The organism is Gemmatimonadetes bacterium SCN 70-22 (assembly GCA_001724275.1).
Classification (GTDB): domain Bacteria; phylum Gemmatimonadota; class Gemmatimonadetes; order Gemmatimonadales; family Gemmatimonadaceae; genus SCN-70-22.
On sequence record MEDZ01000007.1, the window covers coordinates 57672 to 102158 of the forward strand.

A 44487-nucleotide genomic window follows, 5' to 3' on the forward strand; every position below is an offset into this window, starting at 1 on the left:
GTGGGGGCCGGCGCGGCGGGGACCGTCTGGCTGGTCGCCCTCGCCATCACCGGCCTCCCGGTCCTCGCGCGGACCGCGGTCGCCGTGGTCCGCGGCAACTTCGCCACCGACGTGGTGGCGGCGCTCGCCATCGGCGCGTCGCTCGCCCTGCGCGAGCCCCTCGCCGGCCTCGTGGTCGTGCTGATGCAGACCGGGGGCGAGGCGCTGGAGCGGTACGCCGCCGGGCGCGCCTCGGCCGCGGTGCGCGCCCTCGAGGACCTGGCGCCGCGCGTCGCGCACCGCGTGACGGTGGGCGGCGAGGTCGACATCACGGTCGACGAGATCGTCGTGGGAGACCCGCTCCTGGTGCGGCCGGGCGAGATGGTCCCGTGCGATGGCGACATCGTCGACGGGCACTCGGAGCTCGATACGTCGCGCCTGACCGGGGAGTCGCTGCCGCGGGTGGTGGCGCCGGGCGCCAGGGTGATGAGCGGGATGCTCAACGGCAGCGGGGCGTTCGTCATGCGGGCGAGCGCCGTGGCGAGCCAGAGCCAGTACGCCCGCATCGTCGAGCTCGTGCGTTCGGCCGAGGCGTCCAAGTCGCCGCTGCAGCGCCTGGCCGATCGCTATGCAGGGTGGTTCACCCCGTTCACGCTCGTGGCGTGCGCCGTGACCTGGCTCGTGACCGGCGACGCGACGCGCGTGCTGGCCGTCCTCGTCGTCGCGACGCCCTGTCCGCTGATCCTCGCCACCCCGATCGCCATCATCGGCGGGATCAACCGCGCCGCCCGGCGACACATCATCGTCCGCAGCGGCTCGGCGCTCGAGCGGCTCTCGGACGCGCAGGTCGCCGTCTTCGACAAGACGGGGACGATCACCGAAGGACGCGCGCGGGTGAGCCGGGTGACCGTGGTCGACGGCGTGTCGGAGCGCGAGCTGTTGCGGCTGGCGGGAGCGGTCGAGCAGCGGTCCGGTCACCTGCTCGCCCGATCGCTGGTCGATGTGGCGCGCGCGGCGGCCGGCCCGCTCCCGACACCCGCGCACGTGCGCGAGTCCCCGGGACGCGGGGTCGCCGGCGACGTCGAGGGCCGCCGGGTCGTGGTGGGCTCCCGCGCCTACGTGCTCGAGGCCCTCGGACTCCCGCCGGACACCGCGACCCCGCTCGACGACGGCTCGGCGACGGTGCGCGCCCTGGTGGGAGTCGACGGCGCGCTGCGCGGAGCGGTGGACTACGACGACCAGGTCCGCCCGTCGGCCGCCCCCCTGCTGGCCGAGCTGCCATCGTTAGGCGTGCGGCGGACGCTCCTCCTCTCGGGCGACAATGCGCGCAACACACGCGCCGTGGCCGATCAGGTCGGGATCGCCGAGGCGCTCGGCGACCTCCTCCCGGGCGACAAGGTGGAGCGCGTCGCCGAGCTGTCGCAGGTGGAGGGACGCGTCCTCATGGTGGGCGATGGCACCAACGACGCGCCGGCGCTCTCGCGCGCCGACGTCGGGATCGCCATGGCGAGCGCCGGCGGCGGCATCACCGCCGAAGCCGCCGATGTCGTGATCCTCGTCGACGACCTCGCCCGCGTGGGCGAGGCCATACGCATCGCCCAGCGGACGATGCGCATCGCGAGGCAGAGCATCCTGGTCGGGCTCGGGTTGAGTGCGGTCGGGATGCTCGCGGCGGCCCTCGGCTACCTCCCGCCGGTGGCCGGTGCGCTGGTGCAGGAGGGGATCGACGTGGCGGTCATCCTCAATGCCGTGCGCGCCAGCCAGGTCCCGGCCGCGACGCGATAGCCCCCGCCAGCGCCGCTCTCCTGTGCGGCATCGCCCGACAGCGCCCGTCGGCGTCCCTCACGATCTCTCAGCGGCAGGCGGACAGACGCTTCCCTCCAGCGGCCGCAATATCGGGTTGAGCTGCGCAGCGTCCGCGCCCGGCGGACCCGCAGCGGTCGCATCGGAGGATCCGACCATGTCAACCGCACTCGCAACCCCTCGGGCGGGAGTGGCTACCGTGACGAGCGACCTGAACCTGACCGGCCCCATCATCGTTGCCACCGACGGAACGGCGTCGGCGAGCGCGGCCATCAAGGCGGCGGCGCTGATGGCCGACCGCACCGGTGCCCACGTGACGGTGCTGGCCGTCCTCGAGCCGCTCCCGCTGGTGGCGGCCGATTACGGACTCCTGCTCCCCCCCGCCGAGACGGACGAGGCGCGCCGGCAGGCGCTCGCCCAGCGTGTCCGCGATCAGCTGTCGGAAACCGTCGGCGCACGCCCCAACTGGGATGTGCAGGTGCGCGACGGCGATCCGGCCGCCGTCATCGCCCGCATGGGGCGTGAGGCCAAGGCCCGCATGATCATCGCCGGCATCGGCCATCACGACCTGCTCGACCGGATGTTCGGGGGCGAGACGGCCCTGCACACGTTGCGGCTGTCGCGGGTCCCGGTCCTGGCCGTTCCCCCGGGATTCACCGCACTCCCGCAGCGCCTGGCCATCGCGATCGACTTCAGCGAACCGTCCGTCATCGCCGCGCGCGCGGCCCTCGCCCTCCTGCCGTCGGTCACCATGGCATACCTGGTCCATGTCGCCCCCCGGCTCGAGCTGCAGCCCGAGGCGTACGCGGCGTGGATGTCCGACTACAGCGAAGGTGTGGAGCCCGCGTTCGCCCGCGTGCGCCAGCAGCTGGAGTTCCCGGCCGGCGTGACGGTGGAAACCATCACCCTGACCGGAAAGCCCACCAAGGCGCTCCTGGACTTCGTGAAGTCGGCGCACGTCGACGCCATCGTCACCGGGAGCCGCGGGGCGGGGCTCGTCGATCGCATCCTCGTGGGGAGCACGGCGACGGGGCTCATTCGCGGCGCGCACTGCGCCGTCTTCGCCGTGCCGACTCCCCTGGGCACCGAGCCTCGCCGAGCGGCCGGCTCGCCCGACGAGATCCCGGAGCACGAGTGGGCCGATGCCCTCGAGGCGTTCACCCGGCGCAACGCGGGACGCATCGCGACCCTCGAGGTCGACGATCCGGAGATCGGCGCGCAGGCGCAGCAGCACGACTACCCCTTCCTCGGCGCGGCCTACGATCACAACGACCGCCGCATCGAGCTCATGCTGGGTGACATGGAGAACACCACCCGGCACCTCACGCGCGGCATTGGCGACGTACGGCAGCTGGACCTCCTCAAGGATGCCGCCGGACGAGACCGGGTGCTTCGAATTGCGCATGGCTCGGGACAAACCATCCTGACGCTCGCTCGCTGAGGGGGCGCGCGAGTCCGAGGAGGGGGCAACCCCAAGTCGGCATGCGCAAGCGGCGCCGTTCCGGGTCCCCCGGACGGCGCCGCTTGACGTTCCGGATGGCGCGCCGGTCCCGTGGCGCGCCGGTCCCGTGGCGCGCCGGTCCCGTGGCGCGCCGGTCCCGTGGCGCGCCCGCACCCGCTGCCCGCACCCGCTGCCCGCACCCGCCGCCCGCACCCGCCGCCCCCTCGCCGCCCCCTCGCCGCCGGCAGGCGCCCCCGGCCGCCGGGTGCCTAACGATTGATGAGGACGATCGCGCCGATCCCCAGCGCCAGCAGGATCCCCAGCCCGGTGACGGCCCGGACGCGATACGCCGGGCCACCGAGCGCCAGGGCGATCACCATCTTGACCAGCGCATTGGCACTGACCCCCACCGCAATCGCCTCCGCCGCGAGGGCAACCGCCCCGGTGGAGCGCCCCAGCCGGTTCATGGAGAGCGTGAGGGCGTCGGTATCCGACAAGCCGAGGAGTGCGGCCGAGACGAGCACGCCGTTCGAGCCAAACTGCGCGCGCACGAACTCGATCAGCATCAGCGTCGCCTGGAAGGCGAGCGCCATCTTGATGGATGTCGTCAGCCCCAACGGGTTGCGTTCCACGAACTCGTCCACACCGTCGTGATGGCTTGCCTCCGATCGCACCAGGAGCACGGTGACCATCGTGGCGCCGGCGAGGAATGCCGGCCCCAGGTACGGCAGGAGGGCGACGGCTACCTCGTGGTTCAGCAGGTACGAGAGGATGAGGATGCGCGGGACCAGGACGGTCGTCGCGGCCACGGTGCCGACGGCGAGCGGCGTGGACAGGGCGGCCCGTTCGCGGCTGAGCCGTGAGAACTGCAGCGCCACCGCGGTCGACGACACGAGTCCGCCCAACGCACCGGTGACGCCGTAGCCGCGGGAGTCTCCCACCAGCTTCCGGGCGATGAACCCGACGAAGGAGAGCCCCGAGAAGATCAGGACGACCCCCCACAGGGTGCGTGGATTGATCCCCCCGAGCGGACCGTACGCCTTGTCCGGCAGCACCGGGAGGACCACGAGGGAGAGCACGGCGAACTGGAGCGCCGCTCGCATCTCGGTTTCATCCAGGCGCGCGATGGCGGCACGAATCGCGTCCTTCTCCGACAGCGCGAGGACGGCGAGCGCCCCCGCGCCGCCGGCAACCGCCGTTTCACCGATCCCCGCCAGGACGCCGAGGCCGAGGACGAGGATCGCCGCGACCTCGGTCGTCCCGTCCAGGGCGGCTCCCCCTTCGCGTGCCGCCGCCCAGTAGGCGGCGGCGGCCAGGAGCGACGTTCCCGCCACCAGCGCGACCGCGATCGCGGTGTAGTCCATCGTCAGCAACCACCCCGCGATCCCGCCCGTCCCCCCCATGAGGAGGAAGGTGCGCACTCCCGCGAAGCGAGGCTCGGGGCCGGTGGCGCCATGCCCCGACCACTCCCGCTCGATCCCCACCGCAAGCCCCACGAGGGCGGCGATGGCCAGGCGAATCACGAGCGCGCTCGTCATGGCGTGACGCTAGCGCCGACGACGCGCGCCGGCAATCGCCGGCGCCGTGGGGTCGAGGTCATGCCGAGCGCTGCTCGTCGGTCGCTCGCACCTCAGGCGGCTGTTGCCGTCCTCCCCCCACGCCGATGCGCGTCGCGCGCCGATCCCGCCGACGAGAAGTCGAAGCGCACGATCGCCTGGGGGGCGCCATCGGCAAACAGGACGGAGCGCAACGCATCGCGTAGCAGGGGGTGACGCAGCGGCTCGTTGAGGAACGTCGCGCTGAGCCCCTGCACGCTGGCGTGCAGCAGGACGCGCTGCAGCGCGGCGCCGGCTCGCAACCATCCCCTGGGGGTGTCATCCGTGGCCCCCAGCACCGCGAGGAGGGGAGCCTCGAGCGCGCTCTCGCGCAGCTTGGCCGCGCGCCCGGCACTCCACTCATTTACCGGCTGGACACTCGCGCCGAGCGTGTACAGCAGCTCACCCAGCGCCGGCGCCCCCCCGAGCGCGAACTGTGGCCCCAGCGTCCCGGCCCCGTATCGAGCGGACAGGAGTCGCCGCGCGCTGCGCTCGGCGTCGGTGATCGCGACCGCTTCCGATTCGAGATCTCCCACGATGGCGCGCCGCGCGTCGTCCGAAACGACGTCCAGCCATCCCCCTTCCGACCTCGCCCCGTGTCTGAGAATGGCGACCAGCGCCGGCGAGACGCTCGTCCCGCCGTGGGCCAGCGACCGCACCCCATGTTCGAGGACGTCGAAGAGCGCCTCATCTTCCCGCCCCGGAGATACCTCCCGACCCACTGTCAGACGCGCGACGATCGGTGACCCCGTTCCGTCGGGAAAGAGCTCCATCCTGACGTCGTGTCCCAGATGGTGCGCCGCGATCTTGAGGTTCGCGAGCACTGCGCCGCACGCCAGGAGCACTTCCCGGTTCGCTGGATCGCCAAGCAGTTCGTCCTGCAGCTGCTCCGCGCGCAGCAGGAGCGCGTCTCCACTTCGCGTCACCGACCAGGGGAGTGTCCTCCACCAGGTGGGGGGCGTCCCTGCGAAGGCCGGGATGAGCGCGAGCGGATCCTTGCCGTTGGGGGAGTGGCGCATCGATTCCGCGGACGCTGGCGCGTCGATCATGTCCGCCTCCGAGGCAGTCGGTGTTGGTGGATCGGTACGGTGTACGAGGCAAGTTCGGACGCGAGCGGAGCCGAATCTGTCAGGGGGGACGCCGAGCTATCTCACGCTCCTGCTGACACTTGGCGCGGGAAACCCCGACCGCGTGGCGGAATGTCGGGCGTTCCCGCACACGGTGTGGGCGGTTCCTGCGGGGATAATCCGACGACACCCGACAAAGCCTGACTTTCCCGCACACCATAATGCGGGCCCAGCGGTGGGGGCGTGCGACGACTTCGACGCCTCGCTCCTCCTCCGCCATCCGACGTCGCGCGCCGAGGGGGGCCGGTCGAACGGCACATCTCGGCGCCGTCGCGAACGGACGCACGTTCGCCTTCAGGGATCACGCACTGTCTACGACCATGTCGCCAATGGACGGAATCGCACCGCCCAGCGCTCCCGCAGCGTCGGGGGCGGAGGTGCGGAAGCTCCCGGCGTGGGTCGGCGCGGCGCTTCGCGTGCCGCTCGCCGTCAAGCTGGCCGGTGCCAACGCCGTCATCGTCGTGGCCGCGCTGGTGGCGGCCGTCGTCCTGCACCGCGGTGGCGCCGCCGACAACCGTTACCTCGTGATCCTGGGGGTGGGGATGGTGGGGAGCGTCGTCGTGAACCTGGCACTCGTTGCCCTCGCGCTGCGTCCGCTCTCCGATCTCGAGGAGACTGCCCGGAGAATCTGGCAAGGCGACCTGTCGGCGCGCGTCCCGCGGTCGCTCCTGGCGGACGGGAGCTTGCGGCGCGTGGGCGAGGCAACGAACGCCCTGCTCGACGGCTTGACGGCCGATCGCGCCCGCCTGCGCGACCTGACCGCGCGCCTCATCAGCGCCGGGGACGAGGAACGTTCACACATCGCCCGCGAGCTGCACGATTCCACGGCGCAATCGCTGGCCGCGCTCCTGATGGAGTTGAGTGTCGTTACCCGCGAGACCGGTGATCCTGGGGCGCTCGAGCGCCTCGAGCGGATTCGGCGCATCGCCGGCGACGTCCTCGACGAGGTGCGCTTGCTCTCGCAGACCGTCCACCCGCGCGTGCTCGACGACCTGGGGTTGGGAGCGGCGCTCCAGCACCTGTCGCGCGAGGCGGAATCGCGGGGGGCCATCCGCGTCGAGGTCGTCGTCGAGGACTCGGCCGCGGGAGTCGGCCCCTCCGTGTCGTCTGTCCTGTACCGGGTGGCCCAGGAGGCGCTCAAGAACGCCTTGCGGCACGCCAACGCGACGTCGGTCCTGATGCACGCCTCGGTCCGCGGCGGCATCACGCGATTGGAGATTCGCGACGATGGTGTAGGTTTCCGGCCGGACGAAGCCGAGCGCCGTCGCCCGGGCATGGGGCTGTTCACCATGCGCGAGCGAATGGCCCTGGTGAACGGGACGCTCGAGGTCGACAGTGCGCCGGGGCGTGGGACACGTATTATTGCGAGCATCCCCCACCATGCGCCGTCGGCGGCGGTGGTTCCGGGGGAGGCGGCAGGGACTCAACGGTAGCCATGAGGCGTGGATGACTTCTGATCTCATTCGGGTGGTGCTGGCGGACGATCACACCGTGGTGCGCGCCGGGCTCAAGGCCGTGCTCGGGACCGCCAAGGACATCGACGTCGTCGGCGAGGCCAAGGACGGTCGCGAGGCCATCGCGCTGGTTGACCGATTCAACCCCGACGTGGTGGTGATGGACCTCTCCATGGCGGGGATGGACGGCACGACGGCGACGAAGGAGATCGTCGCCAAGGGCGGAAGCACCCGGGTCCTCATCCTCACGATGCACCCCGAGGAGGACTACCTGGTCCCGTTGCTCGAGGCAGGAGCGGCCGGATATCTCGTGAAGAGCGCCGCGGACCGCGAGCTCGTCGACGCCGTGCGCGCCGTGGCCAAGGGCGATGTCTATGTGCGCCCCACCGCCGCGCGCGTGCTGGCCAAGGGGCTCACCAAGAAGGACCCGCACCAGGTGGATCGTGAGCGGTTCGAGAAGCTGACCGAGCGCGAGCGTGACGTGCTGCGGCTGACGGCGCAGGGTTACTCGGCGCCCGAGATCGGCGAGCGGTTGTTCATCAGCCCCAAGACCGTCGATACCTACAAGCAGCGCATCAACGAGAAGCTGGGGCTGTCGCATCGCGCCGACTACGTGCAGTTTGCCCTTCGACTGGGGTTGCTGTCGCAGCCGTAAGCCTCGCGTCGTGGGGCGCCCATGGAGGGACGCGGGATGAGTCGTTCGCTTCGGGAGCTGCTCGAAGGGGTCGGACGGCGCGCCCGCGCGTCCTTCGAGGGGGCGGGGCGCGCGGGACGATTCATCGGCGAGACCATCCGGGCCGTGCGCGACGTGCGCACGTGGGGGCCGGTGGCCACCGACCAGGCGCGCATTCTCGGCGTCGACTCCCTCCCGATCGCCCTCTTCATCGCCGTCTTCACCGGCATCGTACTCTCCCTGCTGGCAAGCTACTCCTTCACCGGCGCCGTGCCGCTGTACTTCGTCGGCACGCTGGTGGAGAAGACGATCACCATGGAGCTGGCGCCGGTCCTCACGGGGCTCGCGCTCGCCGGGCGCGTCGGGGCCAACATCGCCGCCGAGCTCGGGACGATGCGCGTCACGGAGCAGATCGATGCCCTCGAGACGCTGACGTACGATCCCCATGCCTTCCTCGTGGTGCCACGCGTGTTGGCCGGGACGGTGATGTTCCCGGTGGTTGTGGCGCTGGCCATGGTGGTCGGGGTGGGCGCGGGATGGGTCGCGTCGATCGCCCTCCTCGACCTCTCGTCCCACGACTTCGTTCGCGGGATGCGGCTGTTCTTCCAGGATTTCGACGTGCGCTACGGCCTGGTGAAGTCGGCGTCGTTCGGCACCGCGGTCACCATCATCGGGTCGTTGCACGGGATGAACGCGCAGGGAGGCGCGCAGGGGGTCGGGCGAGCGGCGACCAACGCCGTCGTGTATTCTGCTGTCATGATCCTCGTGCTCGACGCATTCTGGGCCGTGGTCTGGCTCCTGGGGCGCACGTCATGAAACGAACCAACGACTTCATCGTGGGGCTCACCATCGTCGCCGCCACGGTCATCATCACGGCGGCCATCCTCTGGGTGAACCAGTCCGACATCGGGCGCGAGCGGCGCACCCTCGTCGCCCGCTTTCGTGACGTGGGGAACGTGAAGGTGGGGGCCAACGTGGTCCTGCGAGGGGTGCGCTCGGGGCGCATCGAGGCGCTCGAGCTGGCTCCCAGCGGCTGGGTCGAGATGCGGATGCGCATCGACCCGAACGTGGAGCTCCCGCCCGATCCCGTGGTCCTCCTCAACGAGTCGTCGCTCTTCGGCGAGTGGCAGGCGACGATCCTGGGACGCGATGGTCTCCCTCGTGACGAGAACGTCGCCCGGCAGATCGCGGAGGCCGACCGCGGCGGCGGCCGGCTCCCCGGTGCCACGCTCCCCGATATCGCCCAACTTACGGCGGTCGCCGGGCGCATCGCCGGTGACGTCGCCTCGGTGGCCGAGCGGGTCGAGGTCGCGTTCGACGAGCGCGCCGCGCGCGAGCTGCGCTCGTCCATCCGCAACTTCGCCGAACTCTCCGCCGCGCTGGCCGAGACGGTGAAGGAGGAGTCCAAGCACGTCAGGAGCATGTCGAGCGAGGTGAACCGGGGCGTGGACTACCTCGTCTCGGCGTCCCGGGACGTCAAGGCGATTTCGGCACGCGTCGACTCCTCGACGGCACGCGGCGAGGTGCGGCAGATCGTCGAAGACGCAGCCGTTGCAGCCCGGGAGCTGCGGGAAACCAGCCGTCGCCTGCTCGAGATCTCGGGGCGCGTGGGGCAATCCGAGGAACGGATTCACCGCTTCGTGGCCAACAGCGACTCGGTCATGGCCAAGATCAACCGTGGCGAGGGGTCGTTGGGGCTCCTCGTGAACGACCCGTCGCTCTACCGCAGCGCCGACTCGACGCTGCGTGAGCTGCAGGGCCTCATCGTCGACATGAAGCGGAACCCGAAGAAGTACGTGAACGTCCGGGTGTTCTGACGGCCGGCGGGAGCATTGGGGATGCGGTCGCGGCGGGGGAGGGAACAACGAGGCGCGCGCTTGCCTTTCCCCGGAATGGATGAGACGATTGGGTATGGGATTGGAGGATGGCAATCCGGCCCTGACCGCCGCCCCGCTGCCGAGTGAACCGGACGTTTTTTTCCCCGACGCGGATCGTATTGCTCCTGGCCCTCGCCGTCCTGGTGGTGGCGGGGACGCTGCTCCTTGCCGAGGCGGCCACCGCCAGCGCCGGGTTGCGAGACGACCTGCGCCGCACGGCCTTCGTCCTCGCCTTCGTCTCGGCGGCAATCGCGCTCGCCGGGGCATGGCTGCTGTTTCGCGAGCTGGGACGACGGCGCGAGATCGAGCGCGAGCTGCGGGCCTCGCGTGCCAAGTTCGAGGGGATTCTCGCCATCGCCGCCGATGCGATCATCACCATCGACGAGCACCAGCACATCCTGCACTTCAACCACGGCGCCGAGCAGGTGTTCGGCTATGCCGAGTCGGAGGTGCGGGGGACGCACCTGTCGCGTCTCCTCCCGCCCCGCTACCGGGCGGCCCACGACGGACACGTCTCTGACTTCAGCCACGGCGCCGATGTGGCGCGCCGCATGGGCGAGCGACGGGCCATCTTCGGGCTGCGCCGCGACGGGCGCGAGTTTCCGGCCGAGGCATCGATCTCACGCCTCGAGATGGCGGGGACGCGGCTCTATACCGTCGTCCTGCGCGACATCAGCGAACGCGTGCGCGCGGAGGAGAGCCAGCGCTTCCTGGCGCGTGCCGGGGGGGTACTCGCCACGTCGCTCGACTACGACTCGACGCTGCGAAGCGTCGCGCACCTCGCCATTCCGTACCTGGCCGACTGCTGCGTCCTCGACATCGTCGAGGGCAAGTCGCAGGCGCGCACGCTCGTGAGCGTGCACGACGACCCGGAGCGCACCAAGCGGTTGCGGGCGCTCGAGCGCGGGCGGGCAACGCCGTCCAACTGGCCGTTCCCCGTGCAGGAGGTGTTGACGCACGGGCGATGCGTGGTGCGTCGTCGTCTCGCGCCGGGTTGGCAGGACATCGATGCCGCTGGCGACCCTCGTCTCGACGACGTCGCGGCGCTGGGGATCCATGCGTTCGTCACCCTCCCGCTCGTGGCGCGCGAGCGGGTGCTCGGGGCGCTCACCCTCGTCTCGACCGATGCCGGCCGCGACTTCGACGAGAACGACCTGGCCCTCGCCGACGAGCTGTCGCATCGCGCCGCCTTCGCGATCGAGAACGCCTGGCTCTACCAGACGTCGCAGCAGGCCACCGCCGCGCGCGACGACATTCTCGGCGTCGTCTCGCACGACCTGCGCAATCCCCTGAGCGCCATCTCCATGTGTGCCCGCGTCCTCCTCGACAGTCCCCCCGAGGATGCCGGGGCGCGACGGGAACTGGCCGACGCCATCCTGCAGTCCACCCACCTGATGCAGCGCCTCATCCGGGATCTGCTCGATGTCTCGACCATCGAGTCAGGGCGACTGAAGGTGCATCGCCATCGGGAATCGCTCGCCCCCATCGTGGACGCGGCGCTCAACATGGTGCGCGAGTCCGCCGACGAGCGCGGTGTGGCGCTCGTGCGCGAACTGGCCGCGATCCTGCCGGACATCGATGTCGATGCCATGCGGATCGAGCAGGTGCTGGCCAACCTCCTCGGGAATGCGGTGAAGTTCACCGAGCGCGGCGGGCGGGTGCTGGTGAGCGGAGAGACCGACGGTGACCTCGTTCGCGTGCGCGTCAGCGACACCGGGTGCGGGATTCCCCCCGAGCACCTCCCGCGCATCTTCGACCGGTACTGGCACGCGCGCCGCCAATCGCGGACGGTGGGGACGGGGCTGGGGCTGGCCATCGCGCGTGGGATCGTCGAGGCGCACGGGGGGGCGATCGCCGTGGAGAGCACCCCCGGCGTCGGGACGACGTTCGTCTTCACCCTCCCCGCCGCGAGCGATGCTCCTCCCACCGCAGTGGGGAGCGGCCGCGACAGGGTCGCCTCGCCGGGCTCGCGCTGACCACGATCCGCTGGGATCCTTTTCCCGGGCCGGCGCGTTTCGTCGCTGGCTGAGCCCGACTACCGGGCCACGGAAACCTTCCTCGCGTCCTCCAGTTTCATGCTGACTCGTCAGGCGCTGGCCGTGACGACGGCGGTCTGTCGTGCCCTGCACGTTCCGGTCGACCCGCGATCGGTGGTCGTCGCACGCCGGCGGCGGGCCCCGGAGGCGCCGTCAGCGACGGCGCTCGCCGAGCACATCGTCGAAGTCGGTCGCGAGCACCACCTCACGTACCTCCGGCGCCGCGCCGGGTGGACGGAGCTCCGCGCGATGCTGGACGGGGGGACCCTCCCGATGGTGCTCGTCCTTGGCGAGCGCCCGCCGTACACCCTGCTCCTGATCGACCGAGCGGGCGGGAGTGCCCTCCGGGAGGTGCACATCACCGAGGCGGGGGACGAGCGCCCGGCGCAGCTGACGACGATCGACTCGCTCGGCGCGCGCCTGGGGACCATGCAGGTCGACGTGCTCGTGCCGATGGCGGTCGGGCCCTCCGTGAGCCCGCCGCCCGACGGCGACGGCGGGGGAACCGCGGGGCCGGCGTCGCCCGTCCGGCGCTTGTTGCAGCTGCTGGGACACGAGCGCCGACTCATCAGCGTGGTGTACGTCTACGCCGCGCTCGCCGGGCTGTTCGGTCTCGCCCTTCCGCTCGGCGTGCAGGCGATCATCGGCCTCGTGTCGGGGGGGATGCTCTTCCAGCCGGTCGTCCTCCTCATCTCGTTCGTCATCCTGGGGACGTTGGCCAACGGCGGGCTGCAGATCATGCAGCTGTCGGTCGTCGAGACGGTGCAGCAGCGGGTCTTCGCCCGGTACGCGTTCGAGGTCGGGACCCTCCTGCCGCGGCTCCGGCTCGACGCCGCCGGCGAGGTGGACCTGCCGGAGATGATGAACCGCTTCTTCGAGATCAAGATGATCCAGAAGACGCTGGCCAAGCTCCTCACCGACTGGATCGCCGCCCTCCTGCAGGTCCTCTTCGGCGTCATCCTGCTCACCTTCTACCACCCCTACTTCTCCCTCTTCGGGCTGCTCCTCCTCGTCACCCTCGGGGCGATCTTCTGGTGGTCGGGACCTCGGGGGCTCGAGACCTCGCTCCGGGAATCGAAGTACAAGTACAAGGTGGCGCACTGGCTCCAGGAGCTGTCGCGCAACCTCACCGCGTTCAAGTTCGCCGGGCGCGGCGAACTCCCGGTCGAGCGACTCGACGAGCGGGTCACCGGCTACCTCGCGTACCGCCAGGCGCACTTCCGCGTCGTGATGCGGCAGTCGTGGGCCTTCGTGATCTTCAAGACGCTCATCAGCGGCGGCGTCCTGGTCCTCGGGTGCATCCTGGTGGTCAATCGCTCGATCTCGCTCGGGCAGTTCGTCGCCTCCGAACTGGTGATCGTCGCGGTCCTGCTCGCGGTCGAGAAGGCGATCCTCGGGCTGGCCGACGTCTACGACCTCCTCACCGCGGTGGAGAAGGCGGGGCAGGTCACCGACCTCCCGGTGGAGCGTGCCTCCGGGCTCGTCCCCCCGCCCATCGCCGATCCGAACGGGATCGCGTTAGGCGTGCGGGACCTCACCTTCCGCTATCCCGGGAGCGATCGTCCCGTGCTCCGCGGGGTGTCGCTCCAGGCATTCCCGGGGGAGAATGTCGCCATCACCGGCGTGGAGGGGGCCGGCGAGTCCACCCTGCTCGCGGTGATCGGCGGCCTGCTCGACTCGTATGCGGGGGTCATCACCTACGACGAGGTCTCGCTGCGCGAGCTGGACCGCATGCGCGCCCGGGAACTCGTGGCGCACTGCGGGAGCCGCGTGGCCCTCTTCGAGGGCACCGTCGAGGAGAACATCGCGATGGGACGCTCGTGGGTGCGCACCGAGGACGTCCTCGATGCCGTCGCGGCGGTCGGTCTCCACTCGTGGGTGCAGGAGCAGCCGGAGGGGCTGCGGACCCCGATCGCGTCGGATGGGCGCGCCCTCCCCTCGCAGGTGGCGCGCAAGGTGGCGTTGGCGCGCTGCCTGGCCGGGCGCCCGCGCCTCCTCCTCCTCGACGATGTCTTCGACGTGTTCGACCCCCCGGTGAAGCGCGACCTGCTGGCCCGCCTCCTCAGGCGCGATGCGTCGTGGACGGTGATCACCGTGTCGCATGATGCCCGGGTGCTGCAGGCGTGCGACCGCGTCGTCGTGTTGCGCGATGGCATGGTGGCGTGTGACGGGGCGTTCGACGCGCTGCGCGCGAACGATCCGTACTTCCGCGAACTGGTGTTGAACTGATGGGCGACCGGGCGACGTCCTCCGACGTGAACTTCGCGCCGCTGACGGCGGCGCGCCTCCTCAATGGCGCCGAACGCCATCACCGCCTGACGCGCATCCTCGGAGGCCTCGCCATCCTCGCCGCCATCGTCCTCTTCCTCCCGTGGCAACAGAACGTGCAAGGGAAAGGGACGGTGACCGCGCTCCGCCCGGAAGACCGCCCGCAGGTCGTCCCCACCGTCATCGCCGGGCGCATCGAGAGGTGGCACGTCGCCGAGGGCGACTACGTGAAGCGGGGTGCGCTCCTGGTCGAGATCTCGGAGGTCAAGGAGGGCTACCTCGACCCCAACGCGCTGCAGCGATACCGCGAGATGCTCGCCGGGAAGCGGGTCGCGGTCGCCGCCAAGCGCGCGAAGGTCGACGCCCTCCGGCGCCAGGTGGAGGCGCTGGAGCAATCGCGCGAGTTCGCCCTCGCCAAGGGGCGCAACAGGGTGGCGCAGTACGAGGCCGCGCTGCAGGCGGCCACGACCGACTCGGTCGTCGCCGCGCAGCAGCTCGCGCGCAACCAGCGGCTCTTCGACGAGGGACTCAAATCCCGGGCGGAGGTCGAGGGCTCCCTGACCAAGGCACAGTCGGCCACCGCCAAGCTCGTGGAGAAACGCCAGGAGCTCGAGACCGCTCGCGTCGAGCTCCTGGGGGTCCGCGCCGACTACGCGGAGAAGACCGCCAAGGCGACGTCCGACCTCAACGCCACCCGGGCCGAGATCGGCGAGGGCGACGGCGAGGTGTCGAAGCTGGAGAACCAGGTCGCGTCGCTGGCCGTTCGCACCGGGATGTACCGGATCGTCGCGCCGCAGGATGGCTACGTGGTACGGGCCGTGAGATCGGGAATCGGCGAGCAGCTGAAGGAGGGTGATCCCGTCCTCACCGTGATGCCCGACAATCCGCAGCAGGCGGTGGAACTGTTCGTGCGGCCGATGGACGTCCCGCTCCTGCGCCCCGGGCGCAAGGTACGGCTGCAATTCGACGGGTGGCCCGCGCTCCAGTTCTCCGGTTGGCCAAGCGTCTCGGTCGGGACCTTCGGCGGGGTGATCCGCGTGATCGACCTGACCAACAGTCCCGATGGGAGCTATCGCGTCCTCGTCGTCCCCGATCCGGCGGACGACCCCTGGCCGCCGGAAGTGCGCTTCGGGTCGGGAGTGCTGGGGTGGGCGATGCTCGATGAGGTGCGCGTCTGGTTCGAGCTGTGGCGCGTGCTGAACGGCTTCCCGCCGAGCGTGCAGCAGGGCGGCGCGGCCGCGAAGGAAGCCGCGGGAGGGAAGACATGAATGCGATCTCGGTCCTGACCCTCGTGCTGATCGCCGCGCAGGGGGCGCCCCGTGCACCCATGGCGCAGCCCGACAGCGCGGTGCCGCTGACGTTCGAGGAGTTCTACCGTGCGGTGGCCACGCATCACCCGGTGGTCCGGCAGGCGCGCCTCCTGGAAGCGATCGCCGAGGGCGACCTCCGCCAGGCGCGTGGCGCCTTCGACCCGACCCTCTCCGCCGGTTGGGATCGCAAGTCGTTCGGGGGGACGCGATACTACGACTACCTCGAGGCGGGACTCGAGATCCCGACCCCGTTAGGCGTGGACATCAAGCTCGGGTACGAGCGGACGGAGGGGCGCTATGCCTCCCCCGACCGTCGCACCCCGGGCGGGGGACTCCTCTCGGCCGGGGTGAGCATTCCCATCGGCCAGCGCCTCGTCACCGACGAGCGCCGCAACGCGGTGGCGCAGGCGCGCGCCCTGCGCGACTATGCGGCCGGGGAGCGCGCGGCGCAGGTCAACAAGTTCCTGCTCACCGCCGCCAAGTTGTACGGCGACTGGTACGAGGCGCACCGGCGCCGTGGCCTGGCCGGCGAGGCGGTGGCGCTGGCCGACTTCCGGCTCGCCGCCGTGCGGCGGCGCGTGCAGGAGGGTGATGCTGCCGCGATCGACACCATCGAGGCCCGGCTCGAGTTGCAGCGACGACAGGTGCAGGCGCTCGAGGCGTCCGTCGACTACCGCAATGCGTCGGTTGTCATCGAGGGATTCCTGTGGGACGGTGACGGCGCGCCGGTCGCCCTCGACCCGCGCGCCGTCCCGTCGATCGTGGGGCTGGCGGTGGAACCGGTGGACTCGGCGCGGGTGGCGTCGTGGCTGGCCGTCGCCGAACGGCACCATCCGGCGTTACGCAAGGCGGCGGCCAAGGTGCGACAGGCGGAGGCCGAGCGCCTGTTCGCCGTGCAGCAGGTGTGGGTTCCCGCGGCCGAGCTGACGTACGCCCCGCTCGCTGCGCGCGAGGAAGGGGTCGGCGCGCTCGGCGATGCCGTCGGCGCTTCGGCCGACGCCAAGTGGGGCGGGGCGCTCAAGGTCCCGCTCCTGGCGCTGAAGGAACGGGGCAAGTATGCCGCCGCCGCCGGCAAGCTCGAGCAACAACGACTCGAGCTCGCACTCGTGAGGCGCGACGTCGGGATTGCGGTGACCACGGCCGCCAACGACCTGTCTGCCCTCGACTCCCTGATCCGGTGGCAGCGACAGGCCGCGGCACAGGCGCGGCTGCTGCGCGATGGCGAACAGCGGAAGTTCGAGAATGGCGAGAGCACGCTCTTCCTCGTGAACGCGCGCGAGCGTCAGGTGATCGACGAGGAGTTGAAGCGCCTCGCCCTCGAGGCCAAGTACGTCGCGGCTCGGGCAGCGCTGGCGGTGGCGATCGGCGAGCCGGCGCGGTTCCCCGATCGGTAGGCACGCGGCGCCCGATCGGGGGGTCGCGCGAACGCGGCGGCAAGTGGTGCGGCTCTCCGCGCAGGGGCCACGCGGCGCCTGGCACGCCCCGAATCGGCGACGGGCCTCGTACCTAACGCCGCTCGGCGTGGTGCAGGGCGATCCCCCCCAGCAGGTAGTCGCGCCGGCGCACGACGGTGAACCCCGCCTGGTCGAGCGAGCGCGAGAATCCGTCCGCGGTGGTGAAGCCGCGGATGGAGTGCGCGATGTACGCATAGATGACGGGTGCCCGGTGCCACCACCACCCCACGGCCCCGCCTGCCAGCTGCAAGTATCCCAGGAAGAGGGCACGCCAGGGGGCGAAGGCGGGACGGTAGAAATCGAGGGTGAGGAGGGCCCCCCCGGGGCGGAGCACCCGCTGCAGCTCGATCAGCGCGGCACCGTGGTCGGGGACGTTGCGGAGGGCGTAGCCGGCCAGGATCACGTCGACCGAAGCATCGGGGAGCGACAGTCGGGTCAGGTCACCGACCTCGAACCGCAGGCGCGCCCGGTCGGCGACGGCGACCCGTGCGCGGGCGCGTGCGACCATCCCTTCGGCGGCGTCCACCCCCCGCACCCTCCACTCCGGGCGCAGCGCCGCTGCGCCCAGCGCCAGGTCGCCGGTCCCGCACGCTACATCGAGAATCTCGCATCGTCCCGGGGCGCACGCCGACAGCCAACGAAGCAGCTCCCCCTTCCACGCGGCATCCATCCCGAAGCTGAACAGCCGGGTGAAGTCGTCGTAGCGCGGCGCGATGTGCTCGAACATCGGCGTCACGAAGCCCTGCTTGCGCCCCGGGTCGCGCAAGACCGACTCGAGGTCGACCTCTCCCAACTGCCGGGGTGACGGGATCGGGGGGCTGGGCAACGGAGGATGGGGCGTGGTGGGAGGAGGAAGCCGTCCCGTATAGTTTATCTTCCAGTCCGTCCTCAGGGAGGGAGCGACCCTCCCGCCGCCACGTCACGACCTACCCCGCGCTGCACATGCCGATGGGCGACTCCCCGCACGGCGACTGGACCTCCGCCGCGACCACCGGCGCGGCAGGGACGCTTCCCGCCGAGCAGCTGGCGGCGTCGGAGCAGCTGGCGTTCGACACCGCCATGTGGGCCGTCGTCTTCGCGGGCGGGATCGGGTCGCGCTTCTGGCCGCTGTCGTCGCCGCAGCGCCCCAAGCAGCTCTTGCGGCTGGTGGGGGACCGCCCCCTCATCGCCGACACGGTCGCCCGGCTCCATCCGCTCGTCCCAGCCGAGCGCATCCTGGTGCTGACGAGCGCCGATATTGCCCCGGCCATCCACGCGTCCATCCCCGAGATCCCCGCCGGCAACATGCTGGTGGAGCCGCGTCCGTTGGGGACGGCGGCGTCGCTGGCGTGGGGAGCGCGCGAGGTGTCGCGTCGCGCGGGCCCCAACGCCCTGCTGTGCGCGATGCACGCCGACCTGGCCATCGCCTTCCCCGAATCGTTCCGGCACAGCCTGCGGCACGGGGCGGCGGTCGCCGCCCGCGAGGATCTCGTCGTCGCCCTGGGCGTTGCCGCGTCGCGCCCCGACGTCGGCTTCGGCTATCTCGAGTTGGGGGCCCCGCTCTCCATCGACTTCCCCCCGGAGTCCGGAGGGCCGTCGCTGGTGGAGCGCTTCGTGGAGAAGCCGGATGCCGCGACCGCCGCGGCGCTGCGCGAGGGCGGGGCGATGTGGCACAGCGGGATCGCGCTGGCCCGTGCCAACGTCGTGCTCGAGGCGCTCGCGCGCCACACACCGGAGGTCGCCGCGTTCCTCGCCAGCCCGCTCCCCATCGACGTGACGGCGCTGGCCGACCGCGTGAACGCCATCTCGCTCGAACGCGGCCTCTTCGAGCGGCTCGAGCGGATGGTCGTCGTCCCCGGCGACTTCGGCTGGGACGACGTGGGCACCTGGGCATCGCTCAGGCGTGCGCGAGAGCTCGACGACGCCGGGAACGGGGGCGTGGGCGACGTGCACTTCGTGGACGCGACCGGGAACGTGGTCCACGCCGAGGGGGCGTCCGTCGTGCTGTACGGCGTGGAAGGGTTGCTCGTCGTGTCGCTCCCGGGAGTCACCTTTGTGACCACGCTCGACCGGGCGGCGGAGCTGCGCCCCCTGCTCGAGCGGCTCCCGGAGGAGCTGCGCCGCTAGCCGGCCCCTACCGGTCAGACCACGGTCGCCATGCACTGCGCAGGGACGAGCCGTGTCAAGGCGCACGTCAAGACTCGCTAATTCATCACGGGATTCTTGACTCTTAGAGCGCGCACATTGAGGTTTTGCCACCCGCATGAACGTGACGCAAACCGCGTACGGCACGGTGATGAGCCGTGCACCGGCATCGCTTCGTCAACGCGAGTCCGCCGGGAGAGTGCGGGGGTCTTTCAACTTGCCCCCTTCAACGGGAGGTCTTTGTGCGAAGGTACTTTGTCGTAGCAGCAGCACTGCTTGCGACGTTCGTCATGCCGACGAGCGCGCGAGCGCAAACGCGTGAAGTCACCGGGAAGGTGACGGTCGCCGGCACCGGCGCCCCGCTCCAGGATGCCATCGTCGGGACGGTGGGCGCGGTGGGCGGCGCACGCACGAACGAGCGCGGGGAATATCGGCTCCGCGTCCCGGCCGGCGACGTGACCGTTCAGGTGCGCGCCATCGGCTACAAGCGCCAGACGCTGCGCGTCTCGGCGTCACAGAGCACCGCCGACTTCTCGCTCGAGAAGGACGTCCTCCAGATCGAAGGGGTGACGATCACCGGCGCCGCGACGACCATCGAGCGCAAGAACGCGGCGACCGCCGTGGCGGCGGTGAACTCCGAGGAGCTCGCCCGCGTCCCGGCTCCCGCGCTCGAGAGCGCGCTGCAGGGCAAGGTCGTGGGCGCCAGCATCAACATGAACAACGGCGCCCCGGGCGGCGGCGGCCAGGTGCAGATCCGTGGCGCCTCGTCGCTCATCGCCAACTCGCAGCCGCTGTTCGTCGTTGACGGCGTCATCATCTCCAACGCCGTGCGCTCCAACCGAATGGCCGTGGTGACCGGCTCGCTCAACTCGGGCGAGGAGAACGGGACCAACCGCCTGGCCGACATCAACCCCAACGACATCGAGAACATCGAAGTCCTCAAGGGGGCAGCCGCCAGCGCCATCTATGGCTCGATGGCCACCAACGGCGTCGTCGTCATCACCACCAAGCGCGGCTCGGCCACCGCGCCGCGCGTGAACTTCACGCAGCGCGTCGGCACCTTCCAGGCGCAACGCCTCCTCGGCTCGCGCAAGTTCCAGTCGCTCGACCAGCTGACGGCCCTGGGCCTCGGCGCCGAGGCGACCGCCGCCGCCACCGCCGCCTGCAACCCGAAGTGCCCCTACTTCGACTACCAGGGCGAGCTGTACGGCCAGACCGATCCGTCGTTCGAGAGCGTTGTCTCGCTCACCGGGGGCATCAATAACACGCGCTACTTCTTCTCGGGGATGGATAAGCAGGAAGCGGGCGTCATCAACAACACCGGGTCCCGCCGCCAGTCGCTGCGCGCCAACCTCGACCAGGCCCTCGGGAGCAAGGTCACCGTCAGCCTGGGTGCCAACCTGTTGCGCTCGTTCTCGCAGCGCGGCATCTCCAACAACGACAACGCGCTGTCGTCGCCCATCTATTCCTTCGGCTACACCCCGGCCGTCGTCGACCTGCGCCAGAAGGACGCCGCGGGCCGCTATGTGCTGAACCCGTTCCCGGCGACCAAGAGCACGTCGAACCCGTTCCAGACGATGGACCTCCTCCTCAACAACGAGGACGTCTATCGCCAGATCTTCTCCAGCCGCATCAACTACGCGGCGATGTCGACGGCGACCAACAACGTCAACTTCTCGCTGCAGGCCGGAGCCGACCGCTTCTCGAACGAGAACTACCTCTACGCCCCGTCCGAGCTGCAGTTCCAGCGCGCGGGGACGGTGCAGGGCGGGCAGTTCCCCGGCACCATCATCCAGGGGAACGGCACCAACCTGTTCACCAACGTCACCGCCTCGGGGACGTGGAACAACAGCACCTTCTCGTGGATGAACGCCACCACCTCGGCGGGCGTGCAGTACGAGAGCCGCGGCAGCAACGACTACAACCTCATCGGGCGCGGCCTGGGCCCGGCGCAGAAGAACGCGGCCGGCGCGGCCAATACCTCGGTGTCGCATAGCCAGACGCTCATCCTCAACCAGGCGTTCTTCGCCCAGGAAGAGCTCCTGATGTTCAACGAGCGCCTGTACCTCTCGGGCGCCGTGCGCGGTGAGCGTTCGAGCGTCAACGCCGATCGCGACCAGGTCTATTATTTCCCGCGCATCAGCGGGTCGTACCGCTTCCTGGCGCCCGTCAAGGGCGTCACCGAGGTCAAGGTCCGCGCCGCCTACGGCGAGTCGGGGAACCAGCCCAACTTCGGCGAGCGCGACCTCACGTTCGCCAGCTACGGCCTCATCGAGGGCGCTGCGGGCTACGGCATTCCGGGGACCATCGGGAACGTCAGCGTGAAGCCCGAGCGCCTCAAGGAGATCGAGTACGGCGTCGACGCCGGCTTCCTGGGCGACCGCGTCCGCCTCGAGGCGACGTACTACGACCGCAGCATCGTCGACCTCCTCGTCCGTCCCACCCTGGCCCCCTCGTCGGGGATCACCACGACGACGGTCAACGGCGGCGAGATGAAGGCGACGGGCGTCGAGCTCGGCGTGACGACGGTGCCGATGCAGACGAGCAACTTCCAGTGGACCTCGCGCGCCACCTGGTACCAGAACAAGGCCGAGATCACGTCGTTCCCCGAAGGGGTGAAGCCGTTCCGCGACAACACCGCCGCGCGTGGCTTCGGTAACGCCTACGGGCAGCTCTTCTACACCCCCGGACACACCGTCTCCACCATTTGGGGGAACGGGCTCGTGAACGGCGTGCAGACCACGCAGGTCCCGCTCGCCGATGCCAACCCGCGTTACGTGATGTCGTTCTCCAACGACTTCAACTACAAGCGGTTCAACGTCAACATGCTCATCGACTACCGCCACGGCGGGACGCTGTCGAACATGACGAAGAACCTCTTCGACGAGGGCGGCAACTCGTGGGACTACGACGATCCGTCGCCCGAAGCCGGCGTGCCGCTGGGTGAGTGGCGTTACAACACGTGGAATGGCGGACGCAACACCGCCATCTACCTGGAGGACGGCTCGTACACCAAGATCCGCGAGATCAACGTCTCGTACGACCTGCCGCAGAGCTGGTGGTCGGTGGTGCCGGGAGCCCGCTCGGGGCGCTTCAGCCTCTCCGCGCGCAACCTCTTCATCATCTCGGGCTACAACGGCTTCGACCCCGAAGTGAACAACGGCGGTGCCTACGTCGTGCGCTTCGTCGACCTCGCCCCGTTCCCGCCCACCCGCTCGTTCTTCTTCTCGGTCGACCTCGGCTTCTAACCGACGATGACCCGATACCCCAAGACTTCAGCGAGCACTCGCTCGATGGGAGACCGTATGCGCATGAGGTCCGTCGCGCTCCTCGGAGCGCTCGCGTTTGGGCTCGCCGGCTGCAGCGCCGACAAGCTCAACGTGCCCAACTACAACTCGCCCACCACCGAGGCGATGGCCAAGGATCCGAACGGGATCCAGCTCCTCGCCACCGGTATCCTGGTAAGTGAACGCAATCAACTGGCCGGGTTCAACCGCGACGTCGGCATCTTCGGCCGCGAGGTGTACAACTACTTCACCACCGACGGTCGTACCGTCCAGAACTACCTGGTCGGCCTCGCCAACCCGCAGCGCCTCGATCCGGGTGGTTTCGCCAACGGGCTGTGGAACGGGCGCTTCCAGAACATGAAGAACGCCCTGAGCCTCATGGAGGCCGCCAATGCGTCGACGCTCAGCGCCGCGCAGAAGGCGGCGGTGGCGGGCTTCGCCAAGACCTGGTACGCGCTCGACGTGCTGTACCTCATCCAGACCCGTGACAGCATCGGCGTCCCGGTCGAGATCCCGAGCACCCCGAGCACGCCGGCACCGTTCGTCTCGCGTGATTCGGCGTACAAGTTCGCCATCGCCATGCTCGACGACGCGAAGTCGAACCTGCAGGCCGGTGGGACGGCGTTCCCCTTCACACTCCACTCGGGGTTGGCCGGCTTCGACACGCCGGGCGGCTTCCTCAAGTTCAACCGCGCCTTGGCCGGCAAGGCGCTGGTGATCCGTGGATCGTTGGGGTGCGGCAATGCATGCTACACGGCCGCCATCACCGCCTTCAATGAATCGTTCCTGTCGACGACGGCCACCATGGCGTCGCTCAACACGGGCGTGTACCACTTGTACTCCACGGCCACCGGTGACGCCACCAACGCCAACTCGTTCGCGCAGCAGAGCTACGTCTACGCGCACAAGCAGGCGGTGACCGTCGCGCAGAAGCAGCCCGACGGCGTGACGCTCGACGACCGCGTGGTGCGCAAGCTCGTCAAGCTCGGCACGCCGGTGTCGCCGCCGGGGAACCAGAACATCCCGGCCGAGTACCGCTTCGACATCTACCCGTCGCCGAGCTCGCCGGCCCCGATCATCCGCAACGAGGAGCTCCTCCTCCTGCGGGCCGAGGCCAACTGGGCGCTGGGGAACACCGGCGCGGCGCTCGCCGATCTCAACATCGTCCGCACCACGTCGGGCAAGCTCGCTCCGCTGGCCGCGCTCCCCACTGGAGCGGCGGGGCTCGACGCCATCATGTACGAGAAGCACCTGTCGCTCCTCTTCGAGGGGACGCGTTGGGTCGATATGCGTCGCTGGGGGCGCCTCAACCAGCTCCCGATCGACACCCAGGGGATGTTCGTCGCCAAGGTCATGCCGATCCCGCAGGCGGAGTGCGATGCGCGCCGCCCGATCGGTGCCCCCGCGTCGGTCCTCCCGCGCGGCTGCGAGGGGAACCTCTAGTCGCATGACCGGCAGTCGCGTTCCTTCGGGAACGCGACCGTCGGTCGACCGATAACTGGCGGCCGGTCCCTTCGGGGGCCGGCCGCTCGGCTTTCCGCGTGAAACGGGGGGCAGTGCCCGTCGTAGATATTTCATCATGCGCCTTTCCACGCTCCCGTCCACGCGTCGTACCTACTGGCACGACAGTCGAGCCCCCCGCTACTCGCTCACCTTCGCTCTCCCGCTCCTCGTCCTGTACGAGTTGCTGGCGGCCGCGCTGTCGCACGAGGGGAGCGGCGTGCGCAACGGCGCCGACGTCCTCCTCAAGTCCGCCTTCGAGCGCGTGCTGGGTGCCCAGGGGCAGCTCGTCTTCGGCGTCCTCCTCCTCGGCACGATGCTCACGCTCATCGTGCGCGACCGACGACGGGTGCGCGACGGGCTGAACGCCGGAACCTTCGTCCTGATGCTGGCCGAGTCGACGCTCCTCGCCGCCGTGTTCGGCACGGTCGTCGGGCTCATCACCGCGCAGGTGGTGGGGACGCTGGGCGGTGGAGGGATGGGGCTCAGCGCGGGGACGTCGCTCGGCGGGGCCGGCTGGCCCACCGCGCTCATGATATCGTTAGGCGCCGGGCTGTACGAGGAGCTCCTGTTCCGGGTCATCCTCGTCTCGGTCCTCCTCTGGGGAGCGAAGCGCATCTTCGGGTGGGGGCCGGTGGCGTCGGCGCTCTTCGCCACCATCGCCGGCGCGCTCGTCTTCTCCGCCTTCCACTATGTCGGGCCCTACGGCGACCAGCTGCAGCTCGCGTCCTTCGTCTTCCGCGCCCTGGCCGGCGTGGCGTTCAGTGCCCTGTACATCGTGCGGGGCTTCGGCATCACGGCGTGGACCCATGCCCTGTACGACGTGATGCTCCTGGTGGCGCGGGGCTAGGCGTCAACGGCGGCGGCGCCGCGCGGCCGGCATGGCGTGTGGGCACGCCCCGGGCGGATTGCGTCGGGCGTGGCGGAGGGCGAGGTTCCGGTGGGTCCGCCGCAACGCGGCGGTGCGCTCCCCCTCGTCGAGAGTCGCCATGCACCTGGACACCATCGCCGTCCACGCCGGCCGCGCGCCCGATCCCGTCACCGGCGCCGTCGCCGAGCCGTTGCACCTGACGACAACCTTCCAGCGCCCCCCCGACGGCTCGTCCACGCACGGCTACGTCTATTCGCGCGAGAAGGCCCCGAACCGGACCGCGCTCGAGGCCGCCATCAGCGCCCTGGACGGGGGAGCGGATGCCGCCGCCTTCGCCTCGGGGCAGGCCGCCGTCGCCGCCGTCTTCCAGTCCCTGGCCCCCGGCGACCATGTCATCTGCCCGGGGGCGGTCTACCACGGCACCCGCAAGCTCCTCGGGGAAGTCTTCGCGCGATGGGGGCTGGAGTACACCGTCGTCGACGCGACCAACCTCGATGCCGTGCGCGCCGCCCTGCGCCCGCGCACCGCGCTCGTCTGGATCGAGACCCCGTCCAACCCGACGCTCGCCGTCACCGACATCGCCGGCGTCGCCAGCATCGCCCGGGCGGCGGGAGCGCGCCTGGTCGTGGACAACACCTGGGCCACCGCGGTGGGGCAGCGGGCCATCCCCCTGGGGGCCGACCTCGTGATGTACTCCACCACCAAGTACTACGGCGGCCACTCCGACTCGCTCAGCGGCGCGCTCGTGACCGCCCAGCGCGACGACTTCTGGGAGCGCATCCGGCAGGTGCAATCCTCGGTGGGCGCCGTCCTTGCCCCGTTCGACTGCTGGCTGGTCCATCGGGGCATCGCCTCGCTCCCGTGCCGCTTCCGCCAGCACAGCGAGAGCGCCACCGCCATCGCCGAGTTCCTCGCCGCGCATCCGCGCGTCGAGGTCACGCACTTCCCGGGGCTGCCCTCGCACCCCGGTCATGCCATCGCCGCCCGCCAGATGACGCTCTATGGTGGCATGGTCTCCATGCAGGTCGTCGGCGGGGCCGCGGAGGCGCTCGCCGCGGCCGCGCGCCTCCGCCTCTTCACCTACGCCACGTCGTTAGGCGGCGTGGAGAGCCTCGTCGAGCACCGCAAGTCCATCGAGGGGCCGGACTCTCCCACCCCCGACAACCTCCTCCGCCTCAGCGTCGGACTCGAGGACCCGGCCGACCTCATCGAGGACCTGCGCCAGGCTCTCCAGTAGCGATCGCCCGCGACCCGTCCCTCGTCTCCCGCTCTCGCATGTCCACTGACGGCAAGTCCCAGTTCGTCTATGGCCTCGGCGCCATCGGTCTCGGCATCTTCCTCGGCCTCGTCTTCGTCTCCGGCGCCCTCAGGGACATCCGCCGAGGCAACGAGGAGGTCACGGTCACCGGTTCCGCCAAGCGCGCCATTCGCTCCGACTTCATCGTCTGGCGCGTCAGCGTCAGCGTGCAGTCGCCCTCGCTCACGTCGGCGTCGGAGCAGCTGACGCGCGGCACCGCGCGCCTCCAGGAGTTCCTGCGGCGAGAGGGGGTCCCCGATTCGCTGGTCACCGTCAAGCCCGCCGAGGCGTTCGGGATTCCCGAGACGCTCGCCAACGGCCGCGAGACGGGACGCATCATCGCCACCCGCCTATCGCAATCGTTCGAGGTGCGCTCGCACGAGGTCGACGCGATCACGCGCGTGTCACAGCGCGCCACCGCCCTGATCGCCGAGGGCATCCCGCTGCAGCCGTCGGCACCGGAATACCTCTACACCAAGCTCTCCGAGATCCGCACCCTCCTGCTCGAGGAAGCCACCCGGGATGCGCGGCAGCGCGCCGAGGCCATCGCCAAGAGCACCGGGGCCGAGGTCGGCGCCGTGCGCGACGCGCGCATGGGAGTCTTCCAGATCACCCCCCGCTACTCCACCGAGGTCAGTGACTACGGCATCAGCGACGTGAGCGCGGTCGAGAAGGACGTGACGGCGGTGGTCCGGGCGACCTTCCAGCTCAGGTAACCCGCGCGCTCCGTGACACGCGCGCCAACCGCGACGACTCCGACCCAACGCATGACGCGTCAATTCCTCTCCTTGGCGTGGTCGGCGCTTGCCTGGCTGCCACCCCTGGCGCTCGCCAACGCCTCCGCCGGCGCCTCCGCCATCGCGCAGCCCCCCACGTCCGCGGGCGCACGCGCCGCCCAGCCGCCCACGAACGACTACCTCGTCTACACCGTCGCCGAGTCGGCCGACCAGTTGGCGCTCGTCCGCTTCGGTCCCGGCGGGATCCGGGTCGAGCGCGAGCACAAGGTCGGGATGATGCCCACCGAGATCAACGGCCCGCACGGGGTGGCGGCGTCTCCCGACGGAAAGTCCTACTACGTGAGCATCGGTCACGGGACCCCGTATGGGACGTTCTGGAAGTACCGCGCCACCGATGGCGAGGTGCTGGGGCGCACGACCCTCGGCCTCTTTCCGGCCACCATTCAGCTGACCCCCGACGGCGCACTCGCCTTCGTCGCCAATTTCAACCTGCATGGCGACATGGTCCCATCCTCCATCTCCGTGGTCTCGACCGACGAGATGGTCGAGATCGCGCGCATCACGACCTGCACCATGCCGCACGGCTCACGGGTCAATCCGGCCGGGACGCACCAGTACTCGGCGTGCATGATGGACGACATGCTGGTGGAGATCGACACCCGCACACTGGACGTCTCGCGGCACTTCGTCGTCTCGAAGGGAAAGGAGCAGGGGATGAGCGGGGCGCCGTCGACGATGGGCGGCGGGGCGCACGCGGGACACGAGACGTCGTCGCCTGGTGCGGGGATGGCCGCCGGGCACAACGTCCAGTGCTCCCCCACCTGGGCGCAGCCGAGCGTCGACGGACGGCGGATCTACGTCGCCTGCAACAAGTCCAACGAGATCGTCGAGGTCGACGCCGAGAGCTGGACGATGACCCGTCGCTTCCCGGCCGGCGACGGCGTCTACAATCTCGCGGTCTCTCCCGATGGGAAGTACGTGATCGGCACCAACAAGCGCGGCAAGTCCGTTTCGGTCTTCGAGGCGGGGTCCGGGCGGGAAGTGGCGCGCATCCCCACGTACAAGGGGGTCGTGCACGGCGTCGTCGTTTCCCCCGACAGCCGCTACGCCTTCGTGACCGAGGAGGGGAGAGGGTCGGAGCCGGGCATCGTGGAGGTGTTCGATCTCGGGAGCTTCACCAGCGTGGCTCGTGCCGAGTTGGAGCAGCAGGCGGCCGGGATCGACTTCTTCCGCATGGAGCCGGCCAGGTAGTTTTCGGGGGGGGGCGAAGCCGGGACCCGTCGGCGGGAACGGCGCAGGGCGACAGGTGTAGCCTTCGGGGGTTCTTCCTCACCGGCGTGCCCGTGGGGGCGTCGGTGCCTCGTCGGTGTCGGTGGATGTGATGAGCGTCCCGCGTGTGCCGGGCGCTTCGCGTACGAAGCACGGGAGTCGTCTGTGAGAAAGTGGACCTGGATTGCGGCCATCGCACTCGCCGCCTGCTCCGGCGGTGACAAGCCCCCGACGGGAGTGGTGATCGGGCCCGTCAGCTCGGTGAACATTGCCGTCGTCACGTCGACGATGGTCGTCGGGGCGACACAGCAGCTGTCCGCCAAGCTCTATGACAGGAACGGGAATCTCGTCACCACCTCAGCGGTGACGTGGAGCGTTTCCCCCCCCGCCGTGGCGACCATCTCGCAGGGCGGGCTCCTGACCGCCGTGGCCGCCGGGACGGCTCGGGTCACCGCGACGTCGGGGAGCGCCAGCGCGTTCGTGGACGTGCTCATCCATCCGGATCCGTGCGCGACCCCGATCACCCTGGGGGTCGGGGAGGTGCGCAACTTCACCGGCGGCAGCTCGGTCTCGTGCATCACCCTCGCGGCGACCGCCGGGGCGAGCGACTACCTCGTCATCGGCTCCAACACCCGCCCCGCGCAGGACGACGTGCTGCAATACAGCGTTAGCCTGCAATCGGTGGCGCCGTCCGTTGCGTCCATCCCGTCGCTCGCCTCCCCGGCGGTGCAGGCGGCGCTGGACCCGCGCCTGATCCTCGAGGCGCAGGAGACGCAGCGCACCGAGGCGCTGCACGAGCGGCTGCGCGGCTACGAGCAGGCCCGCATTTCCCCCGTCCTCCCGACGGTGGCGCGCGACCGCACCACCGCGGCCTTCGCCAAGCTGGCGTCGCCCTCGGTATCGATGGCGGTGGCGGCCGTCGGCGACACCGTGACCATCCGGGTGCCGAACCTCAATACCGGCAAGGACATCTGCAAGGACTACATCCCGGTGAAGGCGGTGGTGCGCACCGTGTCGGCGCGCTCGACCGTCCTCGAGGACATCTCGACGCCGAGCGGCGGCTTCACCACCAGCGACTACGGCGCCATTGCGCAGGAGTTCGACAACCTGATCTTCCCGGCCGACACCGCGTGGTTCGGGGCGCCCACGGACATCAACACCGACGGCCGCATCACCATGATCTTCACCCCCGAGGTCAACAAGCTGACCCCGGCGGGATCCACCGGCTTCACGGCCGGCTTCTTCTTCGGCTCCGACCTCATCAAGAAGTCGGAATACCCGACCACCAACGACTGCCGCAACCAGACCAACGAGCAGGAGATCTTCTACCTCCTGACACCCGATCCGACGGGGGCCTTCAACAATGTCCGGACGACGGCGACGGTGCGGCAGGGCACGCGCGGGGTGATCGCCCACGAGTTCCAGCACATGATCAACCAGGGGGTGCGGCAGTACAACCCGGCGGTGCAGGCGCTCGAGACGTTCTGGCTCAACGAGGCAATGTCGCACCTGGCGGAGGAAGTCGTCGGTCGCGCCCTCCTCGGCGTGGGTGACTTCCAGAGCCTCACGTATGCCCAGGTCAACCCGTCGCCTGCGGCGGCCAACGACTACAACGCCTTCTTCCGGCAGAACCTGTCGCGCTTCCAGCGGTGGATGGCGCGCCCTGACACCTCGGCCCCGGTCAGCGCCAAGAACCGCGACCAGCTGGCGCCGCGCGGAGCCAGCTGGGCGCTGCTGCGGTACGCGATCGACCAGTACGGCAACGGGGCGGCGCGAGCCTTCACGCGGGCCCTCGCCGCCGGACCGCAGACCGACGTCGCCAACCTGCTGGCGCGCACCCCCGGTGCGACGTTCGACCAGATCATCACCGGGTGGCTGGTGGCCAACTACGCCGACGGCCTCCTCATCAACGGCCTCCCCCCGCGCTACAGCTACCTGAGCTGGAACATCCGCGACGTGATGTCGGGGGTGAACGCGGGCGCCTTCCCGCTCCTCGTCACGCCGCTTCCCGGCACCTTCACCACGCAGGTGTTGTCCAGCTCCGGTAACTACTTCCGCCTGGCGCGAAGCGGGGCGTCACCGCAGGTGCAACTCAAGCTCCTCGCCCCCGGCGGCGCCACACTCACCAGCGATTACTCCACCGTCACGATCCTCAGGGCCCAGTAGCCGAGGCCCCGCTCGTCTTCTCGTCCTCTCGTCTTCCCGACTTCTAGTTTTCCCTGAGCGCCGTCATCGCCGTCTCTCTGAAGACGTCGCGCCCGCTCAGCAGGCCGATGGCCACGGCCATCGCCATCATCGCCACCGCGATGCCTAACGCCTGACCGGTGGCCGAGGTGAAGGGGCGCTCGAAGACGAAGCGCATGATGGCCCAGGCCCCGCCGAACGACAGGACGAGCCCGCTCAGGCTCCCCAGGACCCCGAGGGCCGTGTACTCCGAGACGAGGATGCGCCCGATCTGCCCCCGGGTGGCGCCCAGCGTCTTGAGGAGTACCCCCTCGCGCACGCGTTCGCGGCGGGTCGCGGCCACGGCGGAGAAGAGGACCGGGATCCCCATGGCCAACGAAAAGATCGCGAGGAAGCGAATGGCCAGCGTCGCCCGGTTCGAGATCTCCGCCACCGTCTTGCGCACGAGCGAGAGATCGATGCTGGCGACGTTGGGATAGCGGCGCACGACGGCACTCTGCACCCGGGCGGCCAGGCGCTGGTCGGGCGAGGCCCCGAGGAGGACGAAGGTCTTCGGCGCCCGCTCGAGCGTGCGGGACGGGAAGACGGCATAGAAGTTCGGCTCGAAGCGCGCCCAGTTGACCGTACGCAGGCTCGTGACGCGCGTGGGGATGCGCACCCCCTGCACGTCCCACGTGATCACGTCACCCAACGAGATCCCCAACTCCTCGGCGATGTCCGATTCGAGCGAGACCTCGTCGCCCGGGGCACCCGGGGCGCCGGGCGTCTTGCCGAACCACTTTCCCCCGGCCAGGATCTCGCCCGTGAACAGCGTGTCGCGAAAGGTCGATCGGTATTCGCGCCGGAGCGCCCACCCCGACGGGCGACGCTCGCGGGCGCGGTCGTCGCGCTGTCGCCCGGGCCGCTGCGGGGGCTGGCCGCTCGCGGAGAGCGTGTCGTCCGCGCGCGGTGGCGGGGCCAGCTCGGCCACCGACTTCCCGTTCACCTCGGCAATGCGCATGGTGACGATCGGGGTCCGCTGGATGACCGGGATCCCGGCGGCGCGCACGATGGAGTCCACCCCCGCCCCCTGGTCGTCCTGCACGTCGAAGAAGATCAGGTTGCCGCGCGAGGCGTCCTCGGTGATGCGCAGCTGCGCGATGAGGTTGCCCTGGACCAGGTACAGCGTGGTGACGAGGAAGGCGCCGAAGCCTAACGATAGGACGACCGAGCGCGTCTGGTTGGCGGGGCGGTACAGGTTGGCGATCCCCTGGCGCATCACGTAGGGCCAGCGCGCGCTCACCGCCGAGCGCGCGAGGCGTGACAGCAGCATGGCGCTCAGCAGGAGGACGACCAGCACCCCGGCGATCCCGGCGCTGAAGCCGAGCACGTCGCGCGGCGAGTTGGCGCGCGTCGCCGCGATCCCCACGACCGTGGCGGCGATGAAGGCGTTCACCAGCCACAGCACCCAGTCGACCCCCGCCGGGCGCGGGGGGTTCACGTTGCGCCGTATCGCCTGCAGGGGGGAGATCCGTCGCAACGCCACCAGGGGGCGGAGGGCGAAGGCCAGGGCGATCCAGACGCCCAGCGCGATGCCGGTGGCGATGGCGACCGGCTCGAGTTGCACCTGCACGTCGAGGGGGAGGACGTCGTCGAGGAGCCCGGGGAGGAGGAACTGGATCCCCACCCCGAGGGCGGCGCCGGCCGCCGCCCCCACGAGCCCCATCAGCGCGGCCTGCGTGGCGTAGATGAGGAGGACCTGCCGGCTGGTGGCCCCCACGCATCGCAGGACGGCGACGATGTCGATCTTGCGCGCGACCCAGGCGTTCACCCCGCTCGCGACCCCGACGCCGCCCAGCAGGAGGGCGACGATCCCGACGATGCCGAGGAAGTTCGCGAGCTGGTCGATCGACTCGGTGAGCGACAGCTCGCTTTGCGAGACGGTGCGGGCGCGCACGCGGGCCGCGTCGAGGCGCGGCCGGATCGCGCCGAGCCACCCGGCGGGGTCGCTCCCGCGCGGCAGCCGGGCGAAGGCCTCGTACTCGGCGCGGCTCCCGAAGGTGAGGAGGCGCGTGTCGGCGAGATACCTGTCGGCGATGTAGAGGCGTGGCCCGATCGCGGCCGCCATTCCGGGGTCGCCCGGGACGCTCACGAGGGTCCCGGCGATCTCGAAGGCCGCGTATCCCAGCTGCAACGTGTCGCCCACCGCGAGGTCGAGGGCGATCAGGATCGAGGGGTCGACCAGCGCCACCTTGCGCTCCTGCAGCCATGCCCAGCGCCCGGCGGGCTCGGTGGTGACCTCGCCGTAGAGCGGGTACGCGTCGGAGACGCCGCGCACCTGCGCCAGCCGCGTCGCCCCCGCCGGGGCGGTCGCCATGCTGGCGAAGGTCGTCTGGCGGGCGAACGTCACCCCGGTCGCGGCCAGCGAATCGAACAGGGCGTTCACCTCCCGGCTCCATCCCTGGCGCGCGGAGAAGGAGACGTCGCCCCCCACCAGCGCGCGCGACTGCGCGCGCACCGAGCGGTTGATGTTGGCGGCGAACGAGTCGATGGCGACGAGCGCCGCCACGCCTAACGAGATGGACGACATGTACAGCAGGAGCCGCCGGCGCGTGGAGCGCGACTCGCGCCACGCCAGCGACAGGAGCGACCACCGCCCGTCGCCCCCCTGTCCCGGACCGGTGGGGGACGTCATGCGCCCCCCGTCGGACGGTCCTCGACGACGACGCCGTCGGCGAGGCGGATGATGCGCTGCGTCCGCTCCGCGAGCCCCAGGTCGTGCGTCACCAGGACGATCGTCGAACCCGACTCCCGGTTGAGCTCCTCGAGGAGGGCGACGATTCGCGCCCCGGTGTGGCCGTCGAGGTTCCCGGTCGGTTCGTCGGCGAACAGGATGCGCGGCTGGTTCACGAAGGCGCGGGCGATGGCGACACGCTGCTGCTCGCCTCCGGACAGCTGCGAGGGAAAGTGGTCCAGGCGGTCGCCGAGTCCCACCCGCTCGAGGAGGGCGCGCGCGCGGGCGGCGGCGCCCCCCTCCCCGCGCAGCTCGAGCGGAACCTGCACGTTCTCGATCGCGGTCAGCGTCGGGATCAATTGAAACGACTGGAAGACGAATCCAACTTTCGCCCCGCGCAGCTGGGCGCGTTGGTCCTCGCTCATCGCGGTGAGGTCGGCGTCGTCCAGGAGCACGGTACCACTGGTCGGGGTATCCAGCCCCGCCAGGAGTCCGAGCAGCGTCGTCTTCCCGCTTCCCGATGGACCGACGATCGCCACCAGCGCTCCCTGTGGCACCCGGAACGAGACGTCGCGCAACACCGTAAGTCGATGGGTGCCGCTGTCGAATTCCTTCGTGAGACCCCGAGCCTCGAGCATGAAAGTCCGGTTGAAAGTGAGCGTCGCCGCCTGCCTGCTGGCCACGGCCTGTGCCGGGGGCGAGGGGGCGAAAGATACCGCGGCACGCGCCGCCGCCCCTGCCGCCGTCGGGGATGAACGCGCCGACGCGATGTCTGGTGCCGCATCGTCGCCGGAGGCGCCGCGGGGAACCGCCACCAGCGGGCGCCCGACGGTCCTCGTCGTCGGGACATCGCTCACCGCGGGGCTCGGGCTCGACCCCGACAGCGCGTATCCCGCCGTCCTGCAGCGCATGGCCGACAGTGCCGGGTACGCGGTGCGCGTCGTGAACGCGGGGCTGAGCGGCGAGACGTCGGCCGGGGCGTTGCGGCGACTGGAGTGGCTCCTGCGGCAGCCGGCGGCGGTGGTGATGATCGAGACCGGGGCGAACGACGGGCTGCGCGGGCTCGACGTCGACTCGACCCGGGCCAACCTGACGGCGATCGTCCGCGAGGTGAAGCGGGCCCTCCCCGCTGCGGCCGTCCTGCTGGTGCAGATGGAGGCGCCGCCCAACCTGGGCGACGACTACACGCGGCGCTTCCGGGAGAACTACCCGCTGGTGGCCAGGCGGGAGGGGGCGGCGCTCGTCCCCTTCCTCCTGGCGGGGGTGGCGGGTGACCGCCGCCTGAACCAGGCGGACGGGATCCACCCGACGGAGGCGGGGGCGCGGGTCGTGGCGCGGAACGTCTGGCCGACGCTGGAGCCATACCTCGCGCGCCTTGCCAAGTAGGCCCCTCTTGGCTAAAATCAGAGGCTGTCGAAACTTACGTATAGTTGCGCCAACTTCGGGCGGAGTTCGTTAGGTCATGGCTGTTCCTGCCACGCAGATTCGCAAGGGCATGGTGATCGTCTTCGAGGGCGATCCCTGCCGTGTGATCGATTTCCGCCATCACACGCCGGGTAACCTGCGGGCGATGGTGCAGACGAAGATGAAGAACCTTCGCACGGGCTCGAACTTCGAGCATCGCTTCCGTGCGGACGATTCGATCGACAAGGCCTCGATGGAGACCCACGAGCTGGAGTTCCTCTATCAGGGCGGCGACACGTTCCACTTCATGAATCTGGAGAACTACGACCAGATCGAGCTGGACACCGAGGCGCTGGGCGACAACGCCCCGTGGATGGTGCCCAACATGAAGATCATCGCCGAGTACTACGACGGGCGCCCCATCGGCATCGAGCTCCCGCAGTACCTCACGTTCGAGATCGTGGAAACCTCGCCCGTCATGAAGACGGCGACGAAGACGGCGTCGTACAAGCCGGCCAAGCTCGAAAACGGCGTCACGATCAACGTCCCCGAGTTCATCGGGACCGGCGAGCGGGTGCGCGTCAACCCGAGCACCGGCGAGTACCTCGACCGCGCCAAGGACTGATCGCGGGAGGCGGCGGAACTCCCCCGGTTGTTTCGAGGGAGTCGGCCGTTTAGAATGTTGGTCCTTCGCACGTCATGGTGGCCGTAGCTCAATTGGTTAGAGCACCGGACTGTGGCTCCGGGGGTTGGGGGTTCAAGTCCCCTCGGTCACCCCTGCAAGACCAGACGGGAGACGGGAGACGGGAGACGCGAGTCTCTCCCTCCAGCCGACTGCCTGCACTAGGTCAGTAGCTCAATTGGTAGAGCACCGGTCTCCAAAACCGGCGGTTGGGGGTTCGAGTCCCTCCTGGCCTGCTGGAACGCGGAAGGGAAGGGAAGGGAACGGAAGCGCGGTGGCGTGAAGGACAGGAAAGTGAAGGACGCAGCACGGAAGTCGCAGCTTCACGGCGGTATCGTCTAGGGGACTAGGACACAGCCCTCTCAAGGCTGGAACACGGGTTCGAATCCCGTTACCGCTACTCGCACGACCACTCGCACGACCACTCGCACGACCGCTACCCGGATGTCGGCCCCATCGTCTATCGGTTAGGACGGCACTCTTTCAAGGTGCAGAGACGGGTTCGACTCCCGTTGGGGCCACTGCAGCGCCGCCTGCAGTTGTGGGAGGGGAGAGGGGGCGTTAGGATGTCGCAGGCGCACGCGGCGCAATTGCTTTTGATAGTTAGGGGCTGTAGCTCAGCTGGTTAGAGTGCCGGTCTGTCACACCGGAGGTCGCGGGTTCGAGCCCCGTCAGCCCCGCTCGAAAAACTGAAGTTGCCCAAGTGGTGAAATTGGTAGACACGCCATCTTGAGGGGGTGGTGCCGAAAGGCGTCGCGGTTCGAGTCCGCGCTTGGGCATGGCAACACGCACGACAGGCACCATCGCCACACCGGCAGGCCGCAAGGCACTCGCCGCCAGCGTAGCTCAGTGGTAGAGCACCCGATTCGTAATCGGGCGGTCGTCGGTTCAATCCCGACCGCTGGCTCTCGCTCCACCCAAGCCCGTCTCGCACGCCGCCGCCGCTCCCGACCCCGGGAGCGGCGTCTTGCTTCCCCCTCACTCGCTACTCCGCTGGCCGTCCCAGCACCCGGGCCTTCACGCGGCGCGCCAGGTCGTGCCAGCGACGGGGCGCCGTGAGGTACACCCCCACCGCGAAGACCACCACCGAGGCCGCGATCGAGATCGGCGCATCGCCCGCAGCCATTGCGACCCCTGCCGGATCCAACTGCATCCCCCCTCTCCCTCCGTCGAGTCTCCGGAATCATCGGTGGGGGCGCTGACACTGCGGCCCCACGCGTGGCGTCAGGATGAGCCCCGGGCGTCTGCTCAGCGTCATGGAGGCCTTGCCAAGCGTCTATGCCGCGTCATCCTTGCGTCACGACGCGTCGACCGCTTATTGTTCCGCAACTTGCGGGCGTAATTCAGTTGGTAGAATGCCAGCTTCCCAAGCTGGACGTCGTGGGTTCGAGTCCCATCGCCCGCTCTGTATGGTTGCACCCCAATAACGAGAATCCCCGGTGTCCGTCTGGACACCGGGGATTCTGTCGTCCCTGCCGCGCCCGTCCCGCTCACCGGACCGGCGCCGGCCCCTCGTGTGGCACCTCCGCGCCCTCCCCGGCGTCGCGATCGGTCGCCGCCAACAGCACCCCCGCCAGCACCAGCGCCGCGCCAAGGTATCCGCGGCCCCGCAGCGCCTCCCCCCACACCACATAGGCGAGCGCCGCCGCCGCCACCGGCTCCAGCGTCGCGACGGTCGCGGCGCGCGTCGCCTCCACCCGCGCCAGGCCGGCGCTGTACAGCAGGTAGGCGCCGTAGGTCGGTACGACTCCCAGGAAGACGAGGACGAGCCACTCCATCCCCGACTTCGGCGCGAACGTCACCCCCGGCAAGAGCAGCACCGCACCGAGCGGGAGGGCGTAGGCAAACAACGTCGACGCCTCGTACCGCGCGAAGTATCGCTTGCCGAACAGGTAGTACGCGGCGTAGGCCACCCCCGCGAGGAGGCCCCAGGCGATCGCCGGCCCTCGCACCGCTGCCAGGCTTCCACCCCTCGCGCCGCTCCCGAGCGCCACGAGTGCGATCCCGGCGAGCGTCACCCCGACGGCGAGCGCCTTTCGCCTCGTCAACTGCTCGCCGAGCCAGAGCGCCGCGGCCAGCGCCACCCACGCCGGCGCGGTGTAGAGGAGGATCGCGGCGAGGGCGGCGCCCCCGAGTTCCACGGCCCGGAAGTACGACCAGTAGAAGATCGTCACCCCGAGCAGGGCGAAGCCGCCAACCGCCGGGAGGTCGCGGCGCGCGACACGGAGGCGGCCCCGCATGGCCGCGTGCAGCACGAACAGCGCGCCGCCGATGACCGCGCGCCAGAAGCTGATCTCGAGCGGCTCGATGCCGGCGCGAAGCGCGAAGCGCGCCGCCGGGCCGATCGTCCCCCAGAGCAGGGCGGCGGCGACGATGTAGGTGTACCCTAACGAGGCGTGCGCCGGGCGGCGCATGGCGGGCCCGCCGGCACGGGAGCGCTCGTCCTCCCCCGGGAGGTCGGGAGGGGGTGGAAGCGGCGCGCGCGGGGACGCGTCGGATGCGTGGTGGCGGTCCATCGAGGAACGGTCGGCGGTGGTGGCGGGGGCGACGGAACCGGCTCCCTCGGCGTCGCCGTGCGACCAAGGACTCCGGCGGCCAGGTGGCGCGCCTCGCGAGTGCCCGGCTCGCACGAGCGCGTCGCAAGTACGTCTGGAAGTCTAGCGGAGGGGGCGCGACCCGGTTGCCCGGCTCCTCCCCGTACGGCATCTCCCCGACGAGGCGCGCAGGGACGGCCGATGGTCTTCCTGCGCGTGGCGCGCCAGCTTTGGGCGGTGCCGGGGCCACACGCGGCGACGCCGACCCACCGATTCGTGCCGAGGGGGAGAACACATGAGAGACCCGATCCGCGATGCCGCGCGCGAGGCCGCCACACCCACGCCGTCAGCGGAGCGCGCGTCGATGCGGGGCCCGGTGCTGGTGTACGCCGAGGACTCCGCGTTGTCGACGGGGGCGCTGCATCTCGCGGAGCTGCTGGCGCGGCGGGGCGGGGTGAATGCCCACGTCCTTGGCGTCGTCCGCCCGGTCGAGTTTCCGGTGTGGGCCTTTGTCGATGTCGACGCCAGCGTGATGGAGTCGGGGCGGCGTGATGCCCTGGGCGACGCGCTGCGGCGTCGGGTCCACGCGACCGTTGGCCTGTCGGGTTACTTCACGGTGGAGGCGGCGACGGGCAATCCGGCGCAATTGCTGGCGGAGGAGGCGCGCCGGCGCGGGAGCGCCTGCATCCTGGCCGGGCTGGGCGCGCATGGCGGGGCGGAGCGTCCGGCCAGCGAGGACGCCGTCTTGCAGCTGCTGGAGACGTCGCCGGTGCCGGTGGTGGCGGTGCCGCCGGGGGTGGCGCACCTGCCGACGCGCGTCCTGGTGGCCATGGATTTCAGCGCGGTGAGCCGGCGCGCCGCGGCGGCGGCGATCGACCTCGTCGACGCCGGGGCGACCGTCACCCTGGCCCACGTGGCTCCCGAAACCGATCTCCAGGCGCTTGGCGCCGAGGGGCTGGCCGCCATCTACGAGCAGGGGGTGGCTGGACTCTTCCAACAGTTGGAAGCATCTCTCGAGGGACGTGTCGGCGGGCGCGTGGAGACGGTGCTCCTCCGGGGCGAGGCGGCCCCCGCGATCCTCACCCTGGCCGCGCGCGGGGCCTTCGACCTCCTGGCGTGCGGGACGCACGGCGAGGCGCCGGCCGGGCGGCGTTTCCCGGGGAGCGTTTCGACGGCGCTGCTGCGCGGCGCCCGGTGTCCGGTGCTCATCGTCCCGGCGCGTTAGGTGCGGGGCGGGGCGCCAGCGGGTTGACTCTCGGGCATTCGGCGCTAGGTTTCCATACACGATGTGGTGCCGCCGCGAGGCCCCTGCCCGGCGGCGCCTGTTCGGGCGTGGTGCCCTTCCCCCGATCATGGAGTGACGTCGTGTCCCAGCGGTCCCGTGTGAGCGGTTTCGCGCGCCGGTGCGGCGGCATGGAATGCCGTCCGCGGACGCGTGTCCGTTCCTGGACCGGGCGCGCCGCCAACGCCCGCACCACCGACAGCTGCATCCCCACCTTCGTCGCCGCCGGGACGCGCCGCACGCGCGTGTCGGAGATGCGACTGGCTCCCCGGGTCGCCCCGCTTCGCCCCTGAGCGAAGCCGGCCGCCCGGGCGATCGCCCCACCGGCAATCTCGCTGGACGGGGCGCCTTGCACCTGGCGCCGTGAGCGGCGCCCGCGGGACACGCCCCTGCGCCAGGCGTGAGCGGGGCCGCCCCGCCGCACGCGCTGTCCCGCCACAAACCAAACGCTGAAATGCAAGGCGTCCACGCCAAGCCGCATCGTGCGGCGGTGCTGGCGCCTTCCGGCAACCGGGGTTGACCCCGGGGAGGACCTCATGGTGAAGATCCTGGCGGATGGCGACAACGGCCATCGACTGGAGAATGCCGACGGGCGGACCATCGCGTCGATCCGCAATCGCGCCATCCGTCTGTACGGCCTCGGCTCGGAACAGGAGGCGGTCTCCGTCGTCGTCGCCCTGTGGCACGTGCTCGACGCGGTCCTCTTCCGCGAATTCCCGGGGTGGCGACGCCACGAACCGGTCATCGAGGACCTACACCTCGTGCACGATGGCGCGTACGAGTGGATCACCGACGGCCGCAAACCGCTGGCGCGCCTCTACCGCGAGCGGCGCGGACGCGCGACACCGTTCGCCATCGAGTACGTCCTCCCCTCGTATGCCAGCGAAGGGGTGGCCATCTCGGCGGCGCAACTCATGGCGCGCGCGCTCGACGAACTCTTGCACGTCCCGCTCGACGCCGCCTGACGCGACGTCGGCGCTTCCTGTCACGCACTCCGTCTCCGTTCCAAGAGGAGCCTTCCATGGCCCGCGAGAACACCACGCCCGATCTCCTGATTCGCGAACCCGTCACCCCCGTCGCCGACCCGCGGCAGCCGGGCACCCCGCCGGCGTCAGCGACGCTGCGCGAGGAGAATCCCTTCGACGCGATGCTGGCCCGCTACGGCCAGGCCGCCCGCCTCCTCGACCTCGAAGTCGGGATCGACCGGATCCTGCGCCACCCCGAGAAGGAGATCATCGTCGCCGTCCCGGTGGAGATGGACGACGGTGACATCCAGGTCTTCACCGGATATCGCGTCATCCACAGCACGGCCCGTGGCCCCGGCAAGGGGGGGATCCGGTACGACGTCGGCGTGTCGCTCGACGAGGTCAAGGCGCTGGCCGCATGGATGACGTGGAAGTGCGCCGTCGTCGACCTCCCCTTCGGCGGCGCCAAGGGGGGCGTGCTGTGCGACCCGTTCACCCTGTCGCTGCGGGAGAAGGAGCGCCTCACGCGCCGCTATACCGCCGGGATCATCCACACGCTGGGCCCCGACTCCGACGTCCCCGCCCCCGACGTCAACACCAACGAGCAGGTCATGGCGTGGATCATGGACACCTACTCCATGCACGCCCGCCAGCCCGAGACCGCCGTGGTGACCGGAAAGCCGGTCGCGATGGGGGGCTCGTTAGGGCGCCGTGAGGCGACCGGGCGCGGCGTCGCCATCAGCGCCGGCGAGGCGATGTCGTACGTCGGCATGCCGATGCGCGGGGCCACGGTCGCCGTCCAGGGCTTCGGGAACGTGGGCTCGACGGCGGCGCAGCTGCTGGCCCGCGACGGCTGTCGGGTGGTCGCCATCGGCGACAAGACGGGGGCCATCCACGACGAGCGCGGGGTCGACGTCGACGACGCGATCGCCTGGGTGCGCACGCACGGGACGCTGGAAGGGTATCCCAAGGGCGATGCGATCACGAACGACGAGCTGCTGACGCTCGAGGTCGACCTCCTCGTTCCCGCCGCGCTGGAGAACGTGATCACCAGCCGCAACGCGTCGCGCATCCGGGCCAAGGTGATCTGCGAGGGGGCAAACGGCCCCACCACCGCCGCCGCCGACGCCATCCTCGAGTCCAAGGGGATCTTCGTCGTCCCCGACATCCTGGCCAATGCCGGCGGGGTGACGGTGTCGTACTTCGAGTGGGTGCAGAACCGCGCCGCCTGGTACTGGACCGAGTCGCAGGTCAACGAGCGGCTCACCGAGGTCATGCGGCGGAGCTTTGCCGACGTCCTGCGCCTTGCCACGCAGCACGGCGTCACGATGCGGACCGCTGCCTACATGCTCGCCGTCGGCCGCGTGGCCACCGCCCACCGGCTACGCGGCGTGTACGCCTGACGCATTCGTTGCATCTGGGGCGGCCGCTGCACGTGGGGCGGCCGCTCCGGTCCGGCGGCCTCGGCGGCTGTGACTGCGGCAGTTGAGGCCGCGGCTGAGGCCGCCCGGGCCGTTCGGAGACGACGGTCGGACGCCGTCAGAGCGACTTGAGCAGGTTCTCCACTCGCTTGCGGTCGGCGTCCATCGCCCCTCCCGAGAGGATCGTGGCGAGGAGGTCGACCGCCTCGTCGTCCAGGCTCTCGGGGTGCTGCCGGTTCTCCTGGAAGCGCAGCACCACGCCGAGGGCGAAGGGGACGAGCGGCGGCGCGCCGCCGCCCTCCTCGCCCTCACCTTCCTCGAAGGGCGCGGGCGCCGATGCGCCGGACGCGCTGGCCAGCCACGGCTCCTCGGCGGCGAGCGTAGCACGCTCGACGCGCTCCAGCTCCTGCACGGGGACGAGGGCGGCGAGGACGGCCCGGATTCCTCCCTCGTCCGCGTGCGCCGTCAGCATGAGGGGGACCGGGCGCGCGAAGAGCCCGACCTCCTGGACCGCGGTGAACGTCGGCTGCGGGAGCGACCCCTGGGCGAGCACGGGCGAATCGTCCGAAAGCTCTCCTTCCACGGCGCCAAGTGCCCGGAAGACCACGTGCCCCTCCGGGGCACGCGGGTGCGCCGTGGGGGTGAGGCGCAGGGCGACGGGGGCGAGCGTCACGACGCGCGCGACGCCCTCACCCTCATCACCGCCCGCGAAGTCCTCGTCGTTGCGGAAGCTGTCGTCGGAGTCGGGGGACCACTCGCTCATCGGTGTCTTGGCAGGGGGGAGAACAAGGTGCACCCGCACCGCGTGCGAACCAAGGGGCAATTCCACCATGTTGTGACGGAGGCGCCCCACCCGGGGTCTCCCTGTCACCTGCCACACCGAGCCATCTCGATGCGCCCATACGTCGACCTCGATCCCACGCCACGCTCGTGGTTCCTCCGCGGAGCAATCGCTCCACGAGGGCGCTGCGGCGTCGTGCGGGTGCTGCCGACCAGTGGCGCCGGGGCGCCAGCGGGAACGGGGAGTGCGTGAGGACGCACTCGCCCTTTGTCGAGCCTTGTTCGACGCCCCGCCCGCGCACCTCGCCGGCGGGGCGTCCTCGTTTGGTCGCGCCCGCCGTTCCATCCACCGTCACCTCACAGGAGGACGAGCCATGATTCGATTCCCGCGCAAGGTGGCCACGCGCCTCCAGCGCCTCGCATACCCGACCGTCGCGGCACGCGGTGCCCTGGCGGCGCGCGCCGATGCCGGGACGCGCTTTGCCCGCGCCTTTGCGTCGCCCGGGCGAACGCACGCCGATACGCGCCGCCGCGAGCTGGCGCAGGAGAACCTGCGTCTGGCCGTCACCCTGATCGGGCAGCAGGGGATCGCCGCGCTGGAGCGTGCGATCGCGCCCCGCGGCGCCGCGCGACGCGACACGGAGGCGGTGCGCGCCGCGCTCGCCGTGGCCGAGGCGCTGGCGCGCACTCCGTAGCGCTGGCGCGCACTCCGTAGCGCTGGCGCGCACTCCGTAGCGCTGGCGGGGCGGCACCGAGCCGTCCCGCCGTCCCGCGGGTTCGTGTGCGGGGGAAGGTGGGGAGGGGAGGGGAGGGGGGAAACCTTCGTCCCCTCTTCTCGTATCCAAGTGGCGTGGCACGCTGTGGCATGGCGCGTGGTGACGTGGCGTGCTGTGGCGTGGCCCGCCGAGGCGTGGCGCGCCGCCGACGCTCGGCTCGTGTCGCACAGCCCTCGACTCATCCCGCGCGACTTGGAACCTTCCCCCCACTCCGGTTTCTTGGACCACGCGCCCCCTCCGCCGCCGGCCCCCGGGCCGGCGGCGCTTCCGGTGCGCCTCCCTCCTCGCATGGTCGCGCCGGCCGCCCCCGCCTCCCGCCCCTTCTCGCCTCCCGCCTGGGCCATCGTCGCCGGTGCCTGGACGGTGTTCGGCGTGATGCACGGAATCGTTTGGTCGCTGTCGGCGCCGCAGCCGTGGGCGGCGTGGCGCTGGGCCATGCCCACGGCGCTGGCGGTGGCGTGGGGGTGGGCGCTCCTCACGCCCCTGGTGTTCCGCCTGACGCGGTGGGTCGCCCCGTCGCGCGTGGGATGGGCACGGAGCATCGGCGCACACGCGCTGGCGGCGCTCGGCTGCGCCGCCGGCATCACCTGGTGGCGGCGGCTGGTCCTGGCGGCCTTCTCCGAGTGGGCGCCCGAGTCGTACCTCCCGGTCCTCCTCTACTGGCTCGACGTCTGGCTGTTCGTCTATGCCTCGCTGGTGGTGATGGGGCATGCGCTGGCCGTGCGCCGGCGGTACGTCGACCGGACCGTCCGGGCCCACCTCCTCGAGGCGCAGCTGTCGCGCGCCCAGCTGCAATACCTGGAATTGCAGCTGCAGCCCCACTTCCTGTTCAACGCCCTCAACGCGATCTCCGAGCTGGCGCACGAGGCGCCGCACGCCGCCGAGCGGATGCTGCGGCGGCTGCACGCCCTCCTCGCCATCTCGCTCGAGCGATCGGGGCGCGACGAGGTCACGCTCGACGAGGAGCTGGCGGCGCTGGAGCCGTACCTCGACATCCAGCGCGCCCGCTTCTCCGACTGGCTGGAGGTCGGTGTCGCCGTCCCGGCGTCGCTGCGCCGCGCCCTCGTCCCCCACCTCATTCTCCAGCCGCTCGTGGAGAACGCGATCCGGCATGGGCTCTCCGTGCGGCAGGGGGCGGGGAAGGTCGTCGTCCGGGCGGAGCGGAAGGGAGAGCGGCTCGTCCTGTGGGTCGAGGACGACGGGATCGGGTTGCGGCGGGGCGAGCGGTCGCGCGACGGCGTGCCGCGCCAGGGCATCGGGCTGCGCAATGCCAGCGAGCGCCTGCGCCAGCTCTATGGCGCCGGCCACCGGTTCGAACTCCGTGAGGCCGCGATGGGCGGGGTCACGGTGGAACTCGAGATCCCGTATCGCGAGGGGGATCCCCCTGCGGCGCAGCGGCCGGGGCTCCCTCCCGGCGCCTCGGCGATCGGCGCGGCGCCGCTCGACGACCCGGCCTCGTGGCGCACGGGCGAGTTTGCCACCCGGCTCCCCTCGCTCTCCCGGCTCGCCCTGCAGCCGCCGGACGACGCGACCACCGGCGCGGGGCCGGCACCCGAGTGGCAGCCGAGCGGGAGCTTCCGGGCCGCGACGCGCGAGTCGGCGGGTGCGTCGCCGGCCGGGGGCTCGGGGGCGACGGGAGGGGAC

General features: G+C 70.6%; 32 protein-coding genes and 8 tRNA genes (1 of these 40 cut by a window edge). 33 read left to right on the forward strand and 7 right to left on the reverse strand.

Annotation, left to right across the window (positions count from 1 at the left end; all coding sequences use genetic code 11):
* A protein-coding gene (locus ABS52_05565) for a hypothetical protein (GenBank protein ID ODT04324.1) crosses the window boundary here: on the forward strand, positions 1 to 1764 show its 3' portion. It extends 90 nt beyond the left edge of the window; 1764 of the gene's 1854 nt are visible here — the last part of the coding sequence; its start codon lies beyond the left edge, outside the window; its stop codon occupies positions 1762 to 1764.
* A gap of 217 nt (positions 1765 to 1981) precedes the next feature.
* Positions 1982 to 3223, forward strand: coding sequence for a hypothetical protein (locus tag ABS52_05570; protein ODT04286.1), 1242 nt, complete (start codon positions 1982 to 1984; stop codon positions 3221 to 3223).
* Positions 3224 to 3492: 269 nt separating this feature from the next.
* Here the strand turns inward: ABS52_05570 and ABS52_05575 are convergent, their stop codons facing one another.
* A complete protein-coding gene (locus ABS52_05575; GenBank protein ODT04287.1) occupies positions 3493 to 4761 on the reverse strand; it encodes a hypothetical protein in 1269 nt (422 codons plus the stop codon).
* 92 nt (positions 4762 to 4853) lie between these two features.
* Positions 4854 to 5867, reverse strand: a complete 1014-nt coding sequence (locus ABS52_05580) for a hypothetical protein (GenBank protein ID ODT04288.1) — start codon at positions 5865 to 5867, stop codon at positions 4854 to 4856.
* Positions 5868 to 6322: 455 nt separating this feature from the next.
* On the opposite strand from ABS52_05580, the gene ABS52_05585 reads away from it, so the two are divergent.
* The 8 genes from ABS52_05585 to ABS52_05620 all read left to right on the forward strand — a co-directional run bounded on the left by ABS52_05585 (position 6323) and on the right by ABS52_05620 (position 16957).
* Positions 6323 to 7378, forward strand: a complete 1056-nt coding sequence (locus ABS52_05585) for a hypothetical protein (GenBank protein ODT04289.1) — start codon at positions 6323 to 6325, stop codon at positions 7376 to 7378.
* Between the two features lie 13 nt (positions 7379 to 7391).
* The gene (locus tag ABS52_05590; protein ODT04290.1) at positions 7392 to 8054 is read left to right on the forward strand and encodes a hypothetical protein; all 663 of its coding nucleotides are present in this window, start codon (positions 7392 to 7394) and stop codon (positions 8052 to 8054) included.
* A gap of 21 nt (positions 8055 to 8075) precedes the next feature.
* Positions 8076 to 8888 (forward strand): hypothetical protein, encoded by an 813-nt coding sequence (locus ABS52_05595; protein ID ODT04291.1) that lies wholly within the window; start codon positions 8076 to 8078, stop codon positions 8886 to 8888.
* The gene (locus ABS52_05600; protein ID ODT04292.1) at positions 8885 to 9889 is read left to right on the forward strand and encodes a hypothetical protein; all 1005 of its coding nucleotides are present in this window, start codon (positions 8885 to 8887) and stop codon (positions 9887 to 9889) included. The genes ABS52_05595 and ABS52_05600 overlap by 4 nt, the downstream gene beginning before the upstream one ends.
* A 179-nt stretch (positions 9890 to 10068) precedes the next feature.
* Entirely contained in the window at positions 10069 to 11925 is a 1857-nt protein-coding gene (locus ABS52_05605) for a hypothetical protein (GenBank protein ODT04293.1), read from the forward strand.
* Between the two features lie 531 nt (positions 11926 to 12456).
* Positions 12457 to 14214, forward strand: a complete 1758-nt coding sequence (locus tag ABS52_05610) for a hypothetical protein (GenBank protein ID ODT04325.1) — start codon at positions 12457 to 12459, stop codon at positions 14212 to 14214.
* A complete protein-coding gene (locus ABS52_05615) occupies positions 14214 to 15521 on the forward strand; it encodes a hypothetical protein (protein ID ODT04294.1) in 1308 nt (435 codons plus the stop codon). The genes ABS52_05610 and ABS52_05615 overlap by 1 nt, the downstream gene beginning before the upstream one ends.
* The gene (locus ABS52_05620; protein ID ODT04295.1) at positions 15518 to 16957 is read left to right on the forward strand and encodes a hypothetical protein; all 1440 of its coding nucleotides are present in this window, start codon (positions 15518 to 15520) and stop codon (positions 16955 to 16957) included. Before ABS52_05615 ends, ABS52_05620 begins: the two co-directional genes overlap by 4 nt.
* Positions 16958 to 17069: 112 nt before the next feature.
* On the opposite strand, the gene ABS52_05625 is transcribed toward ABS52_05620, so the two are convergent.
* Positions 17070 to 17810 (reverse strand): hypothetical protein, encoded by a 741-nt coding sequence (locus tag ABS52_05625; GenBank protein ID ODT04296.1) that lies wholly within the window; start codon positions 17808 to 17810, stop codon positions 17070 to 17072.
* A gap of 149 nt (positions 17811 to 17959) precedes the next feature.
* Between ABS52_05625 and ABS52_05630 the strand changes: the two genes are divergently transcribed.
* The 8 genes from ABS52_05630 (at position 17960) to ABS52_05665 (ending at position 30268) form a co-directional block, all read left to right on the forward strand.
* The gene (locus ABS52_05630) at positions 17960 to 19123 is read left to right on the forward strand and encodes a hypothetical protein (GenBank protein ODT04297.1); all 1164 of its coding nucleotides are present in this window, start codon (positions 17960 to 17962) and stop codon (positions 19121 to 19123) included.
* A 308-nt stretch (positions 19124 to 19431) separates the two neighbouring features.
* Positions 19432 to 22389, forward strand: a complete 2958-nt coding sequence (locus ABS52_05635) for a hypothetical protein (protein ODT04298.1) — start codon at positions 19432 to 19434, stop codon at positions 22387 to 22389.
* 57 nt (positions 22390 to 22446) lie between these two features.
* Positions 22447 to 23871 (forward strand): hypothetical protein, encoded by a 1425-nt coding sequence (locus tag ABS52_05640; GenBank protein ODT04299.1) that lies wholly within the window; start codon positions 22447 to 22449, stop codon positions 23869 to 23871.
* A gap of 136 nt (positions 23872 to 24007) precedes the next feature.
* Complete coding sequence (locus ABS52_05645) at positions 24008 to 24778, forward strand: hypothetical protein (GenBank protein ODT04300.1); 771 nt, start codon at positions 24008 to 24010, stop codon at positions 24776 to 24778.
* A gap of 139 nt (positions 24779 to 24917) precedes the next feature.
* Positions 24918 to 26036 carry a cystathionine gamma-synthase gene (locus ABS52_05650; protein ODT04301.1) on the forward strand — a complete coding sequence of 373 codons (1119 nt, stop codon included), beginning with the start codon at positions 24918 to 24920 and terminating at the stop codon, positions 26034 to 26036.
* A gap of 38 nt (positions 26037 to 26074) precedes the next feature.
* The gene (locus tag ABS52_05655; protein ODT04302.1) at positions 26075 to 26812 is read left to right on the forward strand and encodes a hypothetical protein; all 738 of its coding nucleotides are present in this window, start codon (positions 26075 to 26077) and stop codon (positions 26810 to 26812) included.
* 72 nt (positions 26813 to 26884) lie between these two features.
* Complete coding sequence (locus ABS52_05660; GenBank protein ODT04303.1) at positions 26885 to 28084, forward strand: hypothetical protein; 1200 nt, start codon at positions 26885 to 26887, stop codon at positions 28082 to 28084.
* A 255-nt stretch (positions 28085 to 28339) separates the two neighbouring features.
* Positions 28340 to 30268 (forward strand): hypothetical protein, encoded by a 1929-nt coding sequence (locus ABS52_05665; protein ODT04304.1) that lies wholly within the window; start codon positions 28340 to 28342, stop codon positions 30266 to 30268.
* A 43-nt stretch (positions 30269 to 30311) separates the two neighbouring features.
* Here ABS52_05665 and ABS52_05670 read toward each other — a convergent pair whose 3' ends face one another.
* Complete coding sequence (locus tag ABS52_05670; GenBank protein ID ODT04305.1) at positions 30312 to 32960, reverse strand: hypothetical protein; 2649 nt, start codon at positions 32958 to 32960, stop codon at positions 30312 to 30314.
* On the reverse strand, positions 32957 to 33637 hold the full coding sequence (locus tag ABS52_05675) for an ABC transporter (GenBank protein ODT04306.1): 681 nt from the start codon (positions 33635 to 33637) through the stop codon (positions 32957 to 32959). The genes ABS52_05670 and ABS52_05675 overlap by 4 nt, the downstream gene beginning before the upstream one ends.
* Before the next feature lie 16 nt (positions 33638 to 33653).
* On the opposite strand from ABS52_05675, the gene ABS52_05680 reads away from it, so the two are divergent.
* The 10 genes from ABS52_05680 to ABS52_05725 all read left to right on the forward strand — a co-directional run bounded on the left by ABS52_05680 (position 33654) and on the right by ABS52_05725 (position 36490).
* The gene (locus tag ABS52_05680) at positions 33654 to 34385 is read left to right on the forward strand and encodes a hypothetical protein (protein ODT04307.1); all 732 of its coding nucleotides are present in this window, start codon (positions 33654 to 33656) and stop codon (positions 34383 to 34385) included.
* A 76-nt stretch (positions 34386 to 34461) separates the two neighbouring features.
* The gene (locus tag ABS52_05685; protein ODT04308.1) at positions 34462 to 35028 is read left to right on the forward strand and encodes an elongation factor P; all 567 of its coding nucleotides are present in this window, start codon (positions 34462 to 34464) and stop codon (positions 35026 to 35028) included.
* Positions 35029 to 35105: 77 nt separating this feature from the next.
* A tRNA-His gene (locus ABS52_05690) sits at positions 35106 to 35182 on the forward strand.
* Positions 35183 to 35248: 66 nt separating this feature from the next.
* Positions 35249 to 35321, forward strand: a tRNA-Trp gene (locus ABS52_05695).
* A 91-nt stretch (positions 35322 to 35412) separates the two neighbouring features.
* A tRNA-Glu gene (locus tag ABS52_05700) sits at positions 35413 to 35485 on the forward strand.
* 49 nt (positions 35486 to 35534) lie between these two features.
* Positions 35535 to 35606 (forward strand) — tRNA-Glu (locus tag ABS52_05705).
* 85 nt (positions 35607 to 35691) lie between these two features.
* Positions 35692 to 35765 (forward strand) — tRNA-Asp (locus tag ABS52_05710).
* Between the two features lie 17 nt (positions 35766 to 35782).
* Positions 35783 to 35864: transfer RNA gene (locus ABS52_05715), tRNA-Leu, on the forward strand.
* A gap of 56 nt (positions 35865 to 35920) precedes the next feature.
* Positions 35921 to 35992, forward strand: a tRNA-Thr gene (locus ABS52_05720).
* Between the two features lie 425 nt (positions 35993 to 36417).
* Positions 36418 to 36490 (forward strand) — tRNA-Gly (locus tag ABS52_05725).
* A gap of 85 nt (positions 36491 to 36575) precedes the next feature.
* Here the strand turns inward: ABS52_05725 and ABS52_05730 are convergent.
* The gene (locus ABS52_05730) at positions 36576 to 37499 is read right to left on the reverse strand and encodes a hypothetical protein (GenBank protein ODT04326.1); all 924 of its coding nucleotides are present in this window, start codon (positions 37497 to 37499) and stop codon (positions 36576 to 36578) included.
* Between the two features lie 415 nt (positions 37500 to 37914).
* Between ABS52_05730 and ABS52_05735 the strand changes: the two genes are divergently transcribed.
* From ABS52_05735 to ABS52_05745, 3 genes are all read left to right on the forward strand, one after another.
* Positions 37915 to 38844: a hypothetical protein gene (locus tag ABS52_05735; GenBank protein ODT04309.1), complete on the forward strand. Its 930-nt coding sequence runs from the start codon at positions 37915 to 37917 to the stop codon at positions 38842 to 38844.
* A 593-nt stretch (positions 38845 to 39437) separates the two neighbouring features.
* Positions 39438 to 39866 (forward strand): hypothetical protein, encoded by a 429-nt coding sequence (locus tag ABS52_05740; protein ID ODT04310.1) that lies wholly within the window; start codon positions 39438 to 39440, stop codon positions 39864 to 39866.
* An 86-nt stretch (positions 39867 to 39952) separates the two neighbouring features.
* Positions 39953 to 41269, forward strand: coding sequence for an amino acid dehydrogenase (locus ABS52_05745; GenBank protein ODT04327.1), 1317 nt, complete (start codon positions 39953 to 39955; stop codon positions 41267 to 41269).
* A gap of 136 nt (positions 41270 to 41405) precedes the next feature.
* Here ABS52_05745 and ABS52_05750 read toward each other — a convergent pair whose 3' ends face one another.
* The gene (locus tag ABS52_05750; protein ID ODT04311.1) at positions 41406 to 42050 is read right to left on the reverse strand and encodes a hypothetical protein; all 645 of its coding nucleotides are present in this window, start codon (positions 42048 to 42050) and stop codon (positions 41406 to 41408) included.
* 391 nt (positions 42051 to 42441) lie between these two features.
* Here ABS52_05750 and ABS52_05755 point away from each other — a divergent pair, with 391 nt between their 5' ends.
* On the forward strand, positions 42442 to 42762 hold the full coding sequence (locus tag ABS52_05755; GenBank protein ODT04312.1) for a hypothetical protein: 321 nt from the start codon (positions 42442 to 42444) through the stop codon (positions 42760 to 42762).
* A 369-nt stretch (positions 42763 to 43131) separates the two neighbouring features.
* The coding region (locus ABS52_05760) for a hypothetical protein (GenBank protein ID ODT04313.1) at positions 43132 to 44487 on the forward strand (1356 nt) is incomplete at its 3' end.

What these genes read in the sequence shown, in the direction of transcription:
- ABS52_05740 (ODT04310.1), top strand. Translation starts at nt 39,438, where the DNA reads ATGGTGAAGATCCTGGCGGATGGCGACAACGGCCATCGACTGGAGAAT.
- ABS52_05730 (ODT04326.1), bottom strand. Translation starts at nt 37,499, where the DNA reads ATGCGCCGCCCGGCGCACGCCTCGTTAGGGTACACCTACATCGTCGCC.
- ABS52_05600 (ODT04292.1), top strand. Translation starts at nt 8,885, where the DNA reads ATGAAACGAACCAACGACTTCATCGTGGGGCTCACCATCGTCGCCGCC.
- ABS52_05755 (ODT04312.1), top strand. Translation starts at nt 42,442, where the DNA reads ATGATTCGATTCCCGCGCAAGGTGGCCACGCGCCTCCAGCGCCTCGCA.
- ABS52_05670 (ODT04305.1), bottom strand. Translation starts at nt 32,960, where the DNA reads ATGACGTCCCCCACCGGTCCGGGACAGGGGGGCGACGGGCGGTGGTCG.
- ABS52_05590 (ODT04290.1), top strand. Translation starts at nt 7,392, where the DNA reads ATGACTTCTGATCTCATTCGGGTGGTGCTGGCGGACGATCACACCGTG.
- ABS52_05650 (ODT04301.1), top strand. Translation starts at nt 24,918, where the DNA reads ATGCACCTGGACACCATCGCCGTCCACGCCGGCCGCGCGCCCGATCCC.
- ABS52_05580 (ODT04288.1), bottom strand. Translation starts at nt 5,867, where the DNA reads ATGATCGACGCGCCAGCGTCCGCGGAATCGATGCGCCACTCCCCCAAC.
- ABS52_05750 (ODT04311.1), bottom strand. Translation starts at nt 42,050, where the DNA reads ATGAGCGAGTGGTCCCCCGACTCCGACGACAGCTTCCGCAACGACGAG.
- ABS52_05675 (ODT04306.1), bottom strand. Translation starts at nt 33,637, where the DNA reads ATGCTCGAGGCTCGGGGTCTCACGAAGGAATTCGACAGCGGCACCCAT.
- ABS52_05640 (ODT04299.1), top strand. Translation starts at nt 22,447, where the DNA reads ATGCGCATGAGGTCCGTCGCGCTCCTCGGAGCGCTCGCGTTTGGGCTC.
- ABS52_05735 (ODT04309.1), top strand. Translation starts at nt 37,915, where the DNA reads ATGAGAGACCCGATCCGCGATGCCGCGCGCGAGGCCGCCACACCCACG.
- ABS52_05615 (ODT04294.1), top strand. Translation starts at nt 14,214, where the DNA reads ATGGGCGACCGGGCGACGTCCTCCGACGTGAACTTCGCGCCGCTGACG.
- ABS52_05645 (ODT04300.1), top strand. Translation starts at nt 24,008, where the DNA reads ATGCGCCTTTCCACGCTCCCGTCCACGCGTCGTACCTACTGGCACGAC.
- ABS52_05685 (ODT04308.1), top strand. Translation starts at nt 34,462, where the DNA reads ATGGCTGTTCCTGCCACGCAGATTCGCAAGGGCATGGTGATCGTCTTC.
- ABS52_05655 (ODT04302.1), top strand. Translation starts at nt 26,075, where the DNA reads ATGTCCACTGACGGCAAGTCCCAGTTCGTCTATGGCCTCGGCGCCATC.
- ABS52_05630 (ODT04297.1), top strand. Translation starts at nt 17,960, where the DNA reads ATGCCGATGGGCGACTCCCCGCACGGCGACTGGACCTCCGCCGCGACC.
- ABS52_05635 (ODT04298.1), top strand. Translation starts at nt 19,432, where the DNA reads ATGCCGACGAGCGCGCGAGCGCAAACGCGTGAAGTCACCGGGAAGGTG.
- ABS52_05575 (ODT04287.1), bottom strand. Translation starts at nt 4,761, where the DNA reads ATGACGAGCGCGCTCGTGATTCGCCTGGCCATCGCCGCCCTCGTGGGG.
- ABS52_05595 (ODT04291.1), top strand. Translation starts at nt 8,076, where the DNA reads ATGGAGGGACGCGGGATGAGTCGTTCGCTTCGGGAGCTGCTCGAAGGG.
- ABS52_05620 (ODT04295.1), top strand. Translation starts at nt 15,518, where the DNA reads ATGAATGCGATCTCGGTCCTGACCCTCGTGCTGATCGCCGCGCAGGGG.